The organism is Pseudarthrobacter sp. IC2-21 (assembly GCF_034048115.1).
Classification (GTDB): Bacteria; Actinomycetota; Actinomycetes; order Actinomycetales; family Micrococcaceae; genus Arthrobacter; species Arthrobacter naphthalenicus.
The window spans coordinates 3086228-3143122 of sequence record NZ_CP139145.1 but is presented as its reverse complement, the minus strand read 5'-3'; the positions used below and the strand labels follow the sequence as shown (position 1 = coordinate 3143122).

60 protein-coding genes (1 of these 60 running past the window's edge) are annotated in these 56895 nt (G+C 63.2%); 44 read left to right on the top strand and 16 right to left on the bottom strand.

What is annotated here, in order from left to right; genetic code table 11:
* From SBP01_RS14400 to rplL, 3 genes are all read left to right on the top strand, one after another.
* Positions 1-826, top strand: partial view of a GNAT family N-acetyltransferase gene (locus tag SBP01_RS14400; protein WP_275212231.1) — the 3' portion only. 293 nt of this gene lie to the left of the window's left edge; the window shows 826 of its 1119 coding nt (coding positions 294-1119); its start codon lies beyond the left edge, outside the window; its stop codon occupies positions 824-826.
* 294 nt (positions 827-1120) lie between these two features.
* Positions 1121-1732 carry a 50S ribosomal protein L10 gene (rplJ, locus tag SBP01_RS14395; RefSeq protein ID WP_275212232.1) on the top strand — a complete coding sequence of 204 codons (612 nt, stop codon included), beginning with the start codon at positions 1121-1123 and terminating at the stop codon, positions 1730-1732.
* 80 nt (positions 1733-1812) lie between these two features.
* Positions 1813-2190, top strand: a complete 378-nt coding sequence (rplL, locus tag SBP01_RS14390) for a 50S ribosomal protein L7/L12 (RefSeq protein WP_164205871.1) — start codon at positions 1813-1815, stop codon at positions 2188-2190.
* 125 nt (positions 2191-2315) lie between these two features.
* Here rplL and SBP01_RS14385 read toward each other — a convergent pair whose 3' ends face one another.
* Together SBP01_RS14385 and SBP01_RS14380 are read right to left on the bottom strand one after the other, a co-directional pair.
* On the bottom strand, positions 2316-2819 hold the full coding sequence (locus tag SBP01_RS14385; protein ID WP_320536231.1) for a YbaK/EbsC family protein: 504 nt from the start codon (positions 2817-2819) through the stop codon (positions 2316-2318).
* Positions 2820-2834: 15 nt separating this feature from the next.
* On the bottom strand, positions 2835-4034 hold the full coding sequence (locus SBP01_RS14380) for an acetyl-CoA C-acetyltransferase (protein ID WP_320536230.1): 1200 nt from the start codon (positions 4032-4034) through the stop codon (positions 2835-2837).
* Positions 4035-4281: 247 nt separating this feature from the next.
* On the opposite strand from SBP01_RS14380, the gene SBP01_RS14375 reads away from it, so the two are divergent.
* The 9 genes from SBP01_RS14375 (at position 4282) to SBP01_RS14335 (ending at position 22160) form a co-directional block, all read left to right on the top strand.
* Positions 4282-4758 carry a hypothetical protein gene (locus tag SBP01_RS14375; protein ID WP_320536229.1) on the top strand — a complete coding sequence of 159 codons (477 nt, stop codon included), beginning with the start codon at positions 4282-4284 and terminating at the stop codon, positions 4756-4758.
* Positions 4759-5074: 316 nt separating this feature from the next.
* Complete coding sequence (gene rpoB, locus SBP01_RS14370; RefSeq protein WP_275212236.1) at positions 5075-8584, top strand: DNA-directed RNA polymerase subunit beta; 3510 nt, start codon at positions 5075-5077, stop codon at positions 8582-8584.
* A 121-nt stretch (positions 8585-8705) separates the two neighbouring features.
* Positions 8706-12605: a DNA-directed RNA polymerase subunit beta' gene (locus tag SBP01_RS14365; RefSeq protein WP_275212237.1), complete on the top strand. Its 3900-nt coding sequence runs from the start codon at positions 8706-8708 to the stop codon at positions 12603-12605.
* Positions 12606-13028: 423 nt separating this feature from the next.
* Positions 13029-13403, top strand: a complete 375-nt coding sequence (gene rpsL, locus SBP01_RS14360) for a 30S ribosomal protein S12 (protein ID WP_011692814.1) — start codon at positions 13029-13031, stop codon at positions 13401-13403.
* A 1-nt stretch (position 13404) separates the two neighbouring features.
* A complete protein-coding gene (rpsG, locus tag SBP01_RS14355; RefSeq protein ID WP_011692813.1) occupies positions 13405-13875 on the top strand; it encodes a 30S ribosomal protein S7 in 471 nt (156 codons plus the stop codon).
* Positions 13876-13944: 69 nt separating this feature from the next.
* Complete coding sequence (fusA, locus tag SBP01_RS14350; RefSeq protein ID WP_275212238.1) at positions 13945-16059, top strand: elongation factor G; 2115 nt, start codon at positions 13945-13947, stop codon at positions 16057-16059.
* A gap of 262 nt (positions 16060-16321) precedes the next feature.
* Positions 16322-17512 carry an elongation factor Tu gene (gene tuf / locus SBP01_RS14345; RefSeq protein WP_275212239.1) on the top strand — a complete coding sequence of 397 codons (1191 nt, stop codon included), beginning with the start codon at positions 16322-16324 and terminating at the stop codon, positions 17510-17512.
* A 472-nt stretch (positions 17513-17984) separates the two neighbouring features.
* Positions 17985-22004 (top strand): hypothetical protein, encoded by a 4020-nt coding sequence (locus tag SBP01_RS14340; protein ID WP_320536228.1) that lies wholly within the window; start codon positions 17985-17987, stop codon positions 22002-22004.
* A gap of 30 nt (positions 22005-22034) precedes the next feature.
* The gene (locus SBP01_RS14335) at positions 22035-22160 is read left to right on the top strand and encodes a hypothetical protein (protein ID WP_275212241.1); all 126 of its coding nucleotides are present in this window, start codon (positions 22035-22037) and stop codon (positions 22158-22160) included.
* 7 nt (positions 22161-22167) lie between these two features.
* On the opposite strand, the gene SBP01_RS14330 is transcribed toward SBP01_RS14335, so the two are convergent.
* A complete protein-coding gene (locus SBP01_RS14330) occupies positions 22168-23604 on the bottom strand; it encodes a GH1 family beta-glucosidase (RefSeq protein ID WP_320536227.1) in 1437 nt (478 codons plus the stop codon).
* 456 nt (positions 23605-24060) lie between these two features.
* Here SBP01_RS14330 and rpsJ point away from each other — a divergent pair, with 456 nt between their 5' ends.
* The 23 genes from rpsJ to map all read left to right on the top strand — a co-directional run bounded on the left by rpsJ (position 24061) and on the right by map (position 37286).
* The gene (gene rpsJ / locus SBP01_RS14325) at positions 24061-24369 is read left to right on the top strand and encodes a 30S ribosomal protein S10 (protein ID WP_038464699.1); all 309 of its coding nucleotides are present in this window, start codon (positions 24061-24063) and stop codon (positions 24367-24369) included.
* 17 nt (positions 24370-24386) lie between these two features.
* Complete coding sequence (rplC, locus tag SBP01_RS14320; RefSeq protein ID WP_108599010.1) at positions 24387-25037, top strand: 50S ribosomal protein L3; 651 nt, start codon at positions 24387-24389, stop codon at positions 25035-25037.
* Between the two features lie 4 nt (positions 25038-25041).
* On the top strand, positions 25042-25665 hold the full coding sequence (rplD, locus tag SBP01_RS14315; protein ID WP_190987323.1) for a 50S ribosomal protein L4: 624 nt from the start codon (positions 25042-25044) through the stop codon (positions 25663-25665).
* A complete protein-coding gene (rplW, locus tag SBP01_RS14310) occupies positions 25662-25967 on the top strand; it encodes a 50S ribosomal protein L23 (RefSeq protein ID WP_090950936.1) in 306 nt (101 codons plus the stop codon). The genes rplD and rplW overlap by 4 nt, the downstream gene beginning before the upstream one ends.
* A 29-nt stretch (positions 25968-25996) precedes the next feature.
* On the top strand, positions 25997-26836 hold the full coding sequence (rplB, locus tag SBP01_RS14305; RefSeq protein ID WP_320536226.1) for a 50S ribosomal protein L2: 840 nt from the start codon (positions 25997-25999) through the stop codon (positions 26834-26836).
* 12 nt (positions 26837-26848) lie between these two features.
* On the top strand, positions 26849-27130 hold the full coding sequence (gene rpsS, locus SBP01_RS14300) for a 30S ribosomal protein S19 (protein ID WP_011692805.1): 282 nt from the start codon (positions 26849-26851) through the stop codon (positions 27128-27130).
* Between the two features lie 38 nt (positions 27131-27168).
* Positions 27169-27534, top strand: a complete 366-nt coding sequence (rplV, locus tag SBP01_RS14295) for a 50S ribosomal protein L22 (RefSeq protein WP_003803798.1) — start codon at positions 27169-27171, stop codon at positions 27532-27534.
* Positions 27535-28368: a 30S ribosomal protein S3 gene (gene rpsC, locus SBP01_RS14290; RefSeq protein WP_190987322.1), complete on the top strand. Its 834-nt coding sequence runs from the start codon at positions 27535-27537 to the stop codon at positions 28366-28368. It abuts the gene before it with no gap.
* The gene (gene rplP / locus SBP01_RS14285) at positions 28369-28785 is read left to right on the top strand and encodes a 50S ribosomal protein L16 (RefSeq protein WP_190987321.1); all 417 of its coding nucleotides are present in this window, start codon (positions 28369-28371) and stop codon (positions 28783-28785) included.
* 2 nt (positions 28786-28787) lie between these two features.
* Positions 28788-29117, top strand: coding sequence for a 50S ribosomal protein L29 (gene rpmC, locus SBP01_RS14280; RefSeq protein WP_320536225.1), 330 nt, complete (start codon positions 28788-28790; stop codon positions 29115-29117).
* Positions 29114-29422, top strand: a complete 309-nt coding sequence (gene rpsQ / locus SBP01_RS14275) for a 30S ribosomal protein S17 (protein WP_275212245.1) — start codon at positions 29114-29116, stop codon at positions 29420-29422. Before rpmC ends, rpsQ begins: the two co-directional genes overlap by 4 nt.
* A 687-nt stretch (positions 29423-30109) precedes the next feature.
* The gene (gene rplN / locus SBP01_RS14270; protein WP_024366126.1) at positions 30110-30478 is read left to right on the top strand and encodes a 50S ribosomal protein L14; all 369 of its coding nucleotides are present in this window, start codon (positions 30110-30112) and stop codon (positions 30476-30478) included.
* A 3-nt stretch (positions 30479-30481) separates the two neighbouring features.
* Complete coding sequence (gene rplX / locus SBP01_RS14265) at positions 30482-30841, top strand: 50S ribosomal protein L24 (RefSeq protein ID WP_024366125.1); 360 nt, start codon at positions 30482-30484, stop codon at positions 30839-30841.
* Positions 30841-31422: a 50S ribosomal protein L5 gene (rplE, locus tag SBP01_RS14260; protein WP_275212246.1), complete on the top strand. Its 582-nt coding sequence runs from the start codon at positions 30841-30843 to the stop codon at positions 31420-31422. Before rplX ends, rplE begins: the two co-directional genes overlap by 1 nt.
* A 92-nt stretch (positions 31423-31514) precedes the next feature.
* Positions 31515-31913 (top strand): 30S ribosomal protein S8, encoded by a 399-nt coding sequence (rpsH, locus tag SBP01_RS14255; RefSeq protein ID WP_018773673.1) that lies wholly within the window; start codon positions 31515-31517, stop codon positions 31911-31913.
* 18 nt (positions 31914-31931) lie between these two features.
* Complete coding sequence (gene rplF / locus SBP01_RS14250; RefSeq protein ID WP_275212247.1) at positions 31932-32468, top strand: 50S ribosomal protein L6; 537 nt, start codon at positions 31932-31934, stop codon at positions 32466-32468.
* Positions 32469-32470: 2 nt separating this feature from the next.
* Positions 32471-32854: a 50S ribosomal protein L18 gene (gene rplR / locus SBP01_RS14245; RefSeq protein ID WP_058931720.1), complete on the top strand. Its 384-nt coding sequence runs from the start codon at positions 32471-32473 to the stop codon at positions 32852-32854.
* On the top strand, positions 32851-33582 hold the full coding sequence (gene rpsE / locus SBP01_RS14240; protein ID WP_275212248.1) for a 30S ribosomal protein S5: 732 nt from the start codon (positions 32851-32853) through the stop codon (positions 33580-33582). The genes rplR and rpsE overlap by 4 nt, the downstream gene beginning before the upstream one ends.
* A 3-nt stretch (positions 33583-33585) precedes the next feature.
* Positions 33586-33792 carry a 50S ribosomal protein L30 gene (gene rpmD / locus SBP01_RS14235; protein ID WP_190987316.1) on the top strand — a complete coding sequence of 69 codons (207 nt, stop codon included), beginning with the start codon at positions 33586-33588 and terminating at the stop codon, positions 33790-33792.
* Positions 33793-34287 carry a 50S ribosomal protein L15 gene (gene rplO / locus SBP01_RS14230; RefSeq protein WP_275212249.1) on the top strand — a complete coding sequence of 165 codons (495 nt, stop codon included), beginning with the start codon at positions 33793-33795 and terminating at the stop codon, positions 34285-34287.
* 215 nt (positions 34288-34502) lie between these two features.
* Positions 34503-35813 carry a preprotein translocase subunit SecY gene (secY, locus tag SBP01_RS14225; RefSeq protein ID WP_275212250.1) on the top strand — a complete coding sequence of 437 codons (1311 nt, stop codon included), beginning with the start codon at positions 34503-34505 and terminating at the stop codon, positions 35811-35813.
* A gap of 5 nt (positions 35814-35818) precedes the next feature.
* Complete coding sequence (locus SBP01_RS14220) at positions 35819-36388, top strand: adenylate kinase (RefSeq protein ID WP_320538357.1); 570 nt, start codon at positions 35819-35821, stop codon at positions 36386-36388.
* A gap of 70 nt (positions 36389-36458) precedes the next feature.
* Entirely contained in the window at positions 36459-37286 is an 828-nt protein-coding gene (map, locus tag SBP01_RS14215; protein ID WP_320538356.1) for a type I methionyl aminopeptidase, read from the top strand.
* Positions 37287-37427: 141 nt separating this feature from the next.
* On the opposite strand, the gene SBP01_RS14210 is transcribed toward map, so the two are convergent.
* The 3 genes from SBP01_RS14210 to SBP01_RS14200 all read right to left on the bottom strand — a co-directional run bounded on the left by SBP01_RS14210 (position 37428) and on the right by SBP01_RS14200 (position 40761).
* Complete coding sequence (locus SBP01_RS14210; protein ID WP_320536224.1) at positions 37428-38774, bottom strand: ABC transporter substrate-binding protein; 1347 nt, start codon at positions 38772-38774, stop codon at positions 37428-37430.
* An 86-nt stretch (positions 38775-38860) separates the two neighbouring features.
* Positions 38861-39793, bottom strand: coding sequence for a carbohydrate ABC transporter permease (locus tag SBP01_RS14205; RefSeq protein ID WP_320536223.1), 933 nt, complete (start codon positions 39791-39793; stop codon positions 38861-38863).
* Entirely contained in the window at positions 39790-40761 is a 972-nt protein-coding gene (locus SBP01_RS14200) for a sugar ABC transporter permease (RefSeq protein ID WP_320536222.1), read from the bottom strand. The genes SBP01_RS14205 and SBP01_RS14200 overlap by 4 nt, the downstream gene beginning before the upstream one ends.
* A gap of 216 nt (positions 40762-40977) precedes the next feature.
* On the opposite strand from SBP01_RS14200, the gene SBP01_RS14195 reads away from it, so the two are divergent.
* The 8 genes from SBP01_RS14195 to SBP01_RS14160 all read left to right on the top strand — a co-directional run bounded on the left by SBP01_RS14195 (position 40978) and on the right by SBP01_RS14160 (position 46411).
* On the top strand, positions 40978-41970 hold the full coding sequence (locus tag SBP01_RS14195; protein WP_320536221.1) for a P1 family peptidase: 993 nt from the start codon (positions 40978-40980) through the stop codon (positions 41968-41970).
* Between the two features lie 172 nt (positions 41971-42142).
* Entirely contained in the window at positions 42143-42364 is a 222-nt protein-coding gene (gene infA, locus SBP01_RS14190; RefSeq protein ID WP_009358723.1) for a translation initiation factor IF-1, read from the top strand.
* 69 nt (positions 42365-42433) lie between these two features.
* Entirely contained in the window at positions 42434-42547 is a 114-nt protein-coding gene (rpmJ, locus tag SBP01_RS14185; protein WP_009358722.1) for a 50S ribosomal protein L36, read from the top strand.
* A gap of 179 nt (positions 42548-42726) precedes the next feature.
* On the top strand, positions 42727-43101 hold the full coding sequence (gene rpsM, locus SBP01_RS14180) for a 30S ribosomal protein S13 (protein WP_275212255.1): 375 nt from the start codon (positions 42727-42729) through the stop codon (positions 43099-43101).
* 52 nt (positions 43102-43153) lie between these two features.
* Entirely contained in the window at positions 43154-43555 is a 402-nt protein-coding gene (rpsK, locus tag SBP01_RS14175) for a 30S ribosomal protein S11 (RefSeq protein WP_018769149.1), read from the top strand.
* A 130-nt stretch (positions 43556-43685) separates the two neighbouring features.
* Positions 43686-44696 (top strand): DNA-directed RNA polymerase subunit alpha, encoded by a 1011-nt coding sequence (locus tag SBP01_RS14170; RefSeq protein ID WP_013601812.1) that lies wholly within the window; start codon positions 43686-43688, stop codon positions 44694-44696.
* 66 nt (positions 44697-44762) lie between these two features.
* A complete protein-coding gene (rplQ, locus tag SBP01_RS14165; protein ID WP_320536220.1) occupies positions 44763-45485 on the top strand; it encodes a 50S ribosomal protein L17 in 723 nt (240 codons plus the stop codon).
* Positions 45486-45517: 32 nt separating this feature from the next.
* Positions 45518-46411 (top strand): tRNA pseudouridine synthase A, encoded by an 894-nt coding sequence (locus SBP01_RS14160; protein WP_320536219.1) that lies wholly within the window; start codon positions 45518-45520, stop codon positions 46409-46411.
* 7 nt (positions 46412-46418) lie between these two features.
* On the opposite strand, the gene SBP01_RS14155 is transcribed toward SBP01_RS14160, so the two are convergent.
* Positions 46419-48086, bottom strand: coding sequence for a sensor histidine kinase (locus SBP01_RS14155; protein WP_320536218.1), 1668 nt, complete (start codon positions 48084-48086; stop codon positions 46419-46421).
* Between the two features lie 251 nt (positions 48087-48337).
* On the opposite strand from SBP01_RS14155, the gene SBP01_RS14150 reads away from it, so the two are divergent.
* Positions 48338-49183 (top strand): response regulator transcription factor, encoded by an 846-nt coding sequence (locus tag SBP01_RS14150; RefSeq protein WP_320536217.1) that lies wholly within the window; start codon positions 48338-48340, stop codon positions 49181-49183.
* Positions 49184-49189: 6 nt separating this feature from the next.
* On the opposite strand, the gene SBP01_RS14145 is transcribed toward SBP01_RS14150, so the two are convergent.
* The 9 genes from SBP01_RS14145 to SBP01_RS14105 form a co-directional block, all read right to left on the bottom strand.
* Positions 49190-49663 carry an Hpt domain-containing protein gene (locus SBP01_RS14145; RefSeq protein ID WP_320536216.1) on the bottom strand — a complete coding sequence of 158 codons (474 nt, stop codon included), beginning with the start codon at positions 49661-49663 and terminating at the stop codon, positions 49190-49192.
* Positions 49664-49756: 93 nt separating this feature from the next.
* Positions 49757-50641, bottom strand: a complete 885-nt coding sequence (locus tag SBP01_RS14140) for a type II secretion system F family protein (protein ID WP_320536215.1) — start codon at positions 50639-50641, stop codon at positions 49757-49759.
* Between the two features lie 7 nt (positions 50642-50648).
* On the bottom strand, positions 50649-51581 hold the full coding sequence (locus SBP01_RS14135; protein WP_320538355.1) for a type II secretion system F family protein: 933 nt from the start codon (positions 51579-51581) through the stop codon (positions 50649-50651).
* Between the two features lie 4 nt (positions 51582-51585).
* Positions 51586-53121, bottom strand: a complete 1536-nt coding sequence (locus SBP01_RS14130; protein ID WP_320536214.1) for a CpaF family protein — start codon at positions 53119-53121, stop codon at positions 51586-51588.
* Positions 53122-54318: an AAA family ATPase gene (locus tag SBP01_RS14125; protein WP_320536213.1), complete on the bottom strand. Its 1197-nt coding sequence runs from the start codon at positions 54316-54318 to the stop codon at positions 53122-53124. It lies immediately after the preceding gene.
* Complete coding sequence (locus SBP01_RS14120) at positions 54315-55094, bottom strand: Flp pilus assembly protein CpaB (protein WP_320536212.1); 780 nt, start codon at positions 55092-55094, stop codon at positions 54315-54317. The genes SBP01_RS14125 and SBP01_RS14120 overlap by 4 nt, the downstream gene beginning before the upstream one ends.
* A 27-nt stretch (positions 55095-55121) precedes the next feature.
* The gene (locus SBP01_RS14115) at positions 55122-56084 is read right to left on the bottom strand and encodes a Tad domain-containing protein (RefSeq protein ID WP_320536211.1); all 963 of its coding nucleotides are present in this window, start codon (positions 56082-56084) and stop codon (positions 55122-55124) included.
* On the bottom strand, positions 56072-56461 hold the full coding sequence (locus SBP01_RS14110) for a TadE family protein (protein WP_320536210.1): 390 nt from the start codon (positions 56459-56461) through the stop codon (positions 56072-56074). The genes SBP01_RS14115 and SBP01_RS14110 overlap by 13 nt, the downstream gene beginning before the upstream one ends.
* A gap of 113 nt (positions 56462-56574) precedes the next feature.
* Positions 56575-56814 (bottom strand): Flp family type IVb pilin, encoded by a 240-nt coding sequence (locus SBP01_RS14105; protein ID WP_320536209.1) that lies wholly within the window; start codon positions 56812-56814, stop codon positions 56575-56577.
* Positions 56815-56895 lie beyond the last annotated feature (81 nt).

Here is a 56895-nt window from a genome sequence, read left to right as displayed (position 1 = left end):
TGAATTCCAGCGGCAGGGTGTGGGCCGCCAGCTGCTTCAGGCCGCCGAGCACCTTGCCCGCAGCGAGGGCCGCACGCTCATCCTCGTGGACACCAACCATCCGGGGGCATCATTGCACGAGTTCGAGAAGGCCCAGCTGGTGCCGGGTTCGGGCCAGGGCTTTGTGCCGCTGGAAAGCCGCGAAGTCGAGTTTGCCCGCAAGACCGGATACACCCTGCAGCACATCGAGCAATTCAGTTCCTGCGCACTTCCGCTGGACACGAAGCTCGTCGCCGATCTGCAGGCCGAAGCCGAGGAAGCCAACAACGGCCGCTACCGGCTCCACCACTGGACCGATCGCTGCCCGGATGAGTGGCTCGAAGCGGTGGCCGTGCTCGAGAACCTGGCGGGCGCCGCCGTCGACCCTTCCCTGGAGACTCCCATTGAACAGGGCATGGTGTTCGACGGCGGAATCCTCCGGGAAGCGGAAGAGGTCACCATCGCGCAGGGGCGGCGCACGGTGGTCACCGCCGTCGAGCACCTCGCCAGCGGATCGCTGGTGGGCCTGACGACGATCAGTGTCCTGGCCCACCGGCCGGATGTGGTGTTCCAGGACGACACCCTGGTGCTGCAGGAGCACCGTGGCAACAAGCTCGGCCTGCTTATCAAGGTGGCCAATATGGAGCGGCTTACCGAACAGTTTCCGGACGCCCGCGTCATCTACACCTGGAACGCGCCGGAGAACCGGTACCTGCTGACGGTCAACCAGCAGCTCGGTTTCACCACGGCGGGAGTGACGGGCATCTGGCAGAAGGAACTGCCGAGCCTGAAGGCAAGCGTCAGCTGAGGCGATTTGGTGGAGCGGCCGGGCGTCCCGTAAGCTTGAACTACCAAAGACCGTCGGTTGTTGGAAATCCATTCTCCGGAGCGCAGCTCAACTCTGCAGTTGTGCGCGGGAGGCCAAGTGGGTTTCTGGACGAAGGACCCTGACATAGGGCGGCCGGCGCAGGTGAACGAAGCAAACGCTCCACGGCATAAGCCATGTTGAGCCAAGCCCCGTGCATCTGCGCGGGGCGTTTTTAGTTTTAGCTCACCTGAGCGGGGACCGTCGCATACCGGCACTATCCCCGGAAGGAGGGTTATGGCAACGCCTACAAAGGTTTCAGCAGTAGCTGAGATCACTAACGATTTCAAGGAATCGAACGCCGCTGTCCTGACCGAATACCGTGGGCTCACCGTTGCACAGCTCAAGCAGCTGCGTGTTTCTCTCGGCCAGGACACCAAGTTCTCGGTCGTCAAGAACACCCTGACCGCCATTGCAGCGAAGGAAGCCGGCGTTGAAGCATTCAACGACCAGCTCTCCGGCCCCACTGCAATCGCGTTCATCAAGGGTGACGCAGTTGCCGCTGCCAAGAGCCTGACGGATTTTGCCAAGGCCAACAAGCAGCTGGTCATCAAGACCGGTTACTTCGAGGGCAAGGCACTGAACGCCGCCGAAGTTACTGCTCTGGCTGCGCTCGAGTCCCGCGAGCTGCAGCTCGCCAAGGTTGCAGGCATCCTTAAGGCTCCTGCTGCCGCCGCTGCACGCATCATTGACGCACTGCGCCTCAAGCTTGAAGAAGAGAACGGTGCACCGGCAGCTGCCGAGGCTCCCGCCGCTGAAGAAGCTCCTGCAGCTGAAGAAGCAACTGACGTTGTAGCAGAAGACGGTGCAGAGGCTCCCGCCGAAGCACCCGCTGCCGAAGAGAACTAGTTTCTCTTTACCCACCAGACTCCGGTGCGATGGCAACGGCCCAGGCCGCCAGGCACCACCTATAGGAAGGACGCCACACCATGGCGAAGCTCACCAACGAAGAGCTCATTGAAGCTTTCAAGGAACTGACCATCATCGAGCTCTCCGAGTTCGTCAAGCTCTTCGAAGAGACCTTCGAAGTAACTGCAGCTGCTGTTGCTGTTGCCGGCCCCGCCGGTGGCGGCGCTGCTGAAGAAGCAGAAGAGAAGACCGAATTCGACGTCGTTCTCGAATCTGCTGGCGAAAAGAAGATCGCAGTGATCAAGGAAGTTCGCGCCATCACTTCCCTCGGTCTCAAGGAAGCCAAGGACGTTGTCGACAGCGCTCCGAAGGCTGTTCTCGAAGGCGTCACCAAGGAAGCTGCCGAAAAGGCAAAGGAGCAGCTCGAGGCTGCCGGCGCTACCGTTACCCTCAAGTAACTCACGCTGCTTCACGGAAAACCCCGCCCCACTGCCAGCCAGTTGGGCGGGGTTTTCCTGCGTCTGAGCCCAACTGGGTAGCGCGAACTGTCGTTTTGAGCGCTCAAAACGACAGTTCGCGCTACCTACATGGGGTTGGGATCCGAAATATCGGCGACGACGGCGCCCAGGGCGGCGGTGAGCTGGTCGGCTTCAACGAAGGCGCTGTAGCCGTGTTCCCCGGCGCCCATGGAGATCCGCCGGCCCGAGATGGTGGCGTCCGCGTAGACAGGCCAGGCCGTGGTGCTGCCGAGCGGCGTGATGGTGCCGCGCTCGTACCCCGTGGCGTCCAGGGCCACCTCCGCCGCCGGCAGCGACAGCTTGTTCACGCCCACCAGTGCCCGAAGTTTGGGCCAGGAGATCTGCCGGTCGCCCGGAATCAGCGCAAACAGGAACGTGCCGTCCTTGTGTTTGACCACCAGCGACTTCACGATGTCGGCCGGGGTGATGCCCAGGATCCCGGCCGCCTCCTCCAGGCTGCGGGCCGCCATCCGCTCCACGATGCGGACGTCCACACCGCGCGCCGCCGCGTCCGCCAGGAAGCGCTGACGTCCGACGGCGGCGCTCCCGCTTTCGAGTTGCCCTGCCACCGGTCCCGCCCAGCCCTAGTCGCGGTACAGCAGGAGGGCTTCGCCCTGGCCGCCGCCGCCGCAGAGGGACACGGCGGCCTTGCCGCGGCCGCGCCGCTTCAGTTCATGCGCCGCATGCAGGGCAAGCCTTGCGCCGGACGCTCCGATGGGGTGGCCCAGGGCGATGGCGCCGCCGTGGATGTTGCACTGGTCCAGGGGGTAGTCCAGGTCTTTCAGGGACTGCACCGCCACGGACCCGAACGCTTCGTTGATCTCGATGAAGTCCAGGTCCTTGGTGGTCCAACCGGCCCGCTCGAGGGCACTCTTGATCGCGTTTGACGGCTGGGAATGCAGGGAGTTGTCCGGGCCCGCCACCTGGCCCGGCTTGCCCACCACGGCCAGGTATTCGAGCCCGTTGTCCTCGGCGAACTGTCGTGATGTAAGCACCAGGGCCGCGGCGCCGTCGGATAGGGGAGAGGAGTTTCCGGCGGTGATGGTCCCGTCCGTGACGAAGGCCGCCCGCAGGCCGGCGAGCGTCTCGATGGACGTGTTGGGCCGGACGCCTTCGTCCGTGGCCACAACCAGGGGGTCGCCCTTGCGCTGCTTGACGCTGATGGGCGCTATCTCGTCGTCGAAAACGCCGTTCTTCGCCGCCAGTGCGGCACGCTGGTGGGATTGTGCCGCCACGTTGTCCTGCGAAGTCCGGCTGATGCCGAGGGTCAGGTTTTTGGTCTCGGTGGACAGACCCATGGACTGGCCGTCGAAGGCGTCCGTCAGGCCGTCGTGGGCGGCAGCGTCCAAGGCCTGGATGGCGCCGTACGTCCAGCCTTGGCGGGAACCGGGCAGCAGATGGGGTGCCCGGGTCATGGATTCCTGGCCACCCGCCACCACTACGGTTGCGTCACCGCTGCGGATCATGCGGGCGGCATCGATCACCGCGGTCAGCCCGGACAGGCACACCTTGTTGATGGTGACGCTCGGGACGTTCCAGCCGATGCCGGCACCAATGGCGCTCTGCCGTGCAGGGTTCTGCCCTGCACCGGCCTGCAGCACCTGGCCCATGATGACCGCGTCCACTTTGCCCGCGTCCACACCGCTCGCCGTGAGCGCGGCCCTGATGGCATGTGCGCCGAGTTCGACGGCGGTAAAGCTGGCCAGCTGCCCGTTCAGGCGGCCCTGCGGGGTCCGCGCTGCCGCCAGGATAACAACGTCAGTGTTGTTCATGGAGTTGCCCATTATGATCTCTTCCGCTCTCTAACGTGTAAGCCCGTACCGTATAGGCCAAGGCTATCGTGAGCCTCCTCACACATTAATCAAAACGCAGAAAAGGCCGCCGGGATTCCGCGGCGTGGGGAGAGGCGTGGGGAGAACTGCCCATCTGCCTGACGTGCAGCCTCCCGCCACGATGCGTAGGGTGGACGGCGGAGGCAAAGCCTCGTGCCACGCAATGGCCTCGGGCAACGCGATAACAGGGAGCAAAATCTTGAAGCACATCCTCGCCGCAGCGGCTGTCGTCTGCCTTGCCGGCCTCACGGCCTGCAGCGTTACCGCTCCTGCTCCGGAGGGCTCCGCTTCGCCGACCACCGCAGTGACCTCCAGCTCCGCACCCTCCCAGGCAACGCCGTCGCGCGCCACGGGCAGCACAGGTGCCGCCACGCCCCAGGCTGCGCAGGTCAAGGAAGGCTGCGAGCAGTTCAATTCGCTCTTCGCCGAGTACCGGGCGAGCGAGCCGACCTCCAACGCCTACGAAGACATTTACACCAAGGCAGCGAAAGCAAGGACCGCGTATACGGGGAACCTGAGGGCACTGTTTTCCTCGCTGGCTGCCATGGCGATCAGCCATTCCTCCGTCGTGGAGAAGGGCGGCGAGCCGGACCAGGCAACCAAGGATGCCGTGCGGGACGCGGTTTTTGCGAATGCCGGAGCCTGCACGGCCCAGGGCGTGACGCTCACCCTCTGACCCGGAGTTGCACGAAAGCTGCCGTGTTTGCGCCGAAAAAATCGGTGCTTGCAAAACATGCGGTTGTGGGGTAGACACGTAATTGGTTTTGCCGTATCGTAGATATTTGCGTCTTCCCTGTTTACCTTCAGCCTTCATATAGCGGTGGGCTTTGCCTGGCAGCTGACCATCAACGTGCCGTCAACAACGTCATTGTATGGTCGGCCCCGGCCCCGGGTCATATAGCGGAACCGGATGGTAGCACTGCGGAGTCATTTCGCAGGGTGCACAGCGGGGGAGATCTGAAAACGCCTGAAGGTCTGTGGAAGGATCCCTCTTGGTCGCCTCGAGCACCTCTAATAACCAAACCGCTAACACCGCCGACAGCACTGATGGTGCCACTCGCCGGCTCTCATTCGCAAAGATTCACGAACCGCTTGACGTTCCGAATCTTCTTGCCCTGCAGACGGACAGCTTTGACTGGCTGGTCGGAAACGAACGCTGGCAGGCACGCGTAGCGAAAGCCGTCGAAGAAAACGACCTCAGCGTCGCCACCTCGTCCGGACTGTCGGACATCTTCGAAGAGATCTCCCCGATCGAGGACTTCCAGGGCACCATGTCCCTGAGCTTCTCCGATCCGGAGTTCGCTGATCCCAAGTACACCATGGCCGAGTGCAAGGACCGGGACGCAACTTACTCGGCTCCGCTGTACGTCAAGGCCGAGTTCATGAACAACAACACGGGCGAAATCAAGCAGCAGACCGTGTTCATGGGCGACTTCCCGCTGATGACCGAGAAGGGCACCTTCGTCGTCAACGGCACCGAGCGTGTGGTCGTCTCCCAGCTGGTCCGTTCACCGGGCGCCTACTTTGAGCGTACCGCTGACAAGACCAGTGACAAGGACATCTTCACTGCCAAGATCATCCCGTCCCGCGGCGCATGGTTTGAACTCGAAATCGACAAGCGCGACCAGGTCGGCGTCCGCCTCGACCGCAAGCGCAAGCAGTCGGTCACCGTTCTGCTGAAGGCCCTCGGCTGGACCGAAGGCCAGATCCTCGAAGAGTTCGGCCAGTACGACTCCATGCGTGCAACGCTGGAGAAGGACGCCACCGAAACCCGCGAAGACGCGTTGCTGGACATCTACCGGAAGCTGCGACCGGGCGAGCCGCCCACAGTCGAGGCTGCCCAGTCCCTGCTGGACAACCTGTACTTCAACTCCAAGCGCTACGATCTGGCCAAGGTTGGCCGCTACAAGATCAACCGCAAGCTTGGCATCGACCGCTCCCTTGGCGACAAGGAAGCTTCGGTCCTGCACGTTGAAGACATCGTGGCCATGATCAAGTTCCTGGTTGCCCTGCACGCCGGCGAGAAGACCCTCACGGGCAAGCGCGACGGCCAGGACCACGAGCTGCGCGTGGAGATCGATGACATCGACCACTTCGGCAACCGCCGTATCCGCGCCGTCGGCGAGCTCATCGAGAACCAGGTCCGCACCGGCCTGTCCCGTATGGAGCGCGTTGTCCGCGAGCGTATGACCACCCAGGACGTCGAAGCGATTACGCCGCAGACCCTGATCAACATCCGCCCGGTTGTCGCAGCCATCAAGGAGTTCTTCGGAACCTCCCAGCTGTCGCAGTTCATGGACCAGAACAACCCGCTTTCGGGTCTGACCCACAAGCGCCGTCTGTCCGCGCTTGGCCCGGGTGGTCTGTCCCGTGACCGCGCAGGCATGGAAGTTCGAGACGTTCACCCGTCCCACTACGGACGTATGTGCCCCATCGAAACCCCTGAAGGCCCGAACATTGGCCTGATCGGTTCGCTGGCATCCTACGGCCGCATCAACCCGTTCGGTTTCATCGAGACTCCTTACCGCCTCGTTTCCGAAGGCGTTGTCTCCGATGAGGTCCAGTACCTCACGGCCGACGACGAAGCAGAGGTCCTGATCGCTCAGGCCAACGCTCCGCTGGACGAGAACAAGAAGTTTGCCGAAGAGACCGTCCTGGTCCGCGCCCGTGGTGGTGGAGGCGAGCCCGTGCTGGTTCCCGCCGCCGAGGTCGAGTTCATGGACGTTTCCCCGCGCCAGATGGTGTCCGTGGCCACGGCCCTGATCCCGTTCCTCGAGCATGACGATGCCAACCGTGCACTCATGGGTGCCAACATGCAGCGCCAGGCCGTGCCGCTGGTCCGTTCCGAGGCCCCGTTTGTGGGTACCGGCATGGAACGTGCAGCCGCTGTCGACGCCGGTGACGTCACCATCGCGAAGAAGGCAGGTGTGGTTACCGAGGTCTCCGCTGAGCTGGTCATCATGCTCAACGACGACGGTACGGAAACCAACTACCGCATCAACAAGTTCGCACGCTCCAACCAGGGCAACTGCTACAACAACCGCGTCCTGGTCAACGAAGGCCAGCGCCTGGAAGTTGGCGGCATCATCGCCGACGGCCCGGCAACGGACCAGGGCGAACTCGCACTGGGTAAGAACCTGCTTGTGGCGTTCATGTCATGGGAAGGCCACAACTTCGAGGACGCCATCATCCTCTCGCAGCGCATTGTTGCCGAGGACGTTCTTTCCTCCATCCACATCGAGGAGCACGAGATCGATGCCCGCGACACCAAGCTTGGTGCCGAGGAAATCACCCGTGACATCCCCAACGTGTCCGAGGAAGTCCTGGCGGGCCTGGACGAGCGCGGCATCATCCACATCGGTGCCGAGGTTGAAGCCGGCGACATCCTGGTCGGAAAGGTCACCCCGAAGGGTGAAACCGAGCTGACCCCGGAAGAGCGCCTGCTGCGCGCCATCTTCGGTGAGAAGTCCCGCGAAGTGCGCGACACCTCCCTGAAGGTTCCGCACGGCGAGTCCGGCACCGTCATCGGTGTCCGTGTCTTCGACCGCGACAACGACGACGAGCTGCCCCCGGGCGTGAACCAGCTGGTCCGCGTTTACGTGGCTGCCAAGCGAAAGATCACCGACGGCGACAAGCTCGCCGGCCGTCACGGCAACAAGGGCGTCATCTCCAAGATCCTCCCGATCGAGGACATGCCCTTCCTTGCCGACGGTACCCCGGTTGATATTGTTCTGAACCCGCTGGGTGTTCCGGGCCGTATGAACGTCGGCCAGGTGCTCGAAACGCACCTCGGCTGGGTTGCCAAGACCGGTTGGAAGATCGAAGGCGAGCCCGAGTGGGTCAAGCAGCTGCCGAACCTGCCGCGCGAGAGTGGCCAGACCACTGTTGCAACGCCGGTGTTCGACGGCGCCCGTGAAGAAGAAATCACCGGCCTGCTGGACTCCACCAACGTGACCCGCGACGGCGACCGCCTGATCAACTCCTCAGGCAAGACCCGCTTGTTCGACGGCCGCTCCGGCGAGCCGTTCCCGGATCCGATCTCGGTCGGCTACATGTACATCCTGAAGCTCCACCACCTGGTGGACGACAAGATCCACGCGCGCTCCACCGGCCCGTACTCCATGATCACGCAGCAGCCGCTGGGTGGTAAGGCACAGTTCGGTGGCCAGCGCTTCGGTGAAATGGAAGTGTGGGCGCTCGAAGCTTACGGCGCCGCCTACACGCTCCAGGAGCTCCTCACGATCAAGTCGGATGATATCCACGGTCGTGTGAAGGTCTACGAAGCGATCGTCAAGGGCGAGAACATCCCCGAACCGGGCGTTCCTGAGTCCTTCAAGGTCTTGATCAAGGAAATGCAGTCGCTGTGCCTGAACGTGGAAGTGCTTTCCACGGACGGAACCACAATTGAAATGCGTGACTCTGATGACGCAGTCTTCACGGCTGCGGAAGAACTGGGCATCGATCTGTCTCGTGCAGAGCCCAGTTCCGTAGAAGAGGTTTAGTTAGGTGAGGGTACCGGGAAAAGCAAGCGGCCCCGCCGCGCTGACTTTTCCCGGTGCACCACCTCCCTCCTCCCGCACCCAAGACTTCAGAATTTAGAGAACAAGAGAGAACAGGGACCATATGTCCAGCGAATCCTCCTTCGGCCTCATGCAGATCGGCCTCGCCACCGCGGATGACATCCGTGGCTGGTCTTACGGCGAGGTTAAGAAGCCGGAAACCATCAACTACCGCACGCTCAAGCCCGAGAAGGACGGCCTCTTCTGCGAGAAGATCTTCGGCCCGTCCCGCGACTGGGAATGCTACTGCGGTAAGTACAAGCGCGTGCGCTTCAAGGGCATCATCTGCGAGCGGTGTGGCGTTGAAGTCACCCGCGCAAAGGTCCGCCGTGAGCGCATGGGCCACATCGAGCTGGCCGCCCCCGTCACGCACATCTGGTACTTCAAGGGTGTTCCGTCCCGTCTGGGCTACCTCCTTGACCTGGCACCGAAGGACCTCGAAAAGGTCATCTACTTCGCTGCCTACATGATCACCAGCGTTGACGCTGACGCCCGTCACGAGGAACTGCCCAACCTCCAGGTTGAGCACGACATCGAGAAGAAGCAGCTGATCGACAACCGCGACTCCGATATCGCCACGATCGCCCGCGACCTCGAAAACGAGATCGCGCGCCTCGAAGGTGAAGGTGCCAAGGCTGCCGACAAGAAGAAGGCCCGCGACTCCGCCGACCGCCAGATGGCGAACGTGCGCAAGCGCGCCGACGCCGAAATCGAGCGCCTCGAGCAGGTCTGGGACCGCTTCAAGAACCTGAAGGTCGCTGACCTCGAAGGCGACGAAGGCCTCTACCGCGAACTGCGCGACCGCTACGGCATGTACTTCGAAGGCTCCATGGGTGCCGAAGCCATCAAGAAGCGTCTTGAGAACTTCGACATGCAGGCCGAGTCGGACCTGCTGCGCGACATCATCGCCAACGGCAAGGGCCAGCGCAAGACCCGCGCCCTGAAGCGCCTGAAGGTGGTCAACGCGTTCCTGACCACCAACAACAGCCCGCTGGGCATGGTTCTCGACGCCGTCCCGGTGATCCCGCCGGAACTGCGCCCGATGGTCCAGCTGGACGGTGGCCGCTTTGCGACCTCCGACCTCAACGACCTCTACCGTCGCGTGATCAACCGCAACAACCGCCTCAAGCGCCTGCTTGACCTCGGCGCGCCGGAGATCATCGTCAACAACGAGAAGCGCATGCTTCAGGAAGCTGTTGACAGCCTCTTCGACAACGGCCGCCGCGGCCGTCCGGTCACCGGACCGGGCAACCGTCCGCTGAAGTCCCTGAGCGACATGCTCAAGGGCAAGCAGGGCCGTTTCCGCCAGAACCTCCTCGGCAAGCGCGTGGACTACTCGGGCCGTTCGGTCATCGTGGTCGGCCCGCAGCTGAAGCTGCACCAGTGCGGTCTGCCCAAGCAGATGGCGCTGGAGCTCTTCAAGCCGTTCGTGATGAAGCGCCTGGTTGACCTCAACCACGCCCAGAACATCAAGTCGGCCAAGCGCATGGTGGAGCGTTACCGTCCGCAGGTCTGGGACGTGCTCGAAGAGATCATCACCGAACACCCGGTGCTGCTCAACCGTGCACCTACCCTGCACCGCCTCGGCATCCAGGCGTTCGAACCGCAGCTTGTTGAAGGTAAGGCAATCCAGCTTCACCCGCTGGTCTGTGGCGCCTTCAACGCTGACTTCGATGGCGACCAGATGGCAGTGCACCTGCCGCTGAGCCCGGAAGCCCAGGCTGAGGCGCGCATCCTGATGCTGTCCTCGAACAACATCCTGAAGCCGTCCGACGGCCGTCCGGTCACCCTGCCCTCGCAGGATATGATCATCGGTCTCTACCACCTGACCACCAAGCGTGTCGGTTCAGCTGGCGAAGGCCGCGTCTTCTCCTCGGTTGCCGAAGCCATCATGGCCTACGACCTCCGCGAGCTGCACCTGAACTCGCAGGTCAAGATCCGCCTCGAAGGCTTCGTTCCGTACGCGGGCTGGGAAGCTCCGGAAGGCTGGGAGCCCGGCCAGCCGGTGCTCGTCCAGACCTCCCTGGGCCAGGTCATCTTCAACCAGACCCTGCCCGAGGACTACCCCTGGGTTGAGAACGTTGCGGACAAGGGCGAACTGTCCACGATCGTCAACGATCTCGCCGAGCGCTACCCGAAGGTCATCACGGCGGCAACGCTGGACAACCTGAAGGACGCCGGTTTCTACTGGGCCACCCGGTCCGGTGTGACCGTCGCCATCTCGGACATTGAGGTGCCCAAGGACAAGCCGCAGATCCTTGCCGGCTACGAAACCATGGCTGCCAAGATCCAGGGCCAGTACGACAAGGGCCTGATCGATGACGACGAGCGTCGCCAGGAACTGATCGAGATCTGGAACAAGGCAACGAACGAAATCGCCCAGGCAATGCGTGACAGCCTGTCCCCGATGAACACCATCAACCGCATGGTGTCCTCCGGTGCCCGTGGTAACTGGATGCAGGTCCGTCAGATCGCGGGTATCCGTGGCCTGGTGGCCAACCCTAAGGGTGAAATCATCCCGCGTCCCATCAAGTCCTCCTACCGCGAGGGCCTGTCGGTGCTGGAATACTTCATCGCCACGCACGGTGCCCGTAAGGGTCTGGCTGACACCGCGCTGCGTACCGCCAACTCGGGCTACCTGACCCGCCGTCTGGTGGACGTTTCGCAGGACGTCATCGTCCGTGAAGAGGACTGCGGCACCGAACGCGGCCTCGTCACGCCGATTGCCGTGCCGGACGCCAACGGCGAGCTGGTCCTGGACGAGAACGTCGAGAACAGCGCCTACGCCCGTACGCTCGCTGTCGATGTTGTGGACTCCAAGGGCAACGTCCTTGCAGCCGGCGGCACCGACTGCGGCGACGTCGTTATCGCCGAACTGTTCGCAGCCGGCATCACCGAGGTCAAGGTCCGCTCCGTACTCACCTGTGAGTCCAGCGTCGGCACCTGCGCCCTGTGCTACGGCCGTTCACTGGCCACCGGCAAGACCGTGGACATCGGTGAGGCCGTTGGCATCATCGCGGCCCAGTCCATCGGTGAGCCCGGTACCCAGCTGACCATGCGTACGTTCCACACCGGTGGTGCTGTTTCCGCCAGCGGTGGCGACGACATCACCCAGGGTCTGCCCCGTATCCAGGAGCTCTTCGAAGCCCGTACTCCGAAGGGTGTCGCACCGATTGCTGAAGCAGCCGGTCGCATCGCCATCGAAGAGTCCGAGCGCCAGATGCGCCTGGTCATCACCCCGGATGACGGATCTGAAGAGATCGCGTACCCGGTACTGCGCCGTTCACGCCTCCTCATTGAGGACGGCGAGCACGTCACGGTAGGCCAGAAGCTCATCAACGGCCCGGTCGATCCCAAGCAGGTTCTGCGCATCATGGGTCCCCGTGCCGCGCAGAAGTTCCTGGTGGACGAGGTCCAGGGCGTGTACCGCAGCCAGGGCATCGGTATCCACGACAAGCACGTCGAGGTTATCGTCCGGCAGATGCTGCGCCGCGTCACGGTCATTGAGTCCGGTGAATCTGATCTGCTGCCCGGCGAGCTCGCCGAGCGCAGCCGCTTCGAGGAGGCCAACCGCCGCGTTGTGTCCGAGGGCAAGGCGCCGGCTTCCGGCCGTCCCGAGCTCATGGGCATCACCAAGGCGTCCTTGGCCACCGAGTCCTGGCTGTCCGCAGCTTCCTTCCAGGAAACCACCCGCGTCCTGACGCAGGCGGCCATGGAAGGCAAGAGCGATCCGCTGCTCGGCCTCAAGGAGAACGTCATCATCGGTAAGCTGATCCCGGCCGGCACGGGTCTCCCGCGCTACACCGAGGTCACCGTGGAGCCCACTGAAGAAGCAAAGGCCAACCTGTTCACCGGCCCCAGCGCATTCAGTGACTTCTCGTACGACTCCCTGGGCGGCGACGGAGCTCCTGAGTTCCACGCCATCCCGCTGGATGACTACGACCTCGGCAACGATTTCCGCTAGCCGCTAAAGCAACGCGGGGTCACTTACGGCCCGATCCACACCTCGGATTGGGCTCAAAGTGACCCCGCGTTGCTGTTTAAGCCGTGCGCTCCTCTTTAGGGGCGGACGACGTCGGCACCCGGCTTCCGCCGTCGTCCTCCATACACCCGATTAAGGCTCAGGAGCAAGCCGTGCTAGAATTTTGGTAATTGTTCTGTGTGGCAGTGGATGAAGGCCGCCGCAGCATCATTTTGGTTTTGTTCTCATGATGCTGGGTGTGAGCTTGTTTCCGGGTTGCGGGCTAGGTGCGCGACGAATGCCACTCTTTTGCACGCCTAGGTACGTTTCAAGACACCGAGGCTGCAGGGACAACGCCAAAACCGACGCAGAGACGGCTGACGCCCGAATGTGCCGGTAGAGATCAAACCAACGGAGAACACGAGAGTGCCTACGATTAACCAGCTGGTCCGCAAGGGCCGCACGCCTAAGGTCAAAAAGACCAAGGCTCCTGCCCTTAACGGCAGCCCGATGCGCCGCGGTGTTTGCACCCGCGTTTACACCACCACCCCCAAGAAGCCGAACTCGGCTCTGCGTAAGGTTGCACGTGTGCGCCTCAACGGTGGCGTTGAAGTTACTGCTTACATCCCCGGTGTAGGCCACAACCTGCAGGAGCACTCCATTGTGCTCGTTCGCGGCGGTCGTGTTAAGGACCTTCCGGGTGTCCGCTACAAGATCGTCCGTGGCGCCCTCGATACCCAGGGTGTGAAGAACCGTAAGCAGGCACGCAGCCGCTACGGCGCAAAGATGGAGAAGAAGTAATATGCCTCGCAAGGGTCCGGCCCCGAAGCGGCCGCTCGTACTAGATCCCGTTTACGGCTCCCCGTTGGTCACCCAGCTGATCAACAAGGTGCTGGTTGACGGCAAGAAGTCCACCGCAGAGCGCATCGTTTACGGTGCCCTCGAAGGCGCCCGCGCCAAGTCCGGCGGCGACCCCGTAGCAGCCCTCAAGAAGGCCATGGAGAACGTCAAGCCTTCCCTCGAGGTCCGCTCACGCCGCGTTGGTGGCGCAACCTACCAGGTTCCGGTTGAGGTCAAGCCGGGTCGCTCGACCGCCCTCGCCCTGCGCTGGCTGGTTGGCTACTCCAAGGCCCGCCGCGAAAAGACCATGACCGAGCGCCTCCAGAACGAAATCCTGGATGCCTCCAACGGTCTCGGTGCCGCTGTGAAGCGTCGCGAAGACACCCACAAGATGGCCGAGTCCAACAAGGCCTTCGCACACTACCGCTGGTAATACTTCCCGGACGCCGCCGGCTCAGCTGAGCCGGCGGCGAACGTGCAGTCCATCCGAAAGGGAGACACCGTGGCACAGGACGTGCTTACCGACCTTAGTAAGGTCCGCAACATCGGCATCATGGCCCACATTGATGCCGGCAAGACCACCACCACCGAGCGCATCCTGTTTTACACGGGTGTGAACCACAAGATTGGCGAAACGCACGACGGCGCTTCGACCACCGACTGGATGGAACAGGAAAAGGAACGCGGCATCACCATCACGTCTGCCGCCGTGACCTGCTTCTGGGAAAACAACCAGATCAACATCATTGACACCCCGGGTCACGTTGACTTCACCGTTGAGGTTGAGCGCTCACTGCGCGTCCTCGATGGTGCTGTCGCCGTTTTTGATGGCAAGGAAGGCGTTGAGCCGCAGTCTGAGACCGTTTGGCGCCAGGCTGACAAGTACAACGTTCCGCGCATCTGCTTCGTCAACAAGATGGACAAGCTCGGCGCTGACTTCTACTTCACCGTAGACACCATCATCAGCCGCCTCGGCGCCAAGCCGCTGGTTATGCAGCTGCCCATCGGTGCCGAGAACGACTTCATCGGCGTCGTAGACCTGCTGTACATGCGTGCACTGGTCTGGCCCGGCGACTCCAAGGGTGACGTCACCATGGGTGCCAAGTACGAGATCCAGGAGATCCCGGCTGACCTCAAGGAAAAGGCTGAAGAGTACCGCGCACACCTCATTGAGGCCGTTGCGGAGTCCTCCGAAGAGCTCATGGAGAAGTACCTCGAAGGCGAAGAAATTTCCGTCGACGAGCTCAAGGCCGGCATCCGCAAGATGACCATCAACTCTGAGCTCTACCCGGTCTTCTGTGGCTCCGCGTTTAAGAACCGTGGCGTTCAGCCGATGCTCGATGCTGTCATCGACTACCTGCCGAACCCGCTCGACGTCCCCCCGATGGTCGGTCACGATCCCCGGGACGAAGAGAAGGAACTGACCCGCAAGCCGTCTGCTGATGAGCCGTTCTCGGCTCTGGCGTTCAAGATTGCCGCGCACCCGTTCTTCGGCCAGCTCACCTTCATCCGCGTGTACTCCGGTCACGTGGAAGCAGGCGCCCAGGTGGTCAACTCCACCAAGGGCAAGAAGGAGCGCATCGGCAAGCTGTTCCAGATGCACGCCAACAAGGAAATGCCCGTCGAGGGCGCTACCGCCGGCCACATCTACGCAGCGATCGGTCTGAAGGACACCACCACGGGTGACACCCTGTGTGATTCCGCCAACCAGATCGTCCTCGAGTCCATGAGCTTCCCGGAGCCCGTGATCTCGGTTGCCATCGAGCCGAACACCAAGGGTGACCAGGAGAAGCTCTCCACGGCCATCCAGAAGCTCTCCGCTGAGGACCCGACCTTCCAGGTCTCCCTCAACGAAGACACCGGTCAGACCATCATCGCCGGCATGGGCGAGCTTCACCTGGACATCCTGGTGGACCGCATGCGCCGCGAATTCAAGGTCGAGGCAAACGTCGGCAAGCCGCAGGTTGCTTACCGCGAAACCATCAAGCGTGCTGTAGAGCGTCACGACTACACGCACAAGAAGCAGACCGGTGGTTCGGGTCAGTTCGCAAAGATCCAGATCGCGATCGAGCCGATGGACACTGCCGACGGCGAGCTGTACGCGTTTGAGAACAAGGTCACCGGTGGCCGCGTTCCGCGCGAATACATCCCGTCCGTTGATGCGGGTATCCAGGATGCGCTGAACGACGGCGTCCTGGCCGGTTACCCGGTTGTTGGCATCAAGGCAACGCTGATTGACGGCGCTTACCACGATGTTGACTCCTCGGAAATGGCGTTCAAGATCGCCGGCCGTATGGCTTTCAAGGAAGCCGCACGCAAGGCGAACCCTGTCCTGCTTGAACCGCTGATGGATGTCGAAGTCCGCACCCCTGAGGAATACATGGGTGAAGTTATCGGCGACATCAACTCACGCCGTGGCCAGATGCAGTCCATGGAAGATGCACAGGGTGTCAAGGTCATCCGTGCGCACGTCCCGCTGTCCGGCATGTTCGGATACATCGGTGACCTGCGTTCGAAGACCCAGGGCCGCGCTGTGTACTCCATGACCTTCAACAGCTACGCCGAGGTCCCGAAGGCAGTTGCCGACGAGATCATCCAGAAGACCCGCGGCGAATAGTCTTCGGACTTTCACAGCGACAAACTCGGGTGTGCTTCCGCTAGACGGAGGCTCGCCTGGTGCAGATGGCCGGAACACGGCCGGATGCAGTCCGGTCCAGCCGGGTTGCGGCCATCTGCACGAACAGGCTCTAGGCACTAGTATTAGTTCCTGAATCTGCAATTTCACCAATCCAAAGCCCCCCAAGTAGACTTACCTGAGTTTCTGCCGCGATAAGCGCGGTTGAAGGGTAAGTCATTTGAAAACGTTCTAGGAGGAACCTGTGGCAAAGGCAAAGTTCGAGCGGACTAAGCCGCACGTTAACATCGGCACCATTGGTCACGTTGACCACGGTAAGACGACGTTGACGGCCGCCATTTCCAAGGTGCTGTACGACAAGTACCCGACTCTCAACGAGAAGCGTGACTTCGCGTCCATTGACTCTGCTCCCGAAGAGCGTCAGCGCGGCATTACCATCAACATCTCCCACGTTGAGTACCAGACCGAGAAGCGCCACTACGCACACGTAGACGCTCCGGGTCACGCTGACTACATCAAGAACATGATCACCGGTGCTGCGCAGATGGACGGTGCAATCCTCGTGGTTGCCGCCACTGACGGCCCGATGGCACAGACCCGCGAGCACGTTCTGCTCGCCCGCCAGGTTGGCGTTCCCTACCTGCTGGTCGCGCTGAACAAGTCGGACATGGTTGACGATGAGGAACTGCTGGACCTCGTTGAAATGGAAGTTCGTGAGCTCCTGAGCTCGCAGGGCTTCGATGGCGACGAAGCACCGGTTGTTCGCGTTTCCGGCCTCAAGGCTCTGGAAGGCGACCCCGAGTGGGTCAAGTCCGTTGAGGACCTCATGGAGGCCGTGGACAACTCTGTTCCGGACCCCATCCGCGACCGCGACAAGCCGTTCCTGATGCCGATCGAAGACGTCTTCACGATCACCGGCCGTGGCACCGTTGTAACGGGCCGCGCCGAGCGTGGAACCCTCGCCATCAACTCTGAGGTCGAGATCGTCGGCATCCGCCCGGTCCAGAAGACCACGGTTACCGGTATCGAGATGTTCCACAAGCAGCTCGACGAAGCATGGGCCGGCGAGAACTGTGGCCTCCTGCTCCGCGGTCTGAAGCGTGATGACGTAGAGCGTGGCCAGGTTGTCGTCAAGCCGGGTTCCATCACCCCGCACACCGACTTCGAGGCCAACGTCTACATCCTTTCCAAGGACGAAGGCGGACGTCACAACCCGTTCTACTCCAACTACCGCCCGCAGTTCTACTTCCGCACCACGGACGTAACCGGCGTTATCACCCTGCCCGAGGGCACGGAAATGGTTATGCCTGGCGACAACACTGAGATGACCGTTGCGCTCATCCAGCCCATCGCCATGGAAGAGGGCCTCGGCTTCGCTATCCGCGAAGGCGGCCGCACCGTTGGTTCAGGACGCGTTACCAAGATCATCAAGTAATTACTTGCTGATCTAGTGTTGGCGGCCCGCTGGACGGTCCGCTAAGACTTATCAACAGCCCCGCTGCGTCTCTACGCGGCGGGGCTGTTGTTTGCTATCATTAATCCAGTCATTGGATTAATGAGCTGTGGTCTGCGCTGGAGGTATTACTGTGTCGGACGGGTTGTATGAGGCGGGCTACCGGGCAGGGCATCTGCAAGGGTGGCTTGACGCCATGGCCAAGGTGCAGGCCGCTGGGGGACAGGAACCTGATGCCCGTGTGGCTCCGCGGCCGGTTCCGGACGCGAGGCCGTCAACAGGAAGTACGACGACGGCGGGCGGGGGAGTGCCGTCTGCCGGCCGGGATCCGCTCGGGGCTGTCCCCGTTCCATGGGTGCCGCCATCCGCCGCTGCGTTGCCTTCGCGGCCGGCGCCGGTGACGCCGTCCCCGGCCCCTTCCCTGGCCCCTTCTTTGGCCCCGGGCTCACCACCGGTGCCACCACGATCTCCGGCCGCGTCCTTCCGGGACTACCCGGAGACCCCTGCCGAACGCCAGGCGCGGCGTGAAAAGCGTGACCGCCAAAACATCAACATCACCCTGTACGTTGCCAGCCTCCTCCTCGTGGCCGCCGCGGCATTATTCATTGGCACCAGCCTCCCGCCCACCATGCGGTTTGCCGGCGTCGTCAGTGTTACGGCGCTGTTCTATGGCGCGGGCTTTGTACTCCATGCAAGGGTGCCGCGGCTTAGGCCGGCCGCCGTGGCGTTTACCGGCACCGGCCTTGCCCTGGTTCCGGTGGCCGGTCTGGCGCTGTACAACTTTGCCCTGCCGAACGGTCCAGCTGCCTGGCTCTTGACGTCGCTGGTGGGCACCGTCGCCTACGTGGCGGCGGCCGTCAGGCTTGAGAGCCGGGTGCTGGTGTACCTCTCGCTGACCTTCGTCGCCTCCACTGCTTTCTCCGGCGTCTCCGTCCTGGGCGGCGCCCTGGTCTGGTACTTCGCATCGCTGATAGGTGTTGCTGCAGCTCTCACGGCACTGACCCTGGCTCGGCCCCGGTGGCTGCCGCCTGTGTATGTCAGGCCGCTCATGATCCTGCACCCCTACGTGGTTCCGGCCGTGGCCGCGGCTGCCACGTGCGTCCCTTTGTACTTGGAGAAGGCGGAGTACGCGTTGATCCTGTCGCTCTGCGGGGTCTACTTTGCCTTGATGTCCGTGCTCCCGGGGCCGTGGCGCCTGCGTAACTTCTATGCGGCACGGGCTGCCCTGACTGTTGCGGCCGCCGTCGGCCTCTGGGCTTTGACCGGCCGGGGGAGTGACGCCTTGCTGACAGCCAGCATCCTGCTTGCCGTCCAGGTATTTGGCGTTGCATACCTGTCCGCCCGGCGGGCAGCGGTATTTGCCGCCGTGAAAAGTGACGGCCACAGCGCCGCAACTCAGCCGGCTTCCCAGGGTCCTGCGATAGGTCCCGTCTCCGGAAACGGGGCGGCCGCACGCTGGCGGACCGATGCCATCATCACGTTTGGGCTTCAACTGGTGGCCACGGCGGCCTTCGGGGTGGCCCGCGAGGTCGCCGGCTTTGTCCAGGGATTTGTGCACGAAAATCTCGCGGCCAGGGAGCTGGCAGTACCGCTGTGGATTCCGGTGGCCTGCTCACTGCTGGCGGGTATGGTGCTGGCAGCCAGATGGCACGGCCGCACCGAGTGGGCGCCCGTAGCTGCCCTTGGCCTGGCGGGGCTGGCGAGCGGCTCCATGGGCATGTGGCCGCTGACCGTGATGCTTTTTCTCGGCTCGGGTTACTGGGCAGCCCGCGCAGCCTTCTCGGCGGGGATGACCCGCGGACGTCATGTTCTCGGCGCCCGGGCGGCCCTCACCCTGGCTGTACCCGTGACGGTGGCGGCCGTGATGGGGCAGGTACCGGGGCGGGATGAAGCCTCGGCGTTCGCCCTCTTAGTAGCACTGGTGTGCCAGCAAGTCTTCACCGCCCTCCTGCAACGTTCCGGGGTGGCAGCCTTTGCCCCGCAGGCGAGCCTCGGGGCATTCGGTGCCGCCGGAGCACTGGTCCTGACCGGCTTGCCGTTGCTGGAAGCGTCACCGGGCCACCCCCTGACGGCCGTCGCCGTGGGGGTCCAACTGCTGGCGGCGTGCGGCGTCGGGGCCATGATGCTTCCCCGGCCTGCAATGGAGAAGGACTGGCACGCGACCATATGGGAGGCTCTGCCGCTTGCCTCGTCCGCGGGAGCTGTTGCTGTTGCCTTCCAGTCCGTTTCGCAGACTGCCGGAAACGTAACGCTGCTGTTGCTGGTGGCATATCTGGCGGTGACAGCGGTGCGCCTGCCGCTGCGTCAGCACCGCTGGGTTTACTGGTGGCTCGCCCGGGCGGCGGGAACGGTCCTGGCCCTGACGGCCTTTCACCAGCTCCAACGGGACGCCGGCCCCGTGGTCATCGCCGGCGAGGTGGTGGTCCCGGCCATGGTCCTCGTGACGGTCCTGGCACTGCAGCTGTGCCTGCCGCTGGTGGCGGCAGGCCGACGTCGTGCTCCCCGCGGGATTGCCGCAGATGCTGCCGGAGTGATCCTCCTGCAGCTGGTGGCCGCAGCCACCCTGGCTCAGGCCGGGACGGCAGAATGGCAGCCGGCGGCCGCTGCAGTGCTCGCGGGCCTGGGCGCCGCCGGGTCGGGATACGTCCTGCGCGGTGAGGCGGCGGCGGTCTGGCTGGCGCCCTTCACCCTCGGCTCCCTGCTGGCTTTCAGCGGCGAAAGCCTCCTGACGGTCGAACTGGTCCTGGGCATTTTCGCGGTGTATGCCGCCCTGATGGTGGTGGCTGAGCCGCGGCGTGCCTGGAAGGGCTGGTATTTCGTTGCAGCCCGGGTGCTGACCGCCGGCTTGGCCTTGGTGCTGAGCTACGACATCGGGGCCTCCGTCACTGCGGTGTCGGTGACCTTTGCCCTCGTACTTGCCGCCCAGCATGGTATCCGGTGGGTGATGCGCAAGCGGCTGGCTGAAGTTCCCTTCCAGCAGGCCGCGGTCTGGATCACGCTGGCAGGGCAGGCGATCCTGCCGCTCGTGTACGTGGCGGGTCAACGGACCGCCGCGCTGCGGGCGGTGGATGACGACGGCGGCCGCTGGGTGGTGCTGCTTGAGCTGCTCCTGCTTTTTGTCTCCGCAGCCGTGGCCCGCAGACTGTTCGCGGCCCGGGGTTCCCTTTACTTCGCCGTGTACGCGGCACTGTTCGGCGTGCTCGCCCTGGGGCCGCTGATCACGTTTGGGGGGACCTTCCTGATCTCAGCCGTGCTGAGCCACGCCGCGACCGCAATGGTGCTGCTCTCTGTGGCCTTGCTGGCGGTCGTGGCCGGAGTTCTGGAGCGCGGGCGGAAGGTGGACCCCGGGGATATTGAGCATTGGTTGTGGCTGGTTTCGGCGGGGGCCTTCGCAGGCGCCGGCCTGCTCGTGTCCCCGTTGGCGGCGGCCTGGGTGACAGCTGCTGCGGTTCTGGTTCTTGCCGTGGTGTTGTTTGCGGCGTCGCACCTCGCAAACCAGGCGTTGCTGTACGCGCCGGCAGCACTGGCCACCCAGTGGGGCGCCATTGCGCTGGCGGGGGAGATCCTCCCGCACTCCGGCGGTACGTGGGCTGAGTTCCTGCCCTGGTTGGCGGGTGCGGGCGCGGCTTCAGCCGCGCTCTATGCGGGGCGGCTGATTCGCGCCAATGCACTGGACGCTTACCCAACAGGTGCGGTCTCCTCCGACGCCGGGCCATGGCAAGGTGACCCGGTGCGGCGCTGGTCGCTTGCCGGCGGCGCCTTCCTTGGCCTGGTTCTGGCGGCCGTGGCCGGAATAAGGCACGACGCCACTTCCTGGACGGCCGCAGCGGTCCTGGCTGCCGCCGTCGTCATTGCTTACCGGGAGGCACCCGCCAAGGCGCGGCGGATCTCCCTGGAGCTGGGCGCTTTGGTGCTGACTGCGGCGGTCCAGCGTGCCGCCCTCTTTGCGCTCGATATGCCGGACGCGCCTGATACGCCGGCCACGCTCAGCGGTCGGTGGCCTGCCGGCATGCCGGATCCGTTCTGGGCGGCTCAATGGTATGTGGTCCTGGGCGCCGTCCTCGGCGGATTCCGGTACGTCTGCGGACATAGGCGGGCCGGGCGGTTTGTGGTGGGTGCCGCCGCCGCGTTGTTGTCAGCGGGTGCCTTGGCCGTCGTGTTCGGGGGAACGGGTGCGCAACAGTTGTGGGTGCTGGTCATGCTGGCGCTGCTGCTGGTGGCCGGGCTCATGGCCGGTGACCGGCTGTTTGTCTGGTGGGGTGCGGCCGGGGTGGCGGCGTGCATCCTCTGGGCGATGAGGCATTACACGTTCCTGCTGCTGGCAGTGATTGCCGTGGGACTTATCGCCTTTGCCGTCTGGCGCCTGAACCGCGGCACGGCAGCCGGAGCAACCGATGCCGGACCGGAAGCGCGGCCGGATCCCGCGGATACCACCCGCTCCCGGGACCACAAGGAACCCTCCGGCCGGCACTGATACTGTTGCTAGCAGCGAGAGGAGTTCATCATGGGATGGCTGATTTTTCTGATCATCGCGGCCGCCGTTGTTGCGGGAGTGTTCTGGGCCAAAAAGCATTTCCGCAACGAGATCGACCGCGCCAAGCGCATCAACCGCGCCAACAAGAACCAGTAGGCGGGCCTCAGCTGGCCAGCGGTTTCCGGGCCAGGCTGAGTGCCTTGTACCAATAGAAGGACTCCTTCGGGGTCCGCTCCTGCGTGTCAAAATCCACGTGGACCAGGCCGAAACGCTGCGAATACCCGGCCGCCCATTCAAAGTTGTCCATCAGCGTCCAGACGTAGTAGCCGCGTAGGTCGACATCTTCAGCGATGCCCCCGGGTGCGGTTGCCTCCATCGCGTGGTGTAGATGTCCGGCGATGTAATCGATCCGCGGCTGGTCCGGCACGGGGCCGGTGACATGGTCCGGCTCAGGGAAGCTCGCACCGCTTTCCGTGATGTAAATGGGCGGCAGGGCCTCCTTGTAGCGGTCCTTCAGTTCCCGCAGCAGGATTCCCAGATGGTCCGGAGCGACGGGCCAACCGAAACCCGTTGTCTCATACTCTTCAAAGGGCACCTGATGCGCGGGAATCCTGGTCATCGCTTCGGCCGGCACCGTCAGGTCATCGCCGGTGCCCTGCCCGGCGGCGACCTTCACCGGCTGGTAGTAGTTGACCCCATAGAAGTCCACGGGCTGCTGGATGGTGCGCAGGTCGGCGTCGGAAATCCTGGGCAGCGAACGCACCCATGGCTTCGTGAACCGTAGCGAGAAGGGGTAGCGGCCCAAGAGGATGGGGTCGGCATAGATCCGGTTCAGCATCAGGTCGAACACCTTGGCGGCAACCCTGTCTGCAATCTTTCCGGTGGCGGCCCTGACGGGGGAGTGCAGGTTCGTCACGCCTATCCCGCCCCGGACACCTTCGGCCCGGAGCGCCTGAGTGGCCAGCCCGTGGGCCAGGAGTTGGTGGTGCACGGCGGGAAAGGCGTCGAAGAGAAGATAGCGCCCGGGTGCGTGGGTACCCAGGGCATAGCCGTTCAGCACAACGGAGGCCGGTTCGTTGAGCGTGACCCACTGGTCCACCCGGTCCCCGAAACGCTCGCCGGCCGCCGCTGCGTACTCGGCGAACCGCTCGGCAGTCACCCGGTTCATCCAGCCCCCGCCCTGTTCCAAAGGCAGCGGCGTATCCCAGTGGTACAACGTAGCCATGGGGGAGATGCCGGCTTCAAGGAGCCGGTCAATCAGGCGGTCGTAGAAGTCAAGGCCCTGCGTGTTGAAAGCACCGCGGCCGTCCGGCTGGATCCGCGGCCAGGAAATGGAAAAGCGGTAGGAATCGACGCCGAGTTCCCGCATGAGCGTTACATCTTCAGCCGAGCGGTTGTAATGGTCGCAGGCCACCGCCGGTGAGTGACCGTCACGGATGGCCCCGGGCTTTTCCACGAAGGCGTCCCAGCCGGAAGGGCCCCGGCCGCCGGCGGCCAGGCCGCCCTCGATCTGGAACGCGGCCGCCGCCACTCCCAGAGTGAAGGTCCGGGGCAGGCGGCCGGCCAAATCCTGGATGGAAACGCCATCTTCGACGGTCATCCCCCCATCATCCATTCGGAAGTTGACGAAGGCAATGACCTCAACTGGGTAGCACTAACTGTCGTTTTGACGCCCCATAACGACAGTTGGCGCTACCTACTTGGGGGAGCGGGCCGCAGATTCGCTTCTGCAGATAATATCCGGCATACTAGATGAGTTGTTCAAGCGCTTCTTCGTGTCCCGATCCGGATAATGCCGGGTGTCAGGGTCCAAGTGGAAGCCCAAACATAACCCACTCCCCATGGAACTGCGGATTTGTATGCGTGCTAAACGCGACACGCCCGACCGCGGGGGTCGGGTTACGTCGGCAGGTTGAGGAACCCGGATTCATCCGGATTCAGCTTGTGCGGCGGGTGGTAGTTCAGACTTCAAATGCTTCGGCAGCCACATGCAACACGAATAGTGAACAGAGCAGCCCTACTCAGAGCAGCACTAACTGAAAGAGAGTCAGGCGACATGGCGGGACAAAAAATCCGCATCCGGCTGAAGTCATATGACCACGAGGTCATTGACGTTTCAGCACGGAAGATCGTTGAGACGGTCACGCGCGCAGGCGCAACGGTAGTTGGCCCTGTGCCGCTGCCTACGGAGAAGAACATCTACTGCGTAATCCGCTCTCCGCACAAGTACAAGGACAGCCGCGAGCACTTTGAAATGCGCACGCACAAGCGTCTTATCGACATCATCGATCCCACGCCGAAGGCTGTTGACTCGCTTATGCGTCTCGACCTGCCGGCCGACGTGAACATCGAAATCAAGCTGTAGGGAGGTGCTGAGAGACTATGACCGCAACCCGTAACGTAAAGGGCCTGCTGGGCACGAAGCTCGGCATGACCCAGGTCTGGGACGAGAACAACAAGCTCATCCCCGTCACTGTGGTCCAGGCAGATTCGAACGTCATCACCCAGCTGCGCAACGCAGACACTGATGGCTACGTCGCTGTACAGATTGGCTACGGCCAGATCGATCCCCGCAAGGTTACCAAGCCGCTGGCTGGTCACTTTGAAAAGGCAGGCGTCACGCCTCGCCGCCACGTCGTCGAACTGCGCACTGCAGATGCTGACACTTACGAGCTGGGCCAGGAGCTGTCTGTTGAGCTCTTCGAAGCCGGCCAGAAGATCGACGTTATTGGCACCACCAAGGGTAAGGGCTTCGCCGGTGTTATGAAGCGTCACGGCTTCCACGGCGTTGGAGCTTCCCACGGTGCCCACAAGAACCACCGTAAGCCCGGTTCCATCGGTGGCGCATCCACCCCGAGCCGCGTCTTCAAGGGCATGAAAATGGCCGGCCGCATGGGCGCCGTTCGTCACACCACGCTGAACCTCACGGTTCACGCAGTTGACGTCGAGAAGTCGCTGCTCCTGATCAAGGGTGCCGTCCCCGGCGCCCGCGGCCAGGTCGTACTCGTACGCACCGCCGTGAAGGGAGCCTAGTTCAATGACTAGCACTGTCAAGGTTGACCTGCCTGCAGAGATCTTCGACGTTCAGACCAACGTGCCGCTGCTGCACCAGGTCGTCGTTGCCCAGCTCGCTGCTGCTCGCCAGGGTACCCACAAGACCAAGACCCGCGCCGAAGTTTCCGGTGCAGGTCGCAAGCCGTTCAAGCAGAAGGGCACCGGCCGCGCCCGTCAGGGTTCAATCCGTGCTCCTCACATGACCGGTGGTGGCGTTGTCCACGGTCCCACACCGCGGGACTACAGCCAGCGCACCCCCAAGAAGATGATTGCTGCTGCACTGCGCGGCGCACTGTCTGACCGGGCACGCAACGGTCGCATCCACGTTGTCGCTGAACTGGTGGAGGGCACCAAGCCGTCCGTCAAGACCGCGCTGGCAACGCTGCGCGGAGTTTCCGAGCGCAAGAACCTGCTGGTTGTCATCGAGCGCGCCAACGACGTTGCAGCACTTTCCGTGCGCAACCTCGCCGGTGTTCACGTTCTGTACGCAGACCAGCTGAACACCTACGACGTACTCGTCTCTGACGACGTTGTCTTCACCAAGGCTGCCTACGAAGCATTCGTTGCTGACAAGGCAGTAGCAAAGAACGAGGAGGATGCCAAGTGAGTGCAGCCACCATCAAAGACCCGCGCGACGTCGTGCTTGCACCCGTCGTATCGGAAAAAAGCTACGGCCTGATCGATGAGGGCAAGTACACCTTCCTGGTGGACCCCCGCTCGAACAAGACCGAGATCAAGCTGGCCGTGGAGAAGATTTTCTCCGTCAAGGTCGAATCGATCAACACCATCAACCGTGCCGGTAAGCGCAAGCGCACCAAATTCGGATGGGGTACCCGCAAGAGCACCAAGCGTGCAATTGTGAGCCTCAAAGAAGGCACCATCGACATCTTCGGCGGTCCGCTCTCGTAGCGGAGACCACTTTAACGAGGAAATAAACTATGGGAATCCGTAAGTACAAGCCGACTACACCGGGCCGTCGTGGCTCGAGCGTAGCGGACTTCACCGAAATCACGCGGTCGACTCCGGAAAAGTCGTTGGTACGTCCGCTGCCCAAAAAGGGCGGCCGTAACAACACCGGTAAGATCACCACTCGTCACAAGGGTGGTGGACACAAGCGCCAGTACCGTCTGATCGACTTCCGTCGCCACGACAAGGACGGCGTCAACGCCCGCGTTGCCGAAATCGAGTACGATCCGAACCGCACGGCTCGTATCGCCCTCCTGCACTACGTTGATGGCACCAAGCGTTACATCATCGCCCCTAACAAGCTCTCCCAGGGTGACGTTGTTGAGGCAGGTTCCGGTGCTGACATCAAGCCCGGTAACAACCTGCCCCTGCTCAACATCCCGGTGGGTACCGTAATCCACGCAGTTGAACTGCGTCCGGGTGGCGGCGCCAAGATGGGCCGCTCCGCCGGCGCATCGATCCAGCTTGTTGCCAAGGAAGGCCGCTTCGCCCAGCTGCGTCTGCCTTCCGGCGAAATCCGCAACGTTGATGTGCGCTGCCGCGCAACCATCGGCGAGGTCGGCAACGCCGAGCAGTCGAACATCAACTGGGGCAAGGCCGGCCGCATGCGGTGGAAGGGCGTTCGCCCGACCGTCCGTGGTGTCGCCATGAACCCGGTTGATCACCCGCACGGTGGTGGCGAGGGTAAGACGTCCGGTGGACGTCACCCCGTCAACCCGAACGGTAAGCGTGAGGGCCGCACCCGCCGCCCGAACAAAGAGAGCGACAAGCTTATTGTGCGTCGTCGTCGTACTGGCAAGAACAAGCGATAGGAGCCTGGACACATGCCACGCAGCCTGAAAAAAGGTCCTTTCGTTGACCAGCACCTCTTTGTGAAGGTGGACAGGGAAAACGAAAAGGGCACCAAGAACGTCATTAAGACCTGGTCCCGCCGTTCGATGATCATCCCCGACATGCTCGGGCACACGATCGCCGTACACGACGGACGCAAGCACATTCCGGTGTTTGTCACTGAGTCGATGGTCGGGCACAAGCTCGGCGAATTCGCTCCCACGCGGACATTCCGCGGCCATGTCAAGGACGACCGTAAGGGCAAGCGCCGCTAGGCGCCTGCACTTACGTCAAAGACGAGAGAAGGAAAGCAATGGAAGCCAAGGCAATTGCGCGTCACATCCGCGTAACGCCTATGAAGGCCCGGCGCGTCGTCAACCTTGTTCGTGGTAAGCAAGCGAATGAGGCTCTGGCAATTCTGAAGTTTGCCCCCCAGGCAGCTTCAGAGCCGGTATTCAAGGTAGTTCAGTCGGCAATCTCCAACGCCCGGGTCCTCGCGGACCGCGACGGCGTGGCGTTTGACGAAGGTGACCTCATCATCAGCGAAGCGTTTGTTGATGAAGGCCCGACCATGAAGCGGTTCCAGCCGCGAGCCCAGGGTCGTGCATTTCAGATCAAGAAGCGCACGAGCCACATCACCGTGGTAGTCGCTACCCCGGAGAAAGAGGAGGCTCGCTAAGTGGGACAGAAAGTTAACCCGCACGGGTTCCGACTCGGCATCACCACCGATCACGTATCGCACTGGTTTGCTGACAGCACCAAGGCCGGACAGCGGTACAAGGACTTCGTTCGCGAAGACATCCGTATCCGCCAGCTCATGTCCACGGGCATGGAGCGCGCCGGTATCGCCAAGGTCGAAATCGAGCGCACCCGTGACCGTGTCCGCGTGGATATCCACACGGCACGTCCCGGCATCGTTATCGGCCGCCGCGGCGCTGAAGCAGACCGCATCCGCGGCGAGCTTGAGAAGCTCACGGGCAAGCAGGTTCAGCTGAACATCCTCGAGGTCAAGAACCCCGAGATGGAAGCTCAGCTTGTTGCCCAGGGCGTTGCTGAGCAGCTGACTTCCCGCGTGGCTTTCCGCCGTGCGATGAAGAAGGCCATGCAGTCCGCACAGCGTGCAGGTGCCAAGGGCATCCGTATCGCTTGCTCCGGTCGACTGGGCGGCGCTGAAATGTCCCGCTCGGAGTTCTACCGCGAAGGCCGTGTGCCCCTGCACACCCTCCGTGCGAACATCGACTACGGCTTCTACGAGGCCAAGACCACTTTCGGCCGCATCGGCGTGAAGGTCTGGATCTACAAGGGCGACGTCACCGCCAAGGAACTGGCTCAGCAGGCAGCTGCTGCTCCGTCCCGCGGCCGCGGCCCCAGCGATCGTCCGGGCCGCCCGGGTGGCGCTGACCGTGGTGACCGCCGTCGTCGTACCGACCGTCCGGCAGCAGAGGCAGCTCCGGCTGCCGAGGCTCCGGCAGTTGAGGCTGCACCCGCTGCAGTAGAAGGAGGACAGGCTTAAATGCTTATCCCACGTCGAGTCAAGCACCGTAAGCAGCACCACCCGGGTCGTTCCGGCGCTGCTACGGGCGGCACCAAGGTCTCCTTCGGTGAGTACGGCATCCAGGCCCTGAGCCCGGCATACGTCACGAACCGTCAGATCGAGTCTGCCCGTATCGCGATGACCCGCCACATCAAGCGTGGCGGCAAGGTCTGGATCAACATTTACCCGGACCGTCCGATCACGAAGAAGCCGGCCGAAACCCGCATGGGTTCCGGTAAGGGTTCACCGGAGTGGTGGGTCGCTAACGTCAAGCCGGGACGGGTTCTCTTTGAGATCTCCGGCGTCGAAGAATCGGTAGCTCGCGAGGCCCTGCGCCTGGCAATCCACAAGCTCCCGTTGAAGGCACGCATTTTGCGTCGCGAAGGTGGTGAATAGAAATGGCAGTAGGATCCAAGGAACTTGCATCCGCACAGCTGGACACGTTCGACAACGAGCGCCTCGTTGAAGAGCTCCGTAAGGCTAAGGAAGAGCTGTTCAACCTGCGTTTCCAGTCCGCCACCGGTCAGCTGGAGAACCACGGTCGTCTGCGCGCGGTAAAGAAGGACATCGCACGCATCTACACCGTTCTCCGTGAGCGCGAGCTGGGCATTCGTGCCGAGGTTGCCGCACCCGTTGTGGAAGCCAAGGAAGAGAAGAAGTCCAAGAAGGCTGCAACCAAGAAGGCCGACAAGGCTGAAACGGTTGACACCGAGGAGGATGCCAAGTGAGTGAAAAGGACGAGAACGTGACGGAAACTGTTTCCGCGGCAGCTACCGCTGCCGAGCGCGGTGACCGTAAGACGAAGCGCGGCTACGTGGTCTCGGACAAGATGGAAAAGACCATCGTTGTCCAGGTTGAGGACCGCGTAAAGCACGCCCTTTACGGCAAGGTCATCCGCCGCAACACCAAGATCAAGGCTCACGACGAAGAGAACAGCGCCGGCATCGGCGACCTCGTTCTCCTCGCCGAGACCCGCCCGCTGTCCGCTACTAAGCGGTGGCGCCTGGTCGAGATCCTCGAAAAGGCCAAGTAACACCCGCAGCCTGCTTGCAGGTCCTGCACCGGAAACCCCCGTTCCCTTTTGGGAGCGGGGGTTTCCTCGTATTCCGGGGGAGGGGCACCCAAGGTGCGCCAAAAGCGTGCCATGCGGGACGCCGTCGCCCGCCCCGCCCCGGTTCCCGCGCCTCCCCGCCGCCCGCCTCCCCGCCGCCCGCCTCCCAGATTCGGGACCCTCTCTCACTTGATGCGGGTTTTTGGCGGGACGCTCACTTTCCTGAAGAGAGTGAGCGAGCGTTGCCCGAAAAGGCACATTAAGTGAGAGAGCGTCCGACGGCGGCGGGCCGCGTTGGCCGGGAACGGCACCTGCGGGGGGCGGGGCTGCGCAGCGGGCACCGCCGTCGAACGTCCACCCGCATGGCTGGCAGGGACTGCCTGGGGTGTGATATGGGAGCTGGCCCGATCTGTGCTAAGATTTTGAGTTTGTATGGCGCCGTTCGTGCGCCGACATCAACCTCGTAAACAATCGTGCCACGGCATAGTGCCCCCTAGCGCTTCGGACCTGTCCGAAACCGCCTGGGAAGCAAATGTTTTTGGCACGGGAGTTTAGGCCTGGTCTGGCAAAATCCAGGCAGGTCAAGAGACACCCCGATCAACCGTTCCGCAAGGCTCATTCCGTAGCAAGACCTCGGCCTGAGAACCGGCGCGACGCAAGGAGTAAATAGTGATTCAGCAGGAGTCGCGACTCAAGGTCGCCGACAACACGGGTGCTAAGGAAATCCTTACCATTCGCGTTCTCGGTGGATCTGGCCGTCGCTACGCAGGCATTGGCGACGTCATCGTCGCTACCGTCAAGGACGCAATTCCGGGCGGCAACGTAAAGAAGGGCGATGTTGTTAAGGCAGTCATCGTCCGTACCAAGAAGGAACGCCGCCGTGCGGATGGTTCCTACATCAAGTTTGACGAGAACGCAGCTGTGATCCTGAAGGCTGACGGTGACCCCCGCGGTACCCGCATCTTCGGACCGGTTGGTCGTGAACTCCGTGACAAGAAGTTCATGAAGATCGTTTCTCTGGCTCCGGAGGTGCTCTAGTCCATGGCTAAGATCAAAAAGGGTGACCTCGTTCAGGTCATCACTGGCGCCAAGGCTGAGCGCGGCGGCGACAAGGGTAAGCAGGGCAAGGTTCTGCGCGTATTCCCCGAGACCAACCGCGTGTTGGTTGAAGGCATTAACCGCGTAACCAAGCACACCAAGGTCGGTCAGTCGCAGCGCGGCACCAAGACCGGTGGCATCGAGGTTGTTGAAGCCTCGATCCACATCTCCAACGTGGCTCTGGTTGACCCGTCCACCAAGAAGCCCACCCGCGTCGGTTTCCGCACCGAGACCGTTGAGCGCGATGGCGTGAAGCGCGAAGTGCGTGTACGCGTGGCCAAGAGCTCCGGGAAGGACATCTAATGACTGAGACTCTCGAGACTCCGGCAGCGAAGATCGTTCCTCGTCTGAAGACCAAGTACGCCGAATCCATCAAGAGCACGCTCGTTGAGGAATTCAAGTACACCAACGTCAACCAGGTTCCCCGCCTGGTGAAGGTCGTTGTGAACATGGGTGTTGGAGATGCCGCCAAGGACTCCAAGCTGATCGACGGCGCTGTCCGCGATCTCACCGCGATCACCGGCCAGAAGCCGCAGGTAACCAAGGCCCGCAAGTCGATCGCACAGTTCAAGCTGCGCGAAGGCATGCCCATCGGCGCGCACGCAACTCTGCGTGGAGACCGCATGTGGGAATTCCTGGATCGTCTGGTCACGCTGGCTCTGCCCCGTATCCGCGACTTCCGCGGCCTCAGTGGCAAGCAGTTCGACGGCAACGGCAACTACACCTTCGGTCTGACCGAGCAGGTTATGTTCCACGAAATCGACCAGGATTCCATCGACCGCACCCGCGGCATGGACATCACGGTTGTCACCACTGCCAAGACCGATGACGAAGGCCGCGCGCTGCTGAAGGCGCTTGGTTTCCCGTTCAAGGCCGAAGACTAATCTAACTACGTAACAGGTCCTTCGGTGCAGCCCTGCAGTTCCTGCAGAGGCCGGACCGAGGAAACCGTTATGAGGAAGGGCACGAGCCCACCATGACAATGACAGATCCTGTCGCAGACATGCTTACGCGTCTGCGCAATGCAAACTCGGCATACCACGATTCCGTGACCATGCCGTACAGCAAGCTCAAGGCACGCGTTGCCGACATCCTGAAGGCCGAAGGTTACATCGCCTCCTGGAAAGAAGAAGACGCTGAAGTCGGCAAGAAGCTGACCCTCGAGCTCAAGTTCGGTCCGAACCGCGAGCGTTCAATCGCTGGTGTTCGCCGTATTTCCAAGCCGGGCCTGCGTGTTTACGCAAAGTCCACCAACCTCCCGCACGTGCTCGGTGGCCTGGGTGTCGCAATCCTGTCCACCTCTTCCGGCCTCTTGACTGATAAGCAAGCCGGCAAGAAGGGCGTGGGCGGCGAAGTCCTCGCCTACGTCTGGTAACGGGAAAGGAAGAGAATAATGTCACGTATTGGACGTCTCCCCATCACCGTTCCCGCCGGCGTTGAGGTCAAGGTTGACGGCTCTGTCGTCAGCGTCAAGGGTGCCAAAGGCGAGCTGAACCACACTGTGGCCAGCCCGATCGAGGTTTCCCTGGAAGCAGAGACCCTGACCGTCGCCCGCCCGAACGACGAGCGCGCCTCCCGTTCACTCCACGGCCTGACCCGCACCCTGATCTCGAACATGATCGAGGGCGTAACCAAGGGCTACGAGAAGAAGCTTGAAATCGTTGGTACTGGTTACCGCGTTCAGGCCAAGGGATCTGACCTTGAGTTCGCTCTCGGCTACAGCCACCCGGTCAATGTCATCGCACCGGACGGCATCACCTTTGCAGTTGAGACCCCGACCAAGCTCTCTGTTTCAGGTATCAACAAGCAGCAGGTCGGCGAGGTTGCTGCCAACATTCGCAAGCTGCGGAAGCCGGACCCCTATAAGGGCAAGGGCATTCGCTACGCAGGCGAAGTCATCCGCCGCAAGGTCGGAAAGGCTGGTAAGTAACCATGGCCATCTCAATTAATAAGAAGCGTACGAACAAGAGCAAGTCTGCTTCGCGCAGCCGCCGCCAGCTTCGTATCCGCAAGCGCATCTCCGGTACGGCTGTTCGTCCTCGTCTGGTCGTCAACCGTTCCGCACGCCACGTATTCGTCCAGGTTGTCGATGACACCAAGGGCCTGACCGTAGCGAGCGCGTCCACTCTGGAAGCCGACCTTCGTGCATTCGAAGGCGACAAGACCGCCAAGGCCAAGCGCGTTGGCGAGCTCGTCGCCGAGCGTGCGAAGGCTGCCGGTATCGAAGCAGTTGTCTTCGACCGCGGTGGTAACAAGTACCACGGCCGGATTGCTGCTGTCGCTGACGGCGCACGTGAAGGTGGGCTGTCACTGTGACGGAAGCAAACAAGGAAAAGGACACTGTGTCTGCAGATCAGAAGGCGACTGAAGCCGTAGCTGCTCCGGCCACTGAGACCACTGCTCCCGCAGCCGCTGCCGACGACCGCCGTGGTGGCGCTCGTCGTGGCGAGCGTGGAGACCGTGGCCAGGGCCGCGGCGACCGTGGTGGCCGTGGCGGCCGCGACGGCGGCCGTGAAGCTGAGAAGAGCCAGTTCATCGAACGCGTTGTCACCATCAACCGCGTTTCCAAGGTGGTCAAGGGTGGTCGTCGCTTCAGCTTCACCGCCCTGGTCGTCGTTGGTGACGGTAACGGCATGGTCGGCGTTGGCTACGGCAAGGCTAAAGAAGTTCCTGCCGCAATCGCGAAGGGCGTTGAAGAGGCCAAGAAGTCCTTCTTCCGCGTTCCCCGCATCGGCAACACCATCCCGCACCGCGTTCAGGGTGAGGCTGCCGCAGGCGTCGTAATGCTGCGTCCGGCTTCCGCCGGTACCGGTGTTATCGCCGGCGGCCCGGTCCGTGCAGTACTGGAGTGCGTGGGCATCCACGACATCCTCTCCAAGTCGCTCGGTTCCGCAAACGCCATCAACATCGTTCACGCGACCGTTGATGCCCTGAAGCGCCTCGAAGAGCCGGCAGCAGTGGCAGCACGCCGCGGCCTGCCCCTCGACGAGGTTGCTCCGCCGGCAATGGTGAAGGCAATCCTGAACCAGAAGGCGGGTGTCTAAGTCATGGCTAAGAACCTGATTCCCTCCGACTCCCAGTTGGAGATCACTCAGATCAAGTCCGTCATTGGCGGCAAGCAGAACCAGCGCGACACCCTTCGGTCCCTCGGCCTGAAGCGGATCGGACACACTGTTGTCCGCACCGCCGACGCCGTGACCGTTGGAATGCTCAACACGGTTCCGCACCTGGTAAAGGTAGAGGAGGCGAAGTAAATGGCAGAGAAGAACACTGCTGAGAAGGCACAGGGCGCCGCTGCTGAGAAGCAGAACGCTCTGAAGGTCCACCACCTGCGTCCCGCTCCGGGTGCCAAGACCGCCAAGACCCGCGTTGGTCGTGGTGAAGGTTCCAAGGGTAAGACCGCCGGTCGCGGTACCAAGGGTACGAAGGCCCGCTACCAGATCAAGGCTGGCTTTGCCGGCGGCCAGCTGCCGCTGCACATGCGCCTGCCGAAGCTGCGCGGTTTCAAGAACCCGTTCCGCGTTGAGTTCCAGGTTGTAAACCTGGACAAGCTCAACGAGCTGTTCCCCGAAGGTGGCACTGTCACCGTGGAGAACCTGGTCGAAAAGGGTGCCGTTCGCAAGAACCAGCCCGTCAAGGTGCTGGGCACCGGCGACATCACCGTCAAGGTTGACGTCACCGCCCACGCATTCTCGGCCAGCGCCGCGGACAAGATTGCTGCCGCAGGCGGAAGCACCACCGCTCTCTAGAGCGGTGGGCTGACGCCCGTTGTGAACTCCCGGCGTGCAGGACCTCAGGGCCCTGCACGCCGGGAGTTTTTTCACATCCGCCCGGCGAATATTTCCCGCCGCCCGTCGCCCGGGCGCCCCTAAGGATTATTCGCAGGACCCATCCACCCGTTAGACTCGGTTGTTGGGATTATTGAGACCCATCACACCACCCCCTATACAACACAGGAGGACGCTTGCTTAGCGCATTTGGCCGGGCCTTTCGCACGCCTGATCTGCGACGCAAGTTGTTGTTCACGCTGGGAATCATCACAATCTTCCGCTTGGGTGCCTTCATTCCCTCGCCTGGTGTGAACTACCAGAATGTCCAGCAATGCTTGCAGAACGGTCAGACGGCAGGCGGGCTCTACCAGCTCGTCAACCTGTTCAGCGGCGGTGCCTTGCTTCAGGTGTCCATCTTCGCCCTGGGCATCATGCCGTACATTACGGCCAGCATCATTGTGCAGCTGCTCCGGGTGGTTATTCCCCGCTTCCAGCAGCTGTACGAGGAGGGCGCCTCCGGGCAGTCCAAACTCACCCAGTACACCCGGTACCTCACCATTGCCCTCGGCCTGCTGAACGCAACGACGCTGGTGTCGCTGGCGCGTTCAGGCCAGCTGCTGCCGGGCTGTGCGCTGCCTATCATTCCTGATAGCAGCATCATCACCACGATCCTGATCATCATCACCCTCACCGCGGGCACCGGACTCATCATGTGGATGGGCGAGCTGGTCACGGAAAAGGGTGTGGGCAACGGTATGTCGCTGCTCATCTTCACGTCCATCGCGGCCCAGTTCCCCACCTCGCTCGGTGCCATCTGGACCTCGCAGGGACCCGGAACCTTCTTCCTGGTTCTGGCCATCGGCCTGGTGACAGTGGCCCTGGTGGTATTCGTGGAGCAGTCCCAGCGCCGCGTCCCGGTGCAGTATGCCAAGCGCATGATCGGACGCCGCACGGTGGGCGGAACCAGCACCTACATCCCCATCAAGGTGAACATGGCAGGCGTGATCCCCGTGATCTTCGCGTCCTCCATGCTGTACCTGCCGGGGCTGATTTCACAGTTCAACCAGCCCAAGGCCGGCGAGCAGATGCAGCCGTGGGTTGAGTGGATCAACAACAACCTGACCCGAGGAGACCACCCGATCTACATGGCGCTGTACTTCGCCATGATCGTGTTCTTCACCTACTTCTACGTCGCGATCACCTTCAACCCTGAAGAGGTCTCCGACAATATGAAAAAGTACGGCGGTTTCATTCCGGGTATCCGTGCCGGTAAACCGACCGCGGACTACCTGCAGTACGTACTCTCACGAATCACGCTTCCCGGTGCCATCTACCTGGGCTTCGTGGCGCTGATTCCGTTGATTGCACTGGTACTGATCAACGCGAACCAGAACTTCCCGTTCGGTGGCACCTCGATCCTGATCATGGTGGGCGTTGGCCTTGAAACCGTCAAGCAAATAGATGCGCAACTACAGCAACGTCACTACGAAGGGCTATTGCGATGACAAAAATGTTGATTATTGGGCCGCCCGGCTCTGGTAAAGGAACCCAAGCGGAACGTATCTCCGAGCGCCTCGGTGTTGTGGCGATCTCCACCGGCGATATCTTCCGCGCCAATGTGAAGGGCGAAACCCCCCTTGGCATTGAAGCCAAGAAGTACATGGATGCCGGCGACTTTGTTCCGGACAGCGTGACCAACAAGATGGTCCGCGACCGCCTCAGCGAGTCCGACGTCGAAAACGGCTTCCTCCTGGACGGCTACCCGCGCACCACCGCGCAGGTGGATTACCTCGACGAAATCCTGGCCGCCAGCGCGGACAAGCTCGACGTCGTCCTCCAGCTCACTGCCGACGATGAAGAACTCGTGGCGCGCCTTCTGGGCCGAGCCAAGGAAACCGGCCGGAGCGACGACAACGAAGCCGTGATCCGCCACCGCCTGGACCTCTACCACGAGCAGACCGAAGCGGTAGTGGCGAAGTATGCCGAGCGCGGCATCCTGACCCGGGTTGACGGCATCGGCGGCATCGACGAGGTCACCGACCGCGTCATGGAAGCCATCAAGGCGGCTCAGGCCGCCTGAACAGGCCACTAAGTTATTCGAGGCTCCTCCCGGATTCCGGGAGGAGCCTCAGCCATTGAAAGGACACACCATGGCCTTCGGCCAGCCCCGTATCGAATACAAAACCAACGCCCAGATGCGCACCATGCACGAGGCAGGCCTGGTCCTGAGCCGCGCGCTGGATGCCGCTGTGGCCGCCGCCGTGCCGGGCGTCACCACCAAGCACCTGGACGACGTCTTCGCCGCGGTGCTGAACCAGGCCGGTGCCAAGTCCAACTTCCTGGGCTACCACGGCTTCCCGGCAACCGTCTGCACCTCCGTGAACGAGGAAGTTGTCCACGGCATCCCCGGCAGCAAGGTCCTCAAGGACGGCGACATCATCTCGATCGACGGAGGCGCGATTGTTGACGGCTGGCATTCGGACTCGGCCCGGACCGTGATCGTGGGCACCGCTGATCCCGAAGACCAGCGCCTGTCCGACGTCACGCAGGCGGCCATGTGGCACGGCATCGCGGCGCTGGCCAAGCGGGGCCATGTGGGCGACGTCGGCGCGGCCATCGACGACTACGTGTCCTCGGTCCCCGGCAAGCCGCTGGGCATCCTGGAGGACTATGTGGGCCACGGCATCGGCTCCGAGATGCACATGGCCCCGGACGTCCTGAACTACCGGACCAGCCACCGCGGCCCCAAGGTCAAGGCCGGCCTGTGCCTGGCCATTGAGCCCATGCTGGTCCGCGGCAGCATCGACACCGCAGTTCTGGACGATGACTGGACCGTGGTCACCACCGACGGCCAGCGCTCGTGCCAGTGGGAGCACTCCGTGGCTGTGCATGACCGGGGCATCTGGGTCCTGTCAGCGCCCGACGGCGGCGCGGAGCACCTGGTGCCGCTCGGCGTCACCCCGGTGCCGATCCCGTAAGCCAAGCCGATTAGCTCAAAGTAGGTAGCGCTAACTGTCGTTATGAGGGGTCAAAACGACAGTTGGCGCTACCTAGTTGGGTTTAAAGCCACGAAAGTGACGTACCCGCTATTGCCGACCGGCACGGCCGGCAATAGCGGGTCAGGCCTTGAGCTTGGGCTTGACGTCCTTCGTGTAGATTCCCTCGAGCGTGGCCTTCAGCTCGGTCATGGTGGCCTTCACGTCGCCCTGCTGGGTGAGGATCTTGGCGGCGGCCTTGGCCATCTCCTGATCGGCCCCGGGCAGGAACGCGCGGGCATTGTCCTGGACCCTGGTGACGGCCAGCTGGTCCATGGCGATCTTGATCTGCGGGGTCTGCGCCAGCACCGAGGTCATGTCCGCCGAGGTCCGGGTGGGCATGTAGCCGGTGGCGGCCGAGAACGCGGCGGTGTTTTCCGGCTCGGTCATGAACTGCAGGAACATCGTCGCGGCGAGCTGCTCCTCCTTGGTGACACCGCTGGGGATGCCCAGGCCGGCGCCGCCGGTGGGGCAGACGCCGGTCTTCTCCTTGGAGCCGCCCGGCAGGAAGCCGACACCCACATTGAACTTGGCGGACTTCAGGATGCCGATCAGGGCGCCGGTAGAGGACAGGGTGGCCGAAGCCAGCCCTGCGGCGAAGTCGTCGGCCGATTCCTTGGAGGAGACGCCGGCCCAGGCGTCCTTGTACACGGAATCCTGGGCCGCCTGCAGGGCGGCCACGGACTCGACGGAGTCGCAGGTGATGTCCCAGCCCTTGGACCAGCTGCCGCCCTCGCCCCACAGGTTGTTCTGAAGGGTCCAGCCCGCGTAGCCGGCCAGGGCGGGGTGCATAAACGCGTACTGGGCGCCTGAGGCCGCCTTGAGCTTGGGTGCCCAGCCGGCGAACTCCTGCCAGGTGGCGGGGGCGCGGTCCGGCAGGCCGGCCGCGGCGAAGTGGTCCTTGTTGTAGTAGAACAGCGGGGTGGACCGGCCGTAGGGGAGTGCCCACTGCTTGCCGGCGTACTTGTAGTCGTCCACCAGGGACGTTCGGAAATCGGCCAGGTTGATGTCCAGCTGCTTGACCAGGGAGTCGATGGGAATGATGCTCTCGTTCAGGTAGTAGCGGAACCACCAGACGTCGGAGAGGACCACCAGGGAGGGCAGGCCGGACTTGGCAGCCTGGGCGGTCTGGAACTTCTGCGCGATTTCCTCGTAGTTCGCGCCCGCGGTCACCAGGTTCACCTTGATGTCCGGGTACTTGGCGTGGAACTTCTCGATGATGCTCTTCTCCACGTCCTGCGACTTGCCGGGGTGGTTGGACCAGAAGTCGATGGACGCGGCCGGCTTGACGCCGCTGAAGTCGATGTCGGCAGCGGTGGTGGTGGCCGCGCCGGGCGTGGTGGACGGGCCGCCGCAGGCTGCCAGCGCTGCGGCTCCTGTTCCGGCCCCGGCAAGGGTGAGGAAAAACCGTCGATCAAGGGTGAACGTCATGGTGCTGCCTTTCGGTGGGTGCCTTGGTGATGCGGATGCGATGGATGGATTGGTGGGAGGGGCCGACGGCGGTACTCGCGTGGCCGCTAGCCGGTGACGCTGCCCTGGGTGAGGCCGGCGACGATGTAGCGCTGGAGCATGGCGAAGATGATGAGGATGGGGATGATCACCAGGACGGCGCCGGCCATCATGATGCCCCAGCCGGCTCCGTTTCCCTCGGAGTTCTGCAGCAGTGTCAGGCCGACAGGGAGCGTCATGCTTTCGGGTTTGTCCGTGACGATCAGCGGCCAGATGTATTCGTTCCATTCGCTGACCACGGTGACCAGGGCAACCGTGGCGATCGAGGGGACCGACACCGGCACCACGATCTGCCACAGCCGCCGCCAGTGGCCGGCGCCGTCGATCTCGGCCGATTCGAGGATGGAACCGGGCAGGGTAAGGAAGTGCTGGCGCAGCAGGAACGTGCCGAAGGCTGTGCCCAGGCCGGGCAGGATGATCCCCCAGAGCGTGTTCTTCCCGCCCATCCCGGCGATCAGGATGTAATTGGGCAGGATGGACACCTGCGGCGGGACCATCAGGGCCACCAGGATCAGGATGAAGATCAGGTTCTTGAACGGGAAGCGCACGAACACCAGCGCGTAGGCGGTCAGCAGGGCAAGGATCACCTTGATGCCGGACCCCACCACGGTGACGATGGTGCTGTTGAGGAAGAACTGCCCGAACGGCACCGTGGTCATGGCCACCCGGTAGTTCCCCGGGTCCAGGGCTGCCGGGAGCACCTGCAGGTTCATGGTGACGATTTCGCCCGGCTGTTTGAACGAGCTCAGCACCATCCAGAGCAACGGCAGGAAGACCACCAGGACGGCGATGACCAACGGCACATAGCCGCCAACCACTGTCTGCAGCAGATTGGCACGGGAGAACGGCCGCTCACGGCGGGGAACGGCGTCGGGCGTTGAACCGGGCGTTGAAGACGCGGAGGAGGAATCGCGGACGACGGCGGGGGCGGGAGCCTTCACGAGTAGTGCACCTTCTTTTCGACGAACCGCAGCTGCAGCACCGTGATGACCAGCAGGATGACAAACAGGATCACGGAGATCGCGGCCGAGTAGCCTGCGCGGTTGTACGCGCCGAAGGCCTGCAGGTACGCCTCGTAGATGAGGGTGCTGGTGCCGGCGCCGAGGGGCGTCATGATCCGGATGAGGTCGAACGCCTGCAGCGAGCTGAGCATGGTGGTGATCAGCAGGAAGAAGGTGGTGGGGGAGAGCAGCGGCAGGGACATGCTGACAAAGCGGCGGAAACTGCCGGCCCCGTCCAGCGAGGCCGCCTCCATCACGTCCTGCGGCAGCGACTGCAGGCCGGCGAGGAACACCACGGCGCAGTAGCCAAGGTTCTTCCAGACGTACACGATGATGACCATGACCAGGGAGAGCTGCGGATCGTTGATCCACTGCGGGCTCTGCTGCCCTAGGCCCCGGAGAAGCCAGGCCAGCACGCCGTAGCCGGGATCGAAGATGAACAGCCACACCAGGCCGACACCCACGCCGGACAGCACGTAGGGCGCGAATACTGCCGAGCGGGCGAACGTGGTGCCGCGGACCTTCGAGTTCAGCGCCAGGGCAATGAGCAGGCCCAGCACCATGGAGCCGCCCACGGTTGCGGCAGTGAAGATGGCGGTGGTGCCCAGCACCCGGGCGGCATCCGCGCCGGTGAAGAACGTGACGTAGTTTTCGAGCCCGACGACGGCAGCTGAGGCTGATCCGAGCGTCCAGTTCAGCGTGGAGTAATAGATGTTGTTGATCAGCGGGAGGTACGTGAAGACGGCGATGAGCAGCAGGTTGGGCAGGGCAAGCGCGAGGAAAACGAAGAAGTCGCGGCGGGACCGGTTTGACCAGCGCTGCCGGTTTTTTGTGCCGGGGATGCCGTGCCTGGCTCTGCCTGTGGCCGCCGCGGAACTGCCGGGCTTGGCCGTGAGCTGTGGAGTCATGGATCTCAATCGGGAGGCCTGCGGGGGCAGGGCTTGGGAGGATTTGAGATCACTCCATCACATCGCCGGCTCCGGTCAGGGCCAGATTCGGTCCCCGCGCTGATTGTTAGCCGAGGCTTCGAAAACCGTTCACGAACAGTTCGGCTTGAGCGCTCTCCGAGGCGCATGCGCGTCGCCGACAGTTTCGTGCGTCATGAAGCGGGCAGAATGGGGCGTATGGGAGCCATTACCGATGTACCCGGAATCCGGGTGGGGCACGTGCAGAGGAACGACGACGGCTGGCTGACGGGGGTGACTGTGGTCCTGCCGCCGCCGGGAACGGTGGGGTCCGTGGACGTCCGCGGCGGCGGCCCCGCGACGTCGGAGACGGATTCCCTGGACCCCACCACCATGTCCCAGCAGGTGGATGCGGTGGTGCTCACCGGCGGAAGCGCCTACGGCCTGGTCACCGCACGCGGCGCCCAGCGCTGGTGCGAGGAAGCCGGCCGGGGCTTCGCGGTGCCCGGCGGGCTGGTCCCGATCGTGCCGGCCGCCGCTATCTTCGATCTGGGCCGCGGCGGCGACTTTTCGGCCCGGCCCGATGAGGAGATGGGCTACGCGGCAACTGCCGCCGCTGCCGCCCAGCCGGAACTCCACGCCGTCGAACGCGGCAACGTGGGCGCCGGCACCGGAGCCGTCCTCGGCCGGGGGAGATACAAAGGAGGAGTGGGGACTGCCTCCATCACCTTAGACAACGGGGTTGTGATCGGAGCGATCGCCGTGGTCAACGCAGTTGGTTTGCCGGTGATGCCTCCGGAAAATCCCGAACCCTCCGCGCGCTCGGTCGTTCCTCCCTTAGACGCGCGCTTCCGGGTTCCCGATTCCCCGTCGGCGGAAGCCGGGCTTCCTCCGCTCAACACAACACTCGTCGTCGTTGCTACCAATGCCATCCTGAGCAAGGCCGACTGCAAGAGGACCGCTTCTGCTGCCCACGCGGGACTGGCCAGGGCGCTGAACCCGAGCCACACGCTGGCTGACGGGGACACGATTTTCGCGCTCGCCACCGGCGCCGTCGAACTGGACAGCACCGAAGCCCCGCGGCAGTTCAGTCTCATCACGCTGCAGAGTGCGGCAGCCGACGTCGTACGTTTGGCCATCCTGGATGGCGTGCAGAGCGCCGAGGCGGTGAGCACACCTGCCGGTGAATTTGGTGCCTATGGGAGTGTGTAGGTTAGTATGCCCGATTTAACTTTTACCAAGATACAGGGTAGTGTTGCTTGTTGGTTGTCTGCCCTGCTGTGCCCTGTTTGGGGCCTGAGGTGATAACCGATCCAACAAAAACGTTCGTGGTCATGTCCGGTGCAATCCGGCAGGGCCGCGGCAACAACAGTTAGCGGAGGGTATGGCCAAGAAGGACGGGGTCATTGAGATCGAAGGCGTTGTGACTGAGGCGCTGCCTAACGCGATGTTTCGCGTTGAGCTGACCAACAAGCACATCGTACTCGCGCACATCTCAGGCAAGATGCGCCAGCACTACATCAGGATTCTCCCTGAGGACCGGGTAGTGGTGGAACTGAGCCCTTATGACCTCACTCGGGGTCGTATCGTCTACCGCTACAAGTAAATTCTGGGCGGCCGCGGCATGAGCTGACGGCTGCTCCAGTTGACCAACTGCCACACGCAAAGGAATGCCATGAAGGTCAAGCCGAGCGTCAAGCAGATCTGCGAAAAGTGCAAAGTGATCCGCCGTAATGGCCGGGTCATGGTGATCTGCGAGAACCCGCGCCACAAGCAGCGCCAGGGCTAATTTCCTTCTCCTGAAGGAAATCCTGGGTTGCTAACCCACGCAAGTAAATAATAAGGCAGCACAAGCTGAATTGGGACGCATGAGCCCGGACAGCTAACCCCCGGTCGGAGGCTGGGGCCGCACGGAACGTGCGGGTGTACTGCCTAGGACCTCCGGTTTATTCAAGGAGCACTGCCTCTATGGCTCGTCTCGCTGGCGTAGACATTCCCCGCGAAAAGCGGTTGGAAATTGCGCTTACTTACATCTACGGCGTGGGCAAGACCCGTGCACACGAAACCCTGGCTGCCACTGGCATCAGTGCTGACGTCCGCGTTAAGGACCTCACCGATACCCAGCTGGTTGAGCTGCGTGATTACATCGAAGGCAACTACAAGGTTGAGGGTGACCTTCGCCGCGAAGTAGCAGCTGATATCCGCCGCAAGGTTGAAATCGGCAGCTACGAAGGTATTCGCCACCGTAAGGGCCTGCCGGTCCATGGGCAGCGTACCAAGACCAACGCCCGTACCCGCAAGGGTCCGAAGCGCACCGTCGCAGGCAAGAAGAAGGCCCGTTAAATCCTCCCGGATTTACACGGCTTTCCCCGATAACTTTCTGTAGGAGAAAAAAATGCCCCCAAAGACTCGTGGCGCGGTTCGCAAGCCGCGTAAGAAGGACAAAAAGAATATCGCGCTGGGCCAGGCGCACATCAAGAGCACTTTTAACAACACCATCGTGTCCATCACGGACCCGAACGGCGCTGTTATCTCTTGGGCTTCCTCAGGTGAGGTTGGCTTCAAGGGCTCACGTAAGTCCACCCCGTTCGCAGCCCAGATGGCTGCCGAAGCTGCTGCCAAGCGTGCGCAGGAGCACGGCATGCGCAAGGTTGACGTTTTCGTCAAGGGACCGGGTTCAGGACGCGAGACTGCAATCCGCTCGCTGCAGGCCGCAGGCCTCGAGGTTGGCTCCATCCAGGACGTCACCCCCGCAGCGCACAACGGCTGCCGTCCGCCGAAGCGCCGCCGCGTCTAAGCCTTTCGCGTAGTTTGAGCTTGCCCGGACCGTTCTGGTCCGGGCAAGCCCAGCCGCGTTAAGTCTTCAGACCGAATTTCCACCACCTGTGTTGCGTCATATAGCGGATGCTCGCCGAAAGGAAACCTAAGTGCTCATTGCACAGCGCCCCACCCTCTCCGAAGAGGTAGTCTCCGAAAACCGCTCGCGTTTCATCATTGAACCGCTGGAACCGGGCTTTGGCTACACCCTCGGAAACTCCCTCCGCCGTACCCTGCTCTCCTCCATCCCCGGTGCCGCTGTAACCAGCATCCGGATCGATGGCGTGCTGCACGAGTTCACCACGGTTCCGGGTGTCAAGGAAGATGTCACTGAGATCATCCTGAACATCAAGAGCCTGTCGGTCTCCTCCGAGCACGACGAGCCGGTTGTTGCCTACCTGCGCAAGCAGGGCCCCGGAGTCGTCACCGCCGCGGACATCGCTCCGCCGGCCGGCGTCGAATTCCACAACCCGGATCTGCACATTGCCACGCTGAACTCGAAGGGCAAGTTCGAACTCGAACTGACCATCGAGCGCGGCCGCGGCTACGTGTCGGCAGCTCAGAACAAGTCCGGCGACGCCGAGATCGGCCGTATCCCGGTCGACTCGATCTACTCGCCGGTGCTGAAGGTTACTTTCCGCGTGGAAGCAACCCGTGTTGAGCAGCGCACCGACTTCGACAAGCTCATTGTCGACGTCGAGACCAAGCAGGCCATCGCCCCGCGCGATGCTGTTGCTTCCGCTGGTACCACCCTGGTGGAACTCTTCGGTCTGGCACGCGAGCTGAACACCGCAGCTGAAGGTATCGAGATTGGCCCTTCGCCGACGGACGCTGCCCTGGCAGCGGACATGGCACTGCCGATCGAGGACCTGGACCTCACCGTCCGGTCCTACAACTGCCTCAAGCGTGAGGGCATCCACACCGTGGGTGAACTCGTTGCCCGCTCCGAGGCTGACCTGATGGACATCCGTAACTTCGGTGCGAAGTCCATTGACGAGGTCAAGGCAAAGCTGGTTGAACTGGGCCTGTCCCTCAAGGACTCGCCTCCCGGTTTTGACCTCGCAGCACGCGCAGCAGCAATTGAAGAGGACGACGCCGCCTTCGGCGACGACGAACTCTAAAACAGATCTTGGCCGGCGGGCACCATGGTGTGCCCACCGCCGGCTTCCATATGAGGAGAAACAATTATGCCTACCCCCACTAAGGGTCCGCGCCTCGGAGGCGGCCCGGCTCACGAGCGTCTCATGCTCGCGAACCTGGCAGCAGCACTGTTCGAGCACAAGCGGATCACCACCACGGTGACCAAGGCCAAGCGCCTGAAGCCGTACGCAGAGCGTCTGGTGACTTTCGCCAAGCGCGGCGACCTGGCTTCCCGCCGCCGTGTCCTCGGCCTGATCAGCAACAAGGGCGTCGTCCACGAGCTGTTCACCGACATTGCCACGGCAGTGGAGAACCGCGACGGCGGCTACACCCGCATCACCAAGATCGGCAACCGCAAGGGCGACAACGCTCCCATGGCTGTCATCGAGCTCGTTCTCGAGCCGGTTTCCGCCAAGCAGGCTGTTGTAGCTGAGGCTACTTCCGCTGCCAAGCGCGACGCTGAGAAGGCTGCTCCGGCCGCCGAGGAAGCTCCCGCCGAAGCCGAGGCCGAGGTTGTTGAGACCGAAGCTGCTGCTGCTCCTGAAGCTGAAGCCAAGTACGCCGGCTCCAAGCCGGCCACCGCTGACAAGGAAGCCCCCGAGGGCTTCGCCGTCAAGGGCAACGAGGACTCCATGAAGTACCACGTTCCCGGCTCACGCTGGTACGACTCCACCACCGCTGAAGTTTGGTTCGACTCCGCCGAATCCGCTGCAGCCGCAGGCTTCGCGCCTGCCGGTGGCGAAGCTGCCCAGGCAGTCGAAGCTGAGTAATCAGCCTCTGTCGCTCCAGTAGACTTAGGTCTATGAACGACCAAAAACCCGCGGCCCCCGTTTCAGGGGGCGGCGGGTTTTTGCGTATCCGCCTTGATCTGTCGTACGACGGCGGCCCCTTCAGCGGGTGGGCGCTCCAGCCCGGCCTGCGCACCGTACAGGGAGTCCTGGAGGAGGCGCTGGCCTTGCTGGTCCGGCGTCCCGTCCGGGTCACCGTGGCAGGGCGGACCGACGCGGGCGTGCACGCCCGGGGCCAGGTGGTCCACCTTGACCTCACCGAAGCCGAGTGGCTGGGACTGCCGCGCGGGCACGAACTGGATCCCGGCGTCGCGCTGGTTCGCCGTCTGCGGGGTGCACTCAGCCGTGGCCTCGGCGACCTGTCCGGAGCCATCGAGGTCCACCAGGTGCAGCTGGCTCCGGTCGGTTTCGACGCCCGCTTCTCCGCCCTGTGGCGCCGCTACAGCTACCGCATTGCCGACGGCCCGGCCTTGTGGGACCCGCTGGAACGCTACTTCACGCTATGGCACAAGAGCCCCCTGGACGTTTCGCTGTTGAACGAGGGTGCGTCCAAGCTGCTGGGGCTGCAGAACTTCCTGTCCTACTGCAAGCCGCGGGAAGGCGCCACCACCATCCGTGAGCTCCAGCGCTTCGAGTTCCGCCGCGGCGAGGACGGGGTCATTGTGGCCTCGGTCCAGGCGGATGCTTTCTGCCACAACATGGTCCGGTCCCTGGTGGGCTCGGCCCTATTTGTGGGCGAGGGCGTGGAGGAGCCGGGCTGGCTGTACGAGAGGCTCCTGGCGAAGAAGCGGGACGCCAAGTCAGTCCTGGCCGCGCCGCACCCGCTGGTCCTGGAGGAAGTGGCCTACCCGTCCGACGACGAGATGCTGGCCCGTGCGGAGCTGACCCGGGCGGTGCGGAAGCACTAGCGTCCGGCTAGAACGACGGCGGCGGGCCGTCCGCCGGGAGCGTCACCGTGAAGGTGCTGCCTTCGCCCTGATCACTGGTGCAGGCCACCCGCCCGCCGTGCCGCTCCACGATCATCTTGGTGATGGACAGGCCCAGCCCGGCTCCCGGGATGGCTGCTTCCCGGGCGGAGTCGGTGCGGAAGTAGCGGCGGAAAACCCTGGCGGCGTCGTCCGCGTTCATTCCCATCCCCGTGTCGCGGACGCGAAGCTGCACCCAATCCCCGCTGGCGCCGGCACTGATGTCCACCACGCCGCCGCCGGGGGAGTACTTGATGGCGTTGGAGACCAGGTTATCCAGCGCCTGCCCGATGCGCAGCGGGTCAGCATATGCCCACAGGGGGGAGGGGACATCCGCCACGAGCCGGATCCCTGACCGGTCCGCCTCGGCCCGGGCCGAGCTGAGGCTGCTCTCCACAAGGCTGGCAAGGTCGGTCCGTTTCGGGTGCACTTTCAGGACCGCTGAGGCTGTGGCCGACAGATCGGACAGCAGAGCCAGCAGCCGCTCCGAATTCCGTTGCACCACGGAGAGCCGCTGGGCCGTGACGGGGGACAGCCCGGCATCGTCCTCGAACACCAGGTCCACGTTGCCGAGGATGGAGTTCAACGGCGTCCTGAACTCGTGGGAGACGTTGGAGATCAGCTCTTCGTGGGCGGCCAGTGCCTCCACCCAGCCGGTCACGTCGCTGTAGACCACCACCGCGCCGTTGAGGCGGCCATCTTCGGAGGTTAACGGCCGCGCGGCGGTGGAATAGGCGCGCTGGCCGGGTTCCGCTCCGGCCCAGACGAGGTAGTCGGCGAACGATTCGCCGGCGATGGCCCTGTTGATGGGCCGCTTGTCGGGCGGCAGCAGGGTCTGCCTGTCCTGACCGTAGATGAGTTGATGCCCCTGCCCCGGCATCTCATGGGCCACCCCGGTGGCCTGCCGGAAAATGCGCTGCCGGCTGTTCGTCAGCAGGTACCGTCCGGAGCGGTCGACGGCGGCCACCGCGACGTCGGTGGCGTCCAGGATGGTGGTGAGTAGTTCCTCGCGTTCCCGGCTCGCCGAGAGCAGCTCGCGCAGTTCCTGTCCCATGGCCTGCAGTTCGCGCTGCTGAACCCGCACATTAACGCTGGCGAAGCGGATGGCCAGTGCAACGGCCAGCATCATGAGCGGGAAGAGAACCAGGGAGGTGATGTCCGCAGCCGTCAGATGTTGGAGCCTGGCCGAGGCTGGCGGGAGCATGATCAGGAACGGGCCCACGGCACTCAGCAGCAGGGTGGTACGGACCAGCATGCCCGAGGCAGCCAGCCAGATGATCGGAAAGACCACCAGGATCGCCAGCCCGGGCAGATGGGGTGCGGCACCGTTCCGCAGCAGACCGATCGCCAGCAGGTCAAGCACCGGGATGCTCAGGTACGCACTGCTGGGCATCCTCTCCCAAGGGATGACAAAACAGGCGGCGAACAGTGCGAGATGCAGTCCGATTCCGGCCACGTAGGCGGGACTGGCGAGGAGAGACGGCCAAGTGAACGGGGTGGCCACGCCCAGGAGGCCGACAAGCATGGACAGCGGAAGCTGGCACAGCGCCACCTGGGTGCGGCGCCCGAGCTTCCGGAAGTAGTGCGCCACTCCCCGCTGCGAGGGGTGTACAGCCATAGGGATCTCCAAATGTCCCGACGGCCCCCATCCGTCACTAATGAAACCTGCAGCCGGTCTGCCAAAGACCGGCTCAATCAAGCGTAGGAATCCTAATGTGCTTGGGTTGTCATACTAATTGACTTTCGAGGCCTAAAGCCGAAACTACGTGTCATCTCGTGTTCATGCTTGTACGGTATACAGAGTTGGAGTGGATAAGGGATTGGCGCTGGGCTGATGGGGGCCTTTTTCACCTGGCATCAGGGATAGCAATGGAAGATCTTGGGGTAGCAGTAGTAATTGAAGACGATGCGGACATTCGCAATCTCCTGGAGGGAGTGTTGCGCCAGTCGGGCTTCGAAGTCCATACCGCGGTCGACGGGCGGGACGGCGTGGAGGTGGTCCGGAACAACAAGGCCCACGTGGTCACCCTGGACATCGGCCTACCGGATATTGACGGCTTTGAAGTCCTGAGGCGGATCAGGAATTTCAGTGACGCCTACGTGGTGATGCTGACCGGCAGGACGGAAGAGCCGGACCTGCTGTCGGCCCTGAATGGCGGCGCGGACGACTACATCGCCAAGCCCTTCCGGCCGCGCGAGCTGAGGGCGAGGGTGGCAGCCATGATGCGCCGGCCCCGCCACCAGATGAACCGGCCGCAGGAGGCTCCCGGCTCCTGGGTGGCGGCACCGGCTGCTCCGGCATCCTTCGGCCTCTCCGCGGGCCACACGCCGGCCGGGCATTCAAGGCCGGGCCAAACGGGAGTTCTGCGGCATAACGGGCTGGCACTGGACTCCCGAACGCGCACCGTGGTGGTTGACGAGACACCCCTGGGGCTGACCCGCAGTGAGTTCGACCTGCTGCACACCCTCCTTCGGGGCGAGGGCGCAGTGTGCACCCGGTCCGATTTGGTCCGTGCTGTCCGCGGTGACCTTTACGAGCATGATGCGTACATCAGCGACGCCGACGAGCGCGCCGTGGAAGTTCATATCGGCAATCTTCGGCGCAAGCTGAAGGAGGATCCGCATTCACCGCGGTGGCTGCAGACCGTGCGGGGAGTGGGGTACCGGCTGGCGCCCCTGCGGACGGACGCCCCCGCGTGGCCGGGACTGGGCTGACCGCTGCTAGTCCCTGAGGATGTAGTTCGCCTGCAGCTCTGACACTGTATTGACGCCGGACTCGGCCACACCTGCGAGCAGGTCCTGGCCCTTGACGTAGTCATCAAGGCGGACAGCGTCCTCCAGCTGCTGGGCCAGCATGGCCAAGCGGACTCCGCCCACCATGGTAGAAGCAATCCGGAGGCTGATGACGGCGTCCAGGGCGGCCTTGCGGTCGTGGGCCAGCACGGCCGCGGCCACCCGGCTGAAGCGCTGGTCCCACATGGCGGCATAATCACGGGCAAATCCGCGGGCAAGTTCGGGGCCGTCCAGTTCGGCTTCCAGCTCTGCCAGGATCTCCAGTTCAACCCACCGGACCACCCCGCCGCCCGCCGTCGGCCCGCTTGGATGCACGCCACCCTTAACGTCCACAACGGATCCCGCGGCCAACGGCTCTGCGGGAACACCCCCGCTGCTGGAGGTAAGTGGTGCACTGTCCATCCTGCAAGGCTACTTCCTGGAGCCCGGCCGGAGTCTATTTTCGGTAGAACCTGTGGAAACCTTGAGTCATCCTTGCCCAGCTTGATTTTGCGCTTACTGGCCGCTAAACGTGACAACCGTGTTGATAACCGCCGGGCCCAGAATTGCGATGAACAGCACGGGAAAGATGAAGAACAGAAGAGGGAACAGAATCATCACGGGAAGTTTCATGGCCTTTTCCTCGGCCCGCTGCCGGCGTTTGACCCGCATGACCTTCGCCTGGATGCGCAGGACCCGGCTGATGGCAATGCCGTAGGTGTCCGCCTGGACCACAGCCTGGACGAAGCTGCGCAGCTCAGGAATGTTGGTGCGTTCGGCCAGGGCCTGGTAGGACTCGCGGCGGCTGCGGCCCACCTGCATGTCCTGCAGGGTGCGGACCAGTTCCTCGGCCAGCGGGCCCTTGCCGTTTTCGCCGGCGCGGGCCATGGCCCCTTCGAAGCCGAGGCCGGCCTCCACCGAGATGAGCATCTGGTCCAGGGTGTTGGCCAGCTCCAGCTGCATGGCCTTCTGACGCTCCATGCCCTTGCTGTACAGGAGCAGGTCCGGGATGAAGTAGCCGAGGAGGAGGAGGAAAATCCCGGCGAGCTTGATGATGGGTTGCGGGCTGCTGGTGCTGATGAGGAAGCACAGCACCGCGCCGATGAGGCCCAGCACGGGTTTGGCGATCAGGATACGGGCCAGGGGCCAGCCGCTCGGCCTTCCGGCCAGGGCGAGCAAACCGTCCAGTTTGCGGACATAGGCAGCCGGTGCAAGGCGGTAGCCGAGGCCGGCCAGGAGGCTGGCGGTTTTCTTTTCGGGCGTTTCGGTGGCCCTTCTGCCGCGGTTCAGGATGGCCACCGTGGCGGTCCGGGCTTTCCGGTCCACGGAGAGGATGGACCAGGCCAGGTAGCCGGTGGGCAGCGAGACCAGCAGCAGCGCGGAGATCACAAGTGGACTCACGGGGGCCTCAGAACTTCAGATCGATGATTTTGCGCATCCACAGGCTGCCGATGGTCATGAGGATGACGGACGCCGCGATCATGCCCCAGCCGAGCGGGTGGGTGAACATCGAGTTCATGTAGCCGGGGTTGACCACCATGAGCATCAGGACAATGCCGAACGGCATGGCGATCAGGATGTAGGCGGAGAACTTGCCCTCCGCGGCGAGGGACTTGATGTGTCCTTTGATCTCGCTGCGCTCGCGGATGGTCTCGTTGACCTGGTCCAGGACCTCCGCCAGGTTCCCGCCGACTTCGCGGTTGATCTGGATGGCTTGGGCGATCCAGACGAAGTCCTCGTTCTGCATGCGCTCGGAGGTGTCGGTCAAGGAGTCCAGCAGGTCACGGCCCAGGCTTGTCTCGGTGATGACGCGGCGCATTTCTTCGGACGTGGGGCTCTGGGACTCGGCCGCGGCGGCGTCGATGGCCCGGAGGATGCTGTGGCCTGCGCGGAGGCCGCCGGACAACAGTTGCAGGGTGTCGCCGAGTTGCTGATCGAACTTCGCTCGCCGTTTGCCGGCCAGGAATCCCAGTACCAGATGGCCCACGAACGGCGCCAGAATCACTAGGAGGAAGGACACGAACGGTACGCCGATCACCAGTCCCACCAGTGCGCCGACGATGGCCCCGGCAATGACCAGCACCGTGAACTCGGCCTGGCTCAGGCGGACCCCGGCGTTCTCCAATGCCTCACGGCTGAAGAGCCGGACGTTCCTTTTGGCCAGGAACCGGTCCAGGGCACCCACCGTGGTATCAGCCAAGCGGGTAAGGCCCGACGGCGGATCGGCCTCATAGGGCCGGCGGCGGTCCAGCGCAATATCGGGGATCCTGGGCAGCACCAGTGCGAAGCCGACCAAGATGGGGGCAATGAAAAGGAGCGCGGCTCCAACGAATATCATGATGGCCCTATCCCTTGCCGTCGCCGGCTGCCGCCGGGCTCAGGGGAGAAGCGAACACAGCAGGGGAGACATGGATGCCCAGGTCTTCGAACCGGTCAATGAACCGCGGGCGGATTCCTGTTGCCACCGGCTTGCCCAGGAAGCGTCCGTGGGCGTCGACGCCGGCGGAGTAGTCGAACACGAAGGCGTCCTGGAGAGTCACAATGTCACCTTCCATGCCCTGGACCTCGGTCACGTGGGTGATTCTTCGTGACCCGTCCCGGAGCCTGGAAATCTGCACGATGAGGTTTACGGCGGATGCGATCTGTTCGCGGATGGCCCGCAGCGGCAGGTCCATGCCGGCCATCAGCACCAGAGTTTCCAGGCGGGCCACGGCGTCGCGCGGCGAGTTGGAGTGCACGGTGGAGAGGGAGCCGTCGTGGCCGGTGTTCATGGCCTGGAGCATGTCCAGTGATTCCCCGCCGCGGACCTCGCCCACCACAATCCGGTCCGGGCGCATGCGCAGGGAGTTCCGGAGGAGTTCGCGGATGGTCACCTCGCCTTTGCCCTCTGTGTTGGGCGGCCTGCTCTCCAGCCGGACCACATGGTCCTGCTGGATCTGGAGTTCCACTGCATCCTCGATGGTCACGATCCGTTCGTTGGCCGGCAGGAATGATGACAGGACGTTGAGCAGGGTGGTCTTGCCCGTTCCTGTTCCGCCGGACACGATGATGTTCAGCTTGGCCTTCACGCAGGCGTTCAGCAGTTCCGCCATTTCAGGGGTCAGGGTGCCGAAGTCGATGAGGTTCCGGACCGTCAGCGGGACCTTGCTGAATTTGCGGATGGTGAGCGAGGACCCGCCCACCGCCAGGGGCGGGATGACGGCGTTGACGCGGGAGCCGTCCTCCAGGCGGGCATCCACCAGGGGAGAGGACTCGTCAATGCGGCGGCCCACCTTGGACACGATGCGTTCGATGACCCGGCGCAGGTGCTCCTCGGAACTGAACCTGGTCTCGGCCAGCGTCAGGTGCCCTTTCCGCTCCACATAGATCTGGTCCATCCGGTTGACCATGATTTCGGTGACGGCCGGATCGTCGAGCAGCCGCTGCAGCGGGCCGTAGCCCAGCACGTCATCGGCGACGTCCTGGACCAGCCGGGTGCGCTCGTCGGCCGAGAGCGGCACCTGCTCGGCGTCGATGATCTTGGTGAGTTCGTCGCGGGCAGAGGACTTCAGTTCCTGCTCCGTGATGGCGGAGTCATTGAACCTGGCACCGAGGTGCTCGAAGAGCGCGGTGGCGGCCCGTTCCTTGAGGGCGGCAAAGACGTCCACCGGCTGCTGGGCTTTCGGACGCACTTCCTCGGGCAGATCGGCGACGGCGGCCGCAGCGGCGGGTGCCGCCGTCGTCGGCTCTTCCTCTGTCTTTTGGTCAAACCACTGGGTGCGTTTGGCCGGAAGTTCGGGGCGCGGCAGCTCCAGGGTGGGCGACGACGCCCGGGCCTGTACTGGCTGGGTCCGGGACTGGACCTTGGACTGGGCGGCGCTGATGCGCTCTGAAAGTTTCATCTAGACCACGACCCGCCGGTGCAGCCTGCGCTGGGATTTCTCCCGGCGGGCAGGGTTGAAGCGTTCCACGAGCTGGTTGAGTCCTTTGGTGGCCGGATCCTTTTGCGGGTCCTGGAGCACGGGGATGCCGCGGTTCGTGGAGAGGGCCACTGCCCGGGACCGCGGGATGCTGACGTCCACCGGTGCACCGATGGTGGATTCCATGTCCTGGACGGTGAGGCCGATTTTGGGATCAGCCATGTTCAGCACCACGTGCCGGGATTCAGGCAGGATGTCCAGTTGGCGCAGGATTTCCAGGCCGGAGCGCAGGCCCCGGACGCTGGGGATGTCCATGGCGCTGACCCAGACCACGTCGGTGCACTTTTCCATGGCGGCGAGTCCAATTTCGGGCAGTCCTGGGGCGGTATCGACGATCACGTACTGGAACTGCTCGGACAGTTGTTCCAGCAGCCGGCTGATCTGTTCCGGTGTGATCTCGTCAGCGTCGATGGGAGTGGGTGGGGCGCAGAGGGCGTAGATGCTGCCCGGGTGGACCGTTAGGAATGCCTTCAGGACCAGGGAGTCCAGGCTCGCGGCGGGGGAGACGGCGTCCGTGACCGTGTGCTCGGGGTCCAGGTAGAGCCCGGAGGCGACGTCGCCGAACTGGAGGTCGAGGTCAACGATCACCACGCTCATCGGCGCCAGCTTGCCCAGGCCGATGGCGATGTTGGTGGCAATCGTCGTTTTGCCGACCCCGCCTTTGGGCGAGAAGACGCCGATGACCAGGCCCTTGTTGGTTTCGGCCGGCTGGACGGGTGCCGGTGCGCGGTGGCGGCTGGCGAAGGACTGGCTGGCGCGCTCCAGGAGGACCCGCATCTGGGCGGGGTCGGAGTCCGGGGCGATGATGTCCCGGACGCCGGCACGCATGGCCTGGATCAGGAAATTAGGGTCCGGTTCGGCCGAAATGATGACGCTGAGTTCCGGGAACCGGACGCTGATCACGGTGGCGAGGCGGAGCGCGTCATCGACGGGGACTTCCGGCCCCAGGACGAGGACCTCGGGCTGGCCGTGGTCCAGATGCGCGAAGAGGTCGAACGGATCGGCAGGGAGCAGGCTGGTGAAGAACGTCTGCACGCCGCCCTGGAGCCCGCCGGCGACGGCCTGGCGGAGGCGCGCGTCGAAGTCGACGTCGGGCGTGATCAGGACGAAGCGGCTCATTTGTAGACATCCGGCCGGATCATGACGCGGGGGCCGCTGTCCGTCGCGTCGAGAGGTTCCCTGCTGAGCCAGATAGAGGCGAACTCCGAGAACTCAGAAGCGAAAACTATCTTGCCGGCGTTGATGTCATTGACGGCCACTGTGATCATCAGGGATCCGGTGGGTAGGTTGACGTCCCGGGGGTTTGGCTCTGCTCCAGCACTCGCCGAGGGCGCCGGCTTAGCAACGGCTCCTTCGGGGGCGCGCTGTACGGCCGTTACCAGGACTTTGTGAATGGAAAGTTGAGTCGTTTCCTTGTCGGGCTTGGCCTCGACAGCGCCCCCGTGCATGTTAATGAAGATGCCGACGTGGTCTCCGGGGGCCAACCGCCCGCCGACGACGCGCTGCGGTTCGAGCTGGAACGAAACCTCCTGAAGACCGGCCGGAATAGGCACCGAGCCGGAGGTCTCCAGATCTCCAGGTGAGACGAGGCGTTCGGCGAGGAGTTGCTCACCGGGCACGAGCTCGGCGGAGGTGACTTTCCCGGCCGCCCCGTCGAGGGTGCTCAGTGCGGTCTTGGCGACGGCGGTGCCCGGCAGTTGCTGAAGTGCGACTGATGCTTTCAGTGCTTCCGCGGTGGAACCGGCCGGGACCTTTTTGGTGACCACCAGGACATTCACCGGATCCAGGCCCTTGACGGCCCGCTGGTCCGCGCCCTGGGCGTAGGAGACAACGATGACTGCCCCGACGATGGCCAGCAGCACTGCCACCACTCCTGCCAACAAACGTGACTTCACTGACTGCTCCTGTGTATTCGGGACTTGCTAGGGGGTGAGGCGGACAATGGCCGCGCCGTAATCGGGGGTGTTGCCGAGTTCGAAGGCTTGAGACAGCGAAACGAACTTGACGAAATAGCCGCGGATCGACTTGTTATCCACCTTCGCGCCGGTGGTGAAGCCGATGCTTGGAAACTGGTAGCCCGTGATGTGGAAGGCGGCGAAGCCTTTGATGTAGTACTTGCCGGTGGAGCCCGTTCCGGTGGCCCAGTCGTAGAGCGGCAATAGCACCGTTTGATCGTTCATTTGGCTGAAGTCGGCCGCGGTGCAGAGCGATGGTGTGCTGGCACCCGTATTGCTGGTGAACCACACGCCGCTATCATTCGATGCGCCGGCCTTGAGCGTCAGGCCGCATTTTGTTGCACCGGGTGTATCGATCCAGCCGAATCCGCCCGGTATCCCGCCGCAATCATTAACATCCTGTTTGAGCACCTGGACGGCTCCGGCTATAGACCCGGTGGTCAGGTCGAGCCGGCAGGTTGGGATGGCCAGCGGCATAATCACCGGTCCCTTGGATGGAACGCCCCACTTTGCGGTGGAACTGGCTGTCACTTCGGCGGTGTTGATGCCGAGGACCCGCGCGAAAATGAGCGACACCTGGTTTGGCGTATGACCGGCCTCTTGGGCGCCAACAGTTACCGTCACGGTGTTGGGCGTAGTCCGGTCTATGGACTTGACGTTGCTGAGCCTGTCCGTGGCATTGCTGTTGGCCATGCTCGAGGCAAGGGTGGATGGGCTGGTGCAGCCAGCATTGGCGGGGTATTTGGCACACGTCTGGGCGATGGCCAAGGAGGCCGCATCGGCGCCGTTGCGCAGTTGCGTTCGCTCGGCGAACATCATGGACACGTCCACTGCCATGGCGCCAAAGCCCAAGAGAGCCACTAGCGAGAGGGCTACGATGACACTGACCGCGCCGCGCTCGCCGTTGCTGTCTTTTCTCAACCGCCGCACAGCATGGCTCCGGTTCCGCTCATTTTGAAAGGGCCTGCGAAACCTGTGATGGACGACAGCGTGTAAGTGACGGTGACGGTGGTCTGAGGGCTTGTGCCAGGGGTAATGGTTGAGGGGCACGTGGTCCCGAAATGCATATCCGTCGCCTGCAAACCAGGGGTCAATGATGCGGCCGCAGTTTTGGCGGCGTTCGTGGCATCGGCCGTTTTCCCGGTGATTGCCATCACCCGGACGCCTTCGCGGGCTGCGGCCGAAAGCGTAGCTTGGGCGTTATAGACGCGACTGAATTCCATGATGCCCAGCAGCAGCATGACCAGAAGGGGCGCCACGATCGCAAACTCGACGGCTACCGCGCCGCGCTCGGATGCCCTGGACATTTGAATGCCTTTCCGTCAGGCCAACTCTGGTTGGGGAAGCGAGGTGGCGGCGGCCTGAATGCCGCCGCCACTGATCCGCCTGGTTTGCTGAGTGCCGGCGGCTTTGCCGCGGCTCAGGGAGCGCAGCTACCTCCAGCGGCAGCCGTAGCGGTTTGCTTGACGGCCGTCCAGGTGCCGCCGCCAACCTGGCACTTAACTTGCTCGAACATAGTGGTCAATGTCCCGCCGAGGAGGCCGACGGCGACGATGATGACCACGGCGATGAGTGCGACCATGATGCCGTATTCAACGGCCGTAGCGCCCCTTTCATCGCTGCGAAGGCGGATCATAAGGTTGGTGTGAAGAGAAAGCATGGGGACTCCTGAGCGAGTATGGGTGGCTGGTCCTGCACCAGCCCAACCACGAAGCTAGCAATCGGTTGCTACAGTCAGATG

Coding starts and splice junctions, on each gene's coding strand:
- rplJ (WP_275212232.1), top strand. CDS start 1,121: ATGGCAACGCCTACAAAGGTTTCAGCAGTAGCTGAGATCACTAACGAT.
- rplL (WP_164205871.1), top strand. CDS start 1,813: ATGGCGAAGCTCACCAACGAAGAGCTCATTGAAGCTTTCAAGGAACTG.
- SBP01_RS14380 (WP_320536230.1), bottom strand. CDS start 4,034: ATGGGCAACTCCATGAACAACACTGACGTTGTTATCCTGGCGGCAGCG.
- SBP01_RS14365 (WP_275212237.1), top strand. CDS start 8,706: ATGTCCAGCGAATCCTCCTTCGGCCTCATGCAGATCGGCCTCGCCACC.
- rpsG (WP_011692813.1), top strand. CDS start 13,405: ATGCCTCGCAAGGGTCCGGCCCCGAAGCGGCCGCTCGTACTAGATCCC.
- SBP01_RS14335 (WP_275212241.1), top strand. CDS start 22,035: ATGGGATGGCTGATTTTTCTGATCATCGCGGCCGCCGTTGTTGCGGGA.
- SBP01_RS14330 (WP_320536227.1), bottom strand. CDS start 23,604: ATGACCGTCGAAGATGGCGTTTCCATCCAGGATTTGGCCGGCCGCCTG.
- rpsJ (WP_038464699.1), top strand. CDS start 24,061: ATGGCGGGACAAAAAATCCGCATCCGGCTGAAGTCATATGACCACGAG.
- rplC (WP_108599010.1), top strand. CDS start 24,387: ATGACCGCAACCCGTAACGTAAAGGGCCTGCTGGGCACGAAGCTCGGC.
- rplD (WP_190987323.1), top strand. CDS start 25,042: ATGACTAGCACTGTCAAGGTTGACCTGCCTGCAGAGATCTTCGACGTT.
- rplB (WP_320536226.1), top strand. CDS start 25,997: ATGGGAATCCGTAAGTACAAGCCGACTACACCGGGCCGTCGTGGCTCG.
- rpsS (WP_011692805.1), top strand. CDS start 26,849: ATGCCACGCAGCCTGAAAAAAGGTCCTTTCGTTGACCAGCACCTCTTT.
- rplV (WP_003803798.1), top strand. CDS start 27,169: ATGGAAGCCAAGGCAATTGCGCGTCACATCCGCGTAACGCCTATGAAG.
- rplP (WP_190987321.1), top strand. CDS start 28,369: ATGCTTATCCCACGTCGAGTCAAGCACCGTAAGCAGCACCACCCGGGT.
- rpmC (WP_320536225.1), top strand. CDS start 28,788: ATGGCAGTAGGATCCAAGGAACTTGCATCCGCACAGCTGGACACGTTC.
- rplX (WP_024366125.1), top strand. CDS start 30,482: ATGGCTAAGATCAAAAAGGGTGACCTCGTTCAGGTCATCACTGGCGCC.
- rplE (WP_275212246.1), top strand. CDS start 30,841: ATGACTGAGACTCTCGAGACTCCGGCAGCGAAGATCGTTCCTCGTCTG.
- rpsH (WP_018773673.1), top strand. CDS start 31,515: ATGACAATGACAGATCCTGTCGCAGACATGCTTACGCGTCTGCGCAAT.
- rplF (WP_275212247.1), top strand. CDS start 31,932: ATGTCACGTATTGGACGTCTCCCCATCACCGTTCCCGCCGGCGTTGAG.
- rplR (WP_058931720.1), top strand. CDS start 32,471: ATGGCCATCTCAATTAATAAGAAGCGTACGAACAAGAGCAAGTCTGCT.
- rpmD (WP_190987316.1), top strand. CDS start 33,586: ATGGCTAAGAACCTGATTCCCTCCGACTCCCAGTTGGAGATCACTCAG.
- rplO (WP_275212249.1), top strand. CDS start 33,793: ATGGCAGAGAAGAACACTGCTGAGAAGGCACAGGGCGCCGCTGCTGAG.
- SBP01_RS14220 (WP_320538357.1), top strand. CDS start 35,819: ATGTTGATTATTGGGCCGCCCGGCTCTGGTAAAGGAACCCAAGCGGAA.
- map (WP_320538356.1), top strand. CDS start 36,459: ATGGCCTTCGGCCAGCCCCGTATCGAATACAAAACCAACGCCCAGATG.
- SBP01_RS14210 (WP_320536224.1), bottom strand. CDS start 38,774: ATGACGTTCACCCTTGATCGACGGTTTTTCCTCACCCTTGCCGGGGCC.
- SBP01_RS14200 (WP_320536222.1), bottom strand. CDS start 40,761: ATGACTCCACAGCTCACGGCCAAGCCCGGCAGTTCCGCGGCGGCCACA.
- SBP01_RS14195 (WP_320536221.1), top strand. CDS start 40,978: ATGGGAGCCATTACCGATGTACCCGGAATCCGGGTGGGGCACGTGCAG.
- infA (WP_009358723.1), top strand. CDS start 42,143: ATGGCCAAGAAGGACGGGGTCATTGAGATCGAAGGCGTTGTGACTGAG.
- rpmJ (WP_009358722.1), top strand. CDS start 42,434: ATGAAGGTCAAGCCGAGCGTCAAGCAGATCTGCGAAAAGTGCAAAGTG.
- rpsM (WP_275212255.1), top strand. CDS start 42,727: ATGGCTCGTCTCGCTGGCGTAGACATTCCCCGCGAAAAGCGGTTGGAA.
- rpsK (WP_018769149.1), top strand. CDS start 43,154: ATGCCCCCAAAGACTCGTGGCGCGGTTCGCAAGCCGCGTAAGAAGGAC.
- rplQ (WP_320536220.1), top strand. CDS start 44,763: ATGCCTACCCCCACTAAGGGTCCGCGCCTCGGAGGCGGCCCGGCTCAC.
- SBP01_RS14160 (WP_320536219.1), top strand. CDS start 45,518: ATGAACGACCAAAAACCCGCGGCCCCCGTTTCAGGGGGCGGCGGGTTT.
- SBP01_RS14155 (WP_320536218.1), bottom strand. CDS start 48,086: ATGGCTGTACACCCCTCGCAGCGGGGAGTGGCGCACTACTTCCGGAAG.
- SBP01_RS14150 (WP_320536217.1), top strand. CDS start 48,338: ATGGAAGATCTTGGGGTAGCAGTAGTAATTGAAGACGATGCGGACATT.
- SBP01_RS14145 (WP_320536216.1), bottom strand. CDS start 49,663: ATGGACAGTGCACCACTTACCTCCAGCAGCGGGGGTGTTCCCGCAGAG.
- SBP01_RS14130 (WP_320536214.1), bottom strand. CDS start 53,121: ATGAAACTTTCAGAGCGCATCAGCGCCGCCCAGTCCAAGGTCCAGTCC.
- SBP01_RS14125 (WP_320536213.1), bottom strand. CDS start 54,318: ATGAGCCGCTTCGTCCTGATCACGCCCGACGTCGACTTCGACGCGCGC.
- SBP01_RS14110 (WP_320536210.1), bottom strand. CDS start 56,461: ATGTCCAGGGCATCCGAGCGCGGCGCGGTAGCCGTCGAGTTTGCGATC.
- SBP01_RS14105 (WP_320536209.1), bottom strand. CDS start 56,814: ATGCTTTCTCTTCACACCAACCTTATGATCCGCCTTCGCAGCGATGAA.